Source organism: Streptomyces sp. NPDC048659 (assembly GCF_040650575.1).
Classification (GTDB): Bacteria; Actinomycetota; Actinomycetes; order Streptomycetales; family Streptomycetaceae; genus Streptomyces.
In genome coordinates this window covers 57,128-112,405 of record NZ_JBEZHM010000002.1, presented here as the reverse complement: position 1 = coordinate 112,405, position 55,278 = coordinate 57,128, and the positions used below count along the sequence as shown (strand labels likewise).

General features: G+C 73.7%; 54 protein-coding genes (1 of these 54 running past the window's edge). 28 read left to right on the top strand and 26 right to left on the bottom strand.

All coding sequences use genetic code 11. From position 1 onward, the window contains the following. Together AB0C99_RS02120 and AB0C99_RS02115 are read right to left on the bottom strand one after the other, a co-directional pair. A protein-coding gene (locus AB0C99_RS02120) for a hypothetical protein (protein WP_362468292.1) crosses the window boundary here: on the bottom strand, nt 1-240 show its 5' end (the start). The gene continues 306 nt to the left of window position 1, outside the view; the window shows 240 of its 546 coding nt (coding positions 1-240); it begins with the start codon at nt 238-240; its stop codon lies beyond the left edge, outside the window. Between the two features lie 110 nt (nt 241-350). Then, a complete protein-coding gene (locus tag AB0C99_RS02115) occupies nt 351-767 on the bottom strand; it encodes an ATP-binding protein (RefSeq protein ID WP_362468290.1) in 417 nt (138 codons plus the stop codon). A 91-nt stretch (nt 768-858) separates the two neighbouring features. Between AB0C99_RS02115 and AB0C99_RS02110 the strand changes: the two genes are divergently transcribed. Genes AB0C99_RS02110 through AB0C99_RS02100 form a run of 3 tightly spaced genes read left to right on the top strand, consistent with a single transcriptional unit; the run spans nt 859 to nt 2,593 of the window. Further along, on the top strand, nt 859-1,722 hold the full coding sequence (locus tag AB0C99_RS02110; protein ID WP_362468288.1) for a helix-turn-helix transcriptional regulator: 864 nt from the start codon (nt 859-861) through the stop codon (nt 1,720-1,722). Next, the gene (locus AB0C99_RS02105; protein ID WP_362468286.1) at nt 1,719-1,964 is read left to right on the top strand and encodes a DUF397 domain-containing protein; all 246 of its coding nucleotides are present in this window, start codon (nt 1,719-1,721) and stop codon (nt 1,962-1,964) included. Before AB0C99_RS02110 ends, AB0C99_RS02105 begins: the two co-directional genes overlap by 4 nt. Continuing rightward, a complete protein-coding gene (locus AB0C99_RS02100; RefSeq protein WP_362468284.1) occupies nt 1,961-2,593 on the top strand; it encodes an HAD-IA family hydrolase in 633 nt (210 codons plus the stop codon). Before AB0C99_RS02105 ends, AB0C99_RS02100 begins: the two co-directional genes overlap by 4 nt. Here AB0C99_RS02100 and AB0C99_RS02095 read toward each other — a convergent pair. Next, entirely contained in the window at nt 2,583-2,945 is a 363-nt protein-coding gene (locus AB0C99_RS02095) for a MerR family transcriptional regulator (RefSeq protein ID WP_362468282.1), read from the bottom strand. The genes AB0C99_RS02100 and AB0C99_RS02095 overlap by 11 nt on opposite strands. A gap of 66 nt (nt 2,946-3,011) precedes the next feature. Here AB0C99_RS02095 and AB0C99_RS02090 point away from each other — a divergent pair, with 66 nt between their 5' ends. Continuing rightward, nucleotides 3,012-4,175: an alkene reductase gene (locus AB0C99_RS02090; protein WP_362468280.1), complete on the top strand. Its 1,164-nt coding sequence runs from the start codon at nt 3,012-3,014 to the stop codon at nt 4,173-4,175. Between the two features lie 32 nt (nt 4,176-4,207). Here the strand turns inward: AB0C99_RS02090 and AB0C99_RS02085 are convergent, their stop codons facing one another. From AB0C99_RS02085 to AB0C99_RS02075, 3 genes are all read right to left on the bottom strand, one after another. Beyond that, nucleotides 4,208-5,203, bottom strand: coding sequence for a quinone oxidoreductase (locus AB0C99_RS02085; RefSeq protein ID WP_362468279.1), 996 nt, complete (start codon nt 5,201-5,203; stop codon nt 4,208-4,210). Between the two features lie 10 nt (nt 5,204-5,213). Beyond that, entirely contained in the window at nt 5,214-6,527 is a 1,314-nt protein-coding gene (locus AB0C99_RS02080) for a glycosyltransferase (RefSeq protein WP_362468277.1), read from the bottom strand. Between the two features lie 153 nt (nt 6,528-6,680). Further along, on the bottom strand, nt 6,681-7,433 hold the full coding sequence (locus AB0C99_RS02075; RefSeq protein ID WP_362468275.1) for a MerR family transcriptional regulator: 753 nt from the start codon (nt 7,431-7,433) through the stop codon (nt 6,681-6,683). Between the two features lie 192 nt (nt 7,434-7,625). Here AB0C99_RS02075 and AB0C99_RS02070 point away from each other — a divergent pair, with 192 nt between their 5' ends. From AB0C99_RS02070 to AB0C99_RS02060, 3 genes are read left to right on the top strand one after another with little or no spacing between them, the layout of a single operon-like run. After that, nucleotides 7,626-8,495: an AraC family transcriptional regulator gene (locus AB0C99_RS02070; RefSeq protein ID WP_362468273.1), complete on the top strand. Its 870-nt coding sequence runs from the start codon at nt 7,626-7,628 to the stop codon at nt 8,493-8,495. A gap of 30 nt (nt 8,496-8,525) precedes the next feature. After that, nucleotides 8,526-8,843 (top strand): hypothetical protein, encoded by a 318-nt coding sequence (locus tag AB0C99_RS02065; protein WP_362468272.1) that lies wholly within the window; start codon nt 8,526-8,528, stop codon nt 8,841-8,843. Then, a complete protein-coding gene (locus tag AB0C99_RS02060; RefSeq protein WP_362468270.1) occupies nt 8,819-9,235 on the top strand; it encodes a DNA-binding protein in 417 nt (138 codons plus the stop codon). Before AB0C99_RS02065 ends, AB0C99_RS02060 begins: the two co-directional genes overlap by 25 nt. Here the strand turns inward: AB0C99_RS02060 and AB0C99_RS02055 are convergent. Together AB0C99_RS02055 and AB0C99_RS02050 are read right to left on the bottom strand one after the other, a co-directional pair. Further along, on the bottom strand, nt 9,216-9,614 hold the full coding sequence (locus tag AB0C99_RS02055) for a Zn-ribbon domain-containing OB-fold protein (RefSeq protein ID WP_362468268.1): 399 nt from the start codon (nt 9,612-9,614) through the stop codon (nt 9,216-9,218). The two genes, AB0C99_RS02060 and AB0C99_RS02055, sit on opposite strands and share 20 nt — an antisense overlap. Beyond that, nucleotides 9,614-10,075: a DoxX family membrane protein gene (locus AB0C99_RS02050; protein WP_362468266.1), complete on the bottom strand. Its 462-nt coding sequence runs from the start codon at nt 10,073-10,075 to the stop codon at nt 9,614-9,616. The genes AB0C99_RS02055 and AB0C99_RS02050 overlap by 1 nt, the downstream gene beginning before the upstream one ends. Nucleotides 10,076-10,252: 177 nt before the next feature. Here AB0C99_RS02050 and AB0C99_RS02045 point away from each other — a divergent pair, with 177 nt between their 5' ends. From AB0C99_RS02045 to AB0C99_RS02030, 4 genes are all read left to right on the top strand, one after another. After that, nucleotides 10,253-11,434: an NAD(P)/FAD-dependent oxidoreductase gene (locus tag AB0C99_RS02045; protein ID WP_362468265.1), complete on the top strand. Its 1,182-nt coding sequence runs from the start codon at nt 10,253-10,255 to the stop codon at nt 11,432-11,434. A gap of 158 nt (nt 11,435-11,592) precedes the next feature. Beyond that, nucleotides 11,593-13,827, top strand: coding sequence for an acetate--CoA ligase family protein (locus tag AB0C99_RS02040; RefSeq protein WP_362468263.1), 2,235 nt, complete (start codon nt 11,593-11,595; stop codon nt 13,825-13,827). A 23-nt stretch (nt 13,828-13,850) separates the two neighbouring features. Further along, nucleotides 13,851-14,645, top strand: coding sequence for an enoyl-CoA hydratase-related protein (locus AB0C99_RS02035; protein WP_362468261.1), 795 nt, complete (start codon nt 13,851-13,853; stop codon nt 14,643-14,645). Nucleotides 14,646-14,751: 106 nt separating this feature from the next. Next, on the top strand, nt 14,752-15,372 hold the full coding sequence (locus tag AB0C99_RS02030) for a flavin reductase family protein (protein WP_362468259.1): 621 nt from the start codon (nt 14,752-14,754) through the stop codon (nt 15,370-15,372). Here the strand turns inward: AB0C99_RS02030 and AB0C99_RS02025 are convergent. Continuing rightward, nucleotides 15,369-16,682 (bottom strand): MFS transporter, encoded by a 1,314-nt coding sequence (locus tag AB0C99_RS02025; protein WP_362468257.1) that lies wholly within the window; start codon nt 16,680-16,682, stop codon nt 15,369-15,371. The genes AB0C99_RS02030 and AB0C99_RS02025 overlap by 4 nt on opposite strands. A 281-nt stretch (nt 16,683-16,963) precedes the next feature. Between AB0C99_RS02025 and AB0C99_RS02020 the strand changes: the two genes are divergently transcribed. Continuing rightward, nucleotides 16,964-18,382, top strand: a complete 1,419-nt coding sequence (locus AB0C99_RS02020; RefSeq protein WP_362468255.1) for a helix-turn-helix transcriptional regulator — start codon at nt 16,964-16,966, stop codon at nt 18,380-18,382. Here the strand turns inward: AB0C99_RS02020 and cutA are convergent. Further along, complete coding sequence (gene cutA, locus AB0C99_RS02015; protein ID WP_362468253.1) at nt 18,271-18,609, bottom strand: divalent-cation tolerance protein CutA; 339 nt, start codon at nt 18,607-18,609, stop codon at nt 18,271-18,273. The genes AB0C99_RS02020 and cutA overlap by 112 nt on opposite strands. Before the next feature lie 151 nt (nt 18,610-18,760). On the opposite strand from cutA, the gene AB0C99_RS02010 reads away from it, so the two are divergent. The 3 genes from AB0C99_RS02010 to hemC are packed head-to-tail and all read left to right on the top strand — an operon-like array spanning nt 18,761 to nt 21,250. Continuing rightward, entirely contained in the window at nt 18,761-19,735 is a 975-nt protein-coding gene (locus AB0C99_RS02010; protein WP_362468251.1) for a hypothetical protein, read from the top strand. Next, the gene (locus tag AB0C99_RS02005) at nt 19,728-20,300 is read left to right on the top strand and encodes a class I SAM-dependent methyltransferase (RefSeq protein WP_362468250.1); all 573 of its coding nucleotides are present in this window, start codon (nt 19,728-19,730) and stop codon (nt 20,298-20,300) included. The genes AB0C99_RS02010 and AB0C99_RS02005 overlap by 8 nt, the downstream gene beginning before the upstream one ends. A gap of 17 nt (nt 20,301-20,317) precedes the next feature. Then, nucleotides 20,318-21,250 (top strand): hydroxymethylbilane synthase, encoded by a 933-nt coding sequence (hemC, locus tag AB0C99_RS02000; protein ID WP_362468248.1) that lies wholly within the window; start codon nt 20,318-20,320, stop codon nt 21,248-21,250. A gap of 120 nt (nt 21,251-21,370) precedes the next feature. Here hemC and AB0C99_RS01995 read toward each other — a convergent pair whose 3' ends face one another. Next, nucleotides 21,371-22,615 (bottom strand): MFS transporter, encoded by a 1,245-nt coding sequence (locus tag AB0C99_RS01995; RefSeq protein ID WP_362468641.1) that lies wholly within the window; start codon nt 22,613-22,615, stop codon nt 21,371-21,373. Between the two features lie 101 nt (nt 22,616-22,716). On the opposite strand from AB0C99_RS01995, the gene AB0C99_RS01990 reads away from it, so the two are divergent. After that, the gene (locus AB0C99_RS01990) at nt 22,717-23,691 is read left to right on the top strand and encodes a helix-turn-helix domain-containing protein (protein WP_362468246.1); all 975 of its coding nucleotides are present in this window, start codon (nt 22,717-22,719) and stop codon (nt 23,689-23,691) included. 16 nt (nt 23,692-23,707) lie between these two features. On the opposite strand, the gene AB0C99_RS01985 is transcribed toward AB0C99_RS01990, so the two are convergent. Both AB0C99_RS01985 and AB0C99_RS01980 read right to left on the bottom strand, forming a co-directional pair. Continuing rightward, nucleotides 23,708-24,757, bottom strand: a complete 1,050-nt coding sequence (locus tag AB0C99_RS01985; protein ID WP_362468244.1) for a Zn-dependent alcohol dehydrogenase — start codon at nt 24,755-24,757, stop codon at nt 23,708-23,710. A 2-nt stretch (nt 24,758-24,759) separates the two neighbouring features. After that, nucleotides 24,760-25,686 (bottom strand): SDR family oxidoreductase, encoded by a 927-nt coding sequence (locus AB0C99_RS01980; RefSeq protein WP_362468242.1) that lies wholly within the window; start codon nt 25,684-25,686, stop codon nt 24,760-24,762. Between the two features lie 100 nt (nt 25,687-25,786). Here AB0C99_RS01980 and AB0C99_RS01975 point away from each other — a divergent pair, with 100 nt between their 5' ends. Next, the gene (locus AB0C99_RS01975; protein WP_362468240.1) at nt 25,787-26,725 is read left to right on the top strand and encodes a cyclase family protein; all 939 of its coding nucleotides are present in this window, start codon (nt 25,787-25,789) and stop codon (nt 26,723-26,725) included. A 209-nt stretch (nt 26,726-26,934) separates the two neighbouring features. On the opposite strand, the gene AB0C99_RS01970 is transcribed toward AB0C99_RS01975, so the two are convergent. The 4 genes from AB0C99_RS01970 to AB0C99_RS01955 all read right to left on the bottom strand — a co-directional run bounded on the left by AB0C99_RS01970 (nt 26,935) and on the right by AB0C99_RS01955 (nt 31,108). Further along, nucleotides 26,935-27,369 carry an ATP-binding protein gene (locus tag AB0C99_RS01970; RefSeq protein WP_362468238.1) on the bottom strand — a complete coding sequence of 145 codons (435 nt, stop codon included), beginning with the start codon at nt 27,367-27,369 and terminating at the stop codon, nt 26,935-26,937. 366 nt (nt 27,370-27,735) lie between these two features. Next, complete coding sequence (locus AB0C99_RS01965; protein ID WP_362468236.1) at nt 27,736-28,776, bottom strand: acyl-CoA dehydrogenase family protein; 1,041 nt, start codon at nt 28,774-28,776, stop codon at nt 27,736-27,738. Between the two features lie 8 nt (nt 28,777-28,784). After that, nucleotides 28,785-29,918 carry an acyl-CoA dehydrogenase gene (locus AB0C99_RS01960; RefSeq protein ID WP_362468234.1) on the bottom strand — a complete coding sequence of 378 codons (1,134 nt, stop codon included), beginning with the start codon at nt 29,916-29,918 and terminating at the stop codon, nt 28,785-28,787. After that, a complete protein-coding gene (locus AB0C99_RS01955) occupies nt 29,918-31,108 on the bottom strand; it encodes an amidohydrolase family protein (protein WP_362468233.1) in 1,191 nt (396 codons plus the stop codon). Before AB0C99_RS01955 ends, AB0C99_RS01960 begins: the two co-directional genes overlap by 1 nt. Before the next feature lie 222 nt (nt 31,109-31,330). Between AB0C99_RS01955 and AB0C99_RS01950 the strand changes: the two genes are divergently transcribed. From AB0C99_RS01950 to AB0C99_RS01940, 3 genes are all read left to right on the top strand, one after another. Continuing rightward, complete coding sequence (locus AB0C99_RS01950; protein ID WP_362468231.1) at nt 31,331-32,962, top strand: transposase; 1,632 nt, start codon at nt 31,331-31,333, stop codon at nt 32,960-32,962. A 430-nt stretch (nt 32,963-33,392) separates the two neighbouring features. Further along, the gene (locus AB0C99_RS01945) at nt 33,393-34,910 is read left to right on the top strand and encodes an AMP-binding protein (protein WP_362468229.1); all 1,518 of its coding nucleotides are present in this window, start codon (nt 33,393-33,395) and stop codon (nt 34,908-34,910) included. A gap of 284 nt (nt 34,911-35,194) precedes the next feature. Next, the gene (locus tag AB0C99_RS01940) at nt 35,195-36,850 is read left to right on the top strand and encodes an ABC-F family ATP-binding cassette domain-containing protein (RefSeq protein ID WP_362468227.1); all 1,656 of its coding nucleotides are present in this window, start codon (nt 35,195-35,197) and stop codon (nt 36,848-36,850) included. A 77-nt stretch (nt 36,851-36,927) separates the two neighbouring features. On the opposite strand, the gene AB0C99_RS01935 is transcribed toward AB0C99_RS01940, so the two are convergent. Continuing rightward, nucleotides 36,928-37,326 carry an STAS domain-containing protein gene (locus AB0C99_RS01935; RefSeq protein ID WP_362468225.1) on the bottom strand — a complete coding sequence of 133 codons (399 nt, stop codon included), beginning with the start codon at nt 37,324-37,326 and terminating at the stop codon, nt 36,928-36,930. 225 nt (nt 37,327-37,551) lie between these two features. Between AB0C99_RS01935 and AB0C99_RS01930 the strand changes: the two genes are divergently transcribed. Together AB0C99_RS01930 and AB0C99_RS01925 are read left to right on the top strand one after the other, a co-directional pair. Further along, the gene (locus AB0C99_RS01930) at nt 37,552-38,136 is read left to right on the top strand and encodes a sigma-70 family RNA polymerase sigma factor (protein ID WP_362468223.1); all 585 of its coding nucleotides are present in this window, start codon (nt 37,552-37,554) and stop codon (nt 38,134-38,136) included. Continuing rightward, nucleotides 38,133-39,371 carry a maleylpyruvate isomerase N-terminal domain-containing protein gene (locus AB0C99_RS01925; protein ID WP_362468221.1) on the top strand — a complete coding sequence of 413 codons (1,239 nt, stop codon included), beginning with the start codon at nt 38,133-38,135 and terminating at the stop codon, nt 39,369-39,371. Before AB0C99_RS01930 ends, AB0C99_RS01925 begins: the two co-directional genes overlap by 4 nt. A 14-nt stretch (nt 39,372-39,385) precedes the next feature. Here the strand turns inward: AB0C99_RS01925 and purU are convergent, their stop codons facing one another. Then, a complete protein-coding gene (purU, locus tag AB0C99_RS01920; RefSeq protein WP_362468219.1) occupies nt 39,386-40,237 on the bottom strand; it encodes a formyltetrahydrofolate deformylase in 852 nt (283 codons plus the stop codon). Between the two features lie 46 nt (nt 40,238-40,283). Next, on the bottom strand, nt 40,284-40,730 hold the full coding sequence (locus tag AB0C99_RS01915) for a hypothetical protein (protein WP_362468640.1): 447 nt from the start codon (nt 40,728-40,730) through the stop codon (nt 40,284-40,286). 192 nt (nt 40,731-40,922) lie between these two features. Here AB0C99_RS01915 and AB0C99_RS01910 point away from each other — a divergent pair, with 192 nt between their 5' ends. Beyond that, a complete protein-coding gene (locus tag AB0C99_RS01910; protein ID WP_362468217.1) occupies nt 40,923-42,191 on the top strand; it encodes an ABC transporter substrate-binding protein in 1,269 nt (422 codons plus the stop codon). Between the two features lie 6 nt (nt 42,192-42,197). Here the strand turns inward: AB0C99_RS01910 and AB0C99_RS01905 are convergent, their stop codons facing one another. Further along, nucleotides 42,198-43,574, bottom strand: coding sequence for a hypothetical protein (locus AB0C99_RS01905; RefSeq protein WP_362468215.1), 1,377 nt, complete (start codon nt 43,572-43,574; stop codon nt 42,198-42,200). Between the two features lie 170 nt (nt 43,575-43,744). Beyond that, nucleotides 43,745-45,127, bottom strand: a complete 1,383-nt coding sequence (locus AB0C99_RS01900) for a transcriptional regulator (RefSeq protein WP_362468213.1) — start codon at nt 45,125-45,127, stop codon at nt 43,745-43,747. Nucleotides 45,128-45,430: 303 nt separating this feature from the next. Here AB0C99_RS01900 and AB0C99_RS01895 point away from each other — a divergent pair, with 303 nt between their 5' ends. The 3 genes from AB0C99_RS01895 (at nt 45,431) to AB0C99_RS01885 (ending at nt 48,666) form a co-directional block, all read left to right on the top strand. Beyond that, entirely contained in the window at nt 45,431-46,096 is a 666-nt protein-coding gene (locus tag AB0C99_RS01895; protein ID WP_362468211.1) for a bifunctional DNA primase/polymerase, read from the top strand. Nucleotides 46,097-46,213: 117 nt separating this feature from the next. After that, nucleotides 46,214-47,056 (top strand): ABC transporter ATP-binding protein, encoded by an 843-nt coding sequence (locus AB0C99_RS01890; protein ID WP_362468209.1) that lies wholly within the window; start codon nt 46,214-46,216, stop codon nt 47,054-47,056. After that, a complete protein-coding gene (locus AB0C99_RS01885) occupies nt 47,053-48,666 on the top strand; it encodes a transporter (protein ID WP_362468207.1) in 1,614 nt (537 codons plus the stop codon). The genes AB0C99_RS01890 and AB0C99_RS01885 overlap by 4 nt, the downstream gene beginning before the upstream one ends. A gap of 80 nt (nt 48,667-48,746) precedes the next feature. On the opposite strand, the gene AB0C99_RS01880 is transcribed toward AB0C99_RS01885, so the two are convergent. Further along, a complete protein-coding gene (locus AB0C99_RS01880; protein ID WP_362468205.1) occupies nt 48,747-49,649 on the bottom strand; it encodes an RNA polymerase sigma-70 factor in 903 nt (300 codons plus the stop codon). Nucleotides 49,650-49,682: 33 nt separating this feature from the next. After that, nucleotides 49,683-50,915: an FAD-dependent oxidoreductase gene (locus tag AB0C99_RS01875; protein ID WP_362468203.1), complete on the bottom strand. Its 1,233-nt coding sequence runs from the start codon at nt 50,913-50,915 to the stop codon at nt 49,683-49,685. A gap of 412 nt (nt 50,916-51,327) precedes the next feature. On the opposite strand from AB0C99_RS01875, the gene AB0C99_RS01870 reads away from it, so the two are divergent. Further along, nucleotides 51,328-51,777, top strand: a complete 450-nt coding sequence (locus tag AB0C99_RS01870; RefSeq protein WP_362468201.1) for an SSI family serine proteinase inhibitor — start codon at nt 51,328-51,330, stop codon at nt 51,775-51,777. A gap of 128 nt (nt 51,778-51,905) precedes the next feature. On the opposite strand, the gene AB0C99_RS01865 is transcribed toward AB0C99_RS01870, so the two are convergent. Next, complete coding sequence (locus tag AB0C99_RS01865; protein WP_362468199.1) at nt 51,906-52,943, bottom strand: hypothetical protein; 1,038 nt, start codon at nt 52,941-52,943, stop codon at nt 51,906-51,908. Between the two features lie 277 nt (nt 52,944-53,220). On the opposite strand from AB0C99_RS01865, the gene AB0C99_RS01860 reads away from it, so the two are divergent. Continuing rightward, complete coding sequence (locus AB0C99_RS01860; RefSeq protein WP_362468198.1) at nt 53,221-54,384, top strand: hypothetical protein; 1,164 nt, start codon at nt 53,221-53,223, stop codon at nt 54,382-54,384. A gap of 79 nt (nt 54,385-54,463) precedes the next feature. Here the strand turns inward: AB0C99_RS01860 and AB0C99_RS01855 are convergent, their stop codons facing one another. Further along, nucleotides 54,464-55,273, bottom strand: coding sequence for a N,N-dimethylformamidase beta subunit family domain-containing protein (locus AB0C99_RS01855; RefSeq protein ID WP_362468196.1), 810 nt, complete (start codon nt 55,271-55,273; stop codon nt 54,464-54,466). Between the last annotated feature and the right edge of the window lie 5 nt (nt 55,274-55,278).

Here is a 55,278-nt window from a genome sequence, read left to right as displayed (position 1 = left end):
GTCCTCCGTCATGTCCGTCGCCGCCGGGGCCACCTGCCGCAGCCGCGCCTTGGCGAGCGCGCCCTGCGCCACCTCGTCCGGCCGGGTGGGCACGGACGCCGTCAGCTCCGTCGGCGCCGCGACCGACGGGGCCGCCGCCCTCGGCGCCGACCCCTCCGTGCACCCGGTCACCAGCAGCCCCAGGGCCACCAGAGCCGTCCCCGTCGCCAGCCTCGCGGCACGCCGATCAGCGATACCCATCGTTCCCCCCGAACCCTTGAGCGTTGCGCAGACCGTAGCCGCGCGCGCCGGGCCGATCGAGCGGAGCTCGCGTTCTCAGAGGAAGAATTGAGGTAGCCCGACCGCCGCCCTCACCTGGGGACGGTCGCCCACACCGTCTTGCCGACCTCCCGGCCGCACACCCCCCACCCCGACGCCAGCGCGGTCACCAGCAGCAGCCCGTAACCGTGCTCGTCGGGGCGGGGATTCGGCGCCGGCTCGCGCTCGCCCCGCGCGTCCGACACCTCCACCCGTACGTGATCGGCCGCCAGCGCCAGCCGTAACTCGAAGTCCCTCCCCTGCACCAGCCCGTGCGTCACCGCGTTGCTCACCAGCTCGGCCACCACCAGCTCCACCGCGTCGACCGCCACCACGCCCCAGTCGTGCAGCTGCCGCACCGCCAGCAGACGCGCCAGGCGTGCGCCCCGGCGCGTTGCGGAGAAGCGTTGCGTGAACTCGCCACCCGACTCACCGGTTGGGGTGGTCGCGGGGGTCATTTCCGTCTTCATGCCTCCGAGCCTGGCCCGCCAGCCCTACGCTGACCAGGAGCTTCACGACGACGCTGAGTAGCGGTACAGGCACGCCAAGAAGGCGGTACGAATGTCGGTGGACAGGGACGAGCGGCCGGAAAGGCCCTCCGAAGTAGACGGTACGGCGTACTTGTTCAAGGCGCTGGGGAAAATCATCAAGGTGCTTCGCAAGAACAAGGGCATGAGCCAGACGGAGCTCGCGTCGGCCACGCACTGTAGCGAGGACCTGATCTCTTCGGTCGAGCGCGGCGTACGGACCCCGCAGCCCGACTTCCTGACCCTGGCGGACCCGATCCTGGGCGCGGACGGCATCCTGATCGCCGCCGTGGACGACGTACGCGAGGCGCTGGCGCGGGCGCGGGTACGACACCCGGACTGGTTCCAGGACTTCGCGAAGGCGGAGGCGGCAGCGGTGGCACTGCACTATTACGCGGTGCAGGCGGTGCCGGGCATCCTGCAGACTCCGGCCTACGCGCAGGCCGTGTTCCGATCGCGTCGCCCGCTGTACGACGAGGGAACGATCGAGACTCGTCTCGCCGACCGACTCGCCCGCCAGGACATCTTCGAGAAGTGGCCGGCTCCGACGATGAGCTTCGTCATCGAGGAGTCCGTTCTGCACCGCCCGTTGGGTGGCCGTGAAGCCTTTCGGGAGCAGCTCCGCCGACTCGTGCAGGTCAGCCGCCTGCGCAACGTACACCTCCAGATCATGCCCACGGAGCGCGAAGAGCACCCGGCTCTCAGCGGGTCGTTCACGCTCCTCACCCCCAAGGGACGTCGAGAGGTCGCGTACACCGAAATCTACGGTCACGCGCGGCTGATCACTGACCCTGAAGAGGTGCGCATGTACACCGAGCGCTATGGGATCATCCGGGCACAGGCATTCACGCCCCTTGAGTCCCTGGACTTGATCGAAAAGATGCTGGGAGAGCTATGAGCACCGCGGATCTGGCCTGGTTCAAGAGCAGCTACAGCGACGGCGAGGGCGGCGAGTGCGTCGAGATCGCCTACGACTGGCACAAGTCCAGCTACAGCAGCGCCGAAGGCGGCAACTGCGTCGAGGTCGCCGCTCACCCCACCACGGTCCACGTCCGCGACTCCAAGAACCCCGACGGCCCCCAGCTCGCCGTCGCCCCCGCCTCGTGGGCCGCGTTCGTGGTCGTGGCGTCTGGCGCGTGACCGGCGAGGACTTCGTCCTCTTCGACGTGGACGGCACGCTCATGGACGCCGTCGCCAACCAGCGGCGCGTCTGGCACGAGTGGGCCGGGCGGTACGGGCTCGACGGGGACGAGGTGTACGCGGTGGCGCTGCGGACGCGGCCCGTCGAGACCTTCGCGGCCGTGGCGCCGGGGGCCGATCCGGCCGAGTGCCTGGCGCTGCTGCACGCGCTGGAGGACGAGGACGTGCGCTCGGGCACGTACGACGCCTTCGCGGGCGCGGCGGGGCTGCTCGCCGCGCTGCCCGAGGGGCGGTGGGGGCTCGTGACGTCGAACTACGCGCACCGGGTGCGCGGGCGGTTCGAGCGGACCGGGCTGCCGGTGCCGGAGCTGCTGGTGGACGCGGCGGCGGTGAGCGAGGGGAAGCCCTCGCCGGTGCCGTATCTGCGGGCGGCGGAGCTGCTGGGGGCGGACCCGGCGGAGTGTCTGGTGATCGAGGACGCGCCCTCGGGCGTGCGCGCCGGGCGGGCGGCCGGGATGACGGTGTGGACGGTCAACACGGCCGAGCCCGCCGAGGGTTCGCAGCGGCACTTCGCGACGCTCGCGGAGGCGGCGCCGGAGATCCTGGCGCGGGCGGGTGTCAGGCCCTGACGGTCGCCGCGTCGATGACCTCGTCCAGGACGTCACGGGAGCGGACGAGGTCGAGGATCATGCGGTCGATGCGGTCGCGCTCGACGATCAGCTCGTCGACGAGCCCGCCGGTGGTGAGCGGGGTCGGGCCGCCGTCGGCGTCGCGCATGCACGGGAGCAGCAGGGCGATCTTCTTGCTGCCGAGGCCGGCGGCGTACAGGGCCTGGATGCGGATGACACGGTCGACGGCCCAGTCGCCGTAGGCGCGGTGGCCGCCGGGGGTGCGCTCGGAGCGGAGCAGGCCCTGCTGCTCGTAGTAGCGCAGGGAGCGCTCGCTCACGCCGGTGCGGCGGGCCAGTTCGCCGATTCTCATGTGCCGTCCCCGTTCGGGCCGTTCGGGCTTGAACCTGACATCCGTGTCACCTTTTACGGTACCGGCATGACGAACCAAGCGAGCCTTTTCGAGCCCACCCGCCTCGGCCCCCTGGCCCTTCCCAACCGGCTGGTCATGGCGCCGCTGACGCGGAACAGGGCGGAGGGGGACGGGGTGCCGAGCGCGCTGATGGAGACGTACTACGCGCAGCGGGCGACGGCCGGGCTGATCATCGCGGAGGCGACGACGCCGAACGCGGTGGGGCAGACGTACGCGAACATCCCCGGGCTGTACGCCGACGCTCACGTGGCGGGGTGGCGGCGCGTCACCGACGCGGTGCGGGCTTCGGGAGGGAGGATGTTCGTGCAGTTGCAGCACGGCGGACGAGTCGGCCACCCCGACACCAGCGGGCTCGTCCCCGTCGCCCCTTCGCCGGTCGCGCTGCCCGAGGCCGTGCACACGGCGGACGGGCCGCGGCCGGCGGTGGTGCCCCGGGAGATGGACGCGGCGGAGATCGAGCGGACCGTGGCGGACTTCGCCGCGGCGGCGCGGCGGGCGGTCGAGGCGGGCTTCGAGGGCGTGGAGGTGCACGCGGCGAACGGCTATCTGCTGCACCAGTTCCTGGCGAAGAACACGAACCTGCGCACGGACGGGTACGGGGGGCCGGTGGCGCACCGGATCTGGTTCGTGGTGGAGGTGGTGCGGGCGGTCGCGGAGGCGGTCGGGCCGGAGCGGGTCGGGGTGCGGATCTCGCCCGGGGTGGGTGTGAACGGGGTCGAGGAGGGCGACACGGAGGCCCTGTACCCGGCGCTGGTGGCGGCGCTGGCGGAGCTGGGCCCGGCGTATCTGCACGTGGTGTTCGCGGACCCGGAGCAGCCGCTGTTCCGGGAGATCCGGCGGATCTGGCCGGGCGCGCTGATCGCCAACCCGGCGCTGGGCTGGGGCGGCCCGCTGCCGGCCGACGGCGGCCGGGCGGCGGGCGAGCGGCTGCTGGCGGCGGGCGCGGACCTGATCTCGCTGGGCCGCTCGTTCCTCGCCAACCCGGACCTGGTGGCGCGGCTGCGGGACCGGGCGCCGCTGAACCCGGTGCGGGAGCGGGGGCTGATGTACGCGGGCGGGGCGGAGGGGTACACCGACTATCCGGCGCTGGGCGGGGGCGGGGGCGAGGGTGCGGGCGCGGTCGTGGGCGCGGATGCCGACGCGGGCGCACAGGCGGCGCGGGCGGCCTAGGCGCGCGCCGCCCGCGATCCGCTCCGCGGCTCCTATCCGCGTACGGCGGCGGTCTCGTCGGGTATGAGGAGCAGCTTGCCGGTGGTGCGGCGGGACTCCAGGTCGCTGTGAGCCTGGGCGGCCTCGGACAGGGCGTAGCGGCCCGTCACGGTGACCTCAAGCGCCTTGGAGCGCACCCACTCGAACACCTCGGCGGCCCGGGCGAGCAGTTCGGAGCGGTCGGCGATGTAGTCCCCGAGGCTGGGCCGGATCAGGGTGAGGGAACCGCCGCCCGCGAGCCGCATCGGGTCGAACGGCGGCACGGCGCCGCTCGCCGCGCCGAAGAGCACGAGGTGGCCTCGGGGGCGCAGGCTCGCGAGGCTCGCGTCGAAGGTGTGCGCGCCGACGCCGTCGTACACGACCGGCAGTCCCCGGCCGCCGTTGAGCCGCAGCACCTCGGCCGCGAGATCGTCGACCGAGGAGGAGAGGATCACCTCGGCGGCCCCGGCGCCCTTCGCGCGGGCGGCCTTCTCCGGGGTCGACGCCGTGCCGATCACCCGGCCGCCGAGACGGGTGACGAGCTGGGTGAGCAGCAGCCCCATGCCACCGGCGGCGGCGTGGACGAGGACCGTGTCGCCCGCCTGGACCGGGTAGGCGTCCTTGACGAGGTAGTGCGCGGTCATGCCCTGGAGGAGCACGGAGGCGGCCGTCTCGAAGTCGACGTCGTCGGGCAGCGGCACCAGCCGGGAGGCGTCCACGACGGCCCGCTCGGCGTACGAGCCGGGGATCTCCACCCAGCCGACTCGGTCCCCGACGGCGACCTCCGTGACGCCGGGGCCGACTTCGACGACCGTGCCGGCGCCCTCGGAGCCGGGGGTGAAGGGCAGCGGGAGGCTGTAGCGGCCCTCGCGGTAGTAGACGTCGAGGAAGTTGATCCCGGACGCGGCGACCGCCACGACCGCCTCGCCCGGGCCCGGGCTCGGCTGGTCCACCTCGGCCTCCCGCATGACGTCGGGGCCGCCCACCTCGTACACCTGTATCGCTCGCATGACTCTCCGATCAACCGTCCGTTCCCCCGCCAACCCCGTCGGCCGCCGTCCGATTCCCGGCGCCGACGCGGTCGATGCGGGTGTCGATGTGGGTGAGGACCGTGCCCGCGCCGTCCTCCGCGGCGAGGGCCTGGGACAGGGTCCGCGCGCGGGTGCGGAGGGACGGGTCGGTGGTGGCCGTGGCGAGGGCGGCGGCGAGGGTGTCGGCGGTCAGGTCCGCGAAGGGCAACGGGCGGGTGGCTACGCCGAGTTCGTGGAGGCGGCCGGCCCAGAAGGGCTGGTCGGCCATGACGGGGACGGGGACGGCGGGCACCCCGGCCCGCAGGGCGGCGCCCGTGGTCCCGGCGCCCGCGTGGTGGACGACGGCGGCGGTGCGCGGGAAGAGCCAGTCGTGCGGGACGTCGCCGATGGGGAGGAGGTCGGGGCCGGCGGCGGTGAGCTCCGCCCAGCCCGCCTGGACCACGGCGCGGACACCCGCCTTCCGGACGGCCTCCGTGACGAGCGCGCCGAGGCGGTCGCCGGTGCCGGGGGCCATGCTGCCGAAGCCGAGGAAGACGGGGGGCGGGCCCGCCGCGAGGAAGTCCACGAGTTCGGGGGGCGGTTGCCAGCCGTCGGGGCGGGCGGGCCACCAGTAGCCGCAGACGCCGACGTGGTCGGGCCAGTCGTCGGGGCGGGGCAGGACGTGGGGGCTGTAGCCGTGGAAGACGGGGCCTTCCCCGGGGCGCGGGCCCTGGCCCGTTGGCGTGCCCGGCTGTGGGCCCGGCTCCGGCTCCGGCTCCGGCTCCGGCTCCGGCTCCGGCGGGAGGTCCAGCGTCGCGCGCAGCCTCGCCTCCGCGCCCGCGAACGCGCCCCCCGCGCGGCGCACCACGTCCTGACCGGCGGCGAGGTTGCCCGCCGAGGTGTCGCGGGCGGTGGGCAGCGCGAAGCTGGCGGTGGCGAAGGACGGGGTGAGGTACGTGCCGACGACCGGGACGCCGTACGCCTCGCCCGCCGCCCGCGCGAGGGGCGCCGGGCCGAAGGCGGTGAGCAGGAGGTCGGTGCCGGACGCGGCCGCCGCCGCCACGCCGTCGGCGACCCCGTCCGCGTACGCCCTGGTCAGGGCCTGGACCTCGGCGCGGGAGGCGGCGCGGGCCCAGTCCTCGATGAGCTGCCGGGGGTCGCCGGGGACGGGGCGGAAGCCGAGGCCGCAGCCCTCGACGAGGGGCCGGAAGCACGCGTGCGCGGCGAGGGCGACCTCGTGGCCGGCGTCCTGGAGGCGGCGGCCGAGGCCGGTGAAGGGGGCGACGTCGCCCCGTGAACCGGCGGTGATGATCAGGATGCGCATGGCGGCGATTCTCCCGGGCGGGCCGCCGCGCGCGACCCTGTCCGGGCGGTCCGTGCCCGGGTCGGTCCATGGCGGGCCGGGCGGGCCGGGTCAGTCCGAGGCGGTCCGGGCGGGCCGGGCAGTCCGGGTCAGTCCGGGCGGGCCGTGCCCGGGTCAGGACAGCCGGGTGTCCGCGTACACGTGCATCGCGTCCCGCTGGTACTCCGCGAGGCCGGCCGCGATCTTCTCGAAGTTCTCGCGGAAGCGCGGGTCCTCGACGTACATCGTGGCGAGGCCCTTGTACGCCTCGGCGTTCGGCGTCCAGAAGCGGCTGACGTTGCGGTGGTGGGCGCCGACCTCGGCCTGGACGGCCGGGTCGTCGACGGGGGTGCCGGCGGCCATGAACTCGGCGAAGCGGATCATCTGCGCCGTGACCTCGCGCTGCCAGTGCTCCATGTCGGCGGGGGTGACGCCCTCCGTCGCGCGCCGGGACTCCTCGTACGCGGCGGGCCAGCGGCGCTCGGCCTCGGCTTCGAGCTCGGGGTCGGGCTCGAAGCCCTCGAAGAGGTTCTCGGGGCGGTTGATCTTCGGCATGGGGTGTTCCTCCAGTTCGGTGATGGTGCGGGCGACGGTGCGGGCGAGGGTGCCGAGCCGGTCGTGCTCCGCGAGCAGCCGTTCGTGGTGCTCGCGGAGGACGGCGACCCGGTCGGCGTCGCTGTCCAGGACGGCGCGGATCTCCTTGAGGCCGAGACCGAGCTCGCGCATGAGCAGGATCTGCTGGAGGCGCAGCAGCTCGTCCTGCTCGTAGTGGCGGTGCCCGTTGGAGGCGGTCCAGGCCGGTGGCAGGAGTCCGATCTCGTCGTAGTGGCGCAGGGTCCGGGAGGTCACCCCGGACATGCGGGCCACGTCCGCGATCGACCAGGCCATGGCGTGTCCTTCCGTCGACGGGCCGGTCCGTCCGGCCCCCACACCACGACCGTAGGAGTTGACGCGGCGGCAAGCGCAAGCCCCGATCGCCCCCGATCGTTCCGGGCAGGGATCGTCGGGTCCTGGCAGGGTGGCCCTTCCTACGGTGGATCCATCAGGCCATCAGGCCATCGGAAGGAAGGAACCGCGCCCGTGCTCGACCGGCTGAACCAGGCCCTCGACCACATCGAGTCCCGTCTCGACGGCGAGCTCGACGTGGCGGAGCTCGCCCGGATCGCGATGACGTCGGAGTACCACTTCCGGCGCCTGTTCTCGGCGCTCGCCGGGATGCCGCTGTCCGTGTACGTGCGGCGGCGCCGGATGACGCTGGCCGGGGCCGAGGTGCTGGCCGGGGAGCACACGCTGCTCGACGTGGCGGTGCGCTACGGCTACGGCTCGGGCGAGGCGTTCGCGCGGGCGTTCCGGTCGGTGCACGGCATCGGGCCGGGCGAGGCGCGGCGCACGGGTGCGGCGCTGACGGCGCAGCCGCGGATGTCCTTCCGGGTCGTCATCGAAGGGAGCAGCACCATGCGCTATCGGATCGTCGAGAGGGAAGCCTTCCGGTTCATCGGCCGGAAGGCCCGGATCCCGCTCGTCCACGAGGGGGTCAACCCGGCCGGGGCGGCGCTCGTCGCGAGCCTGGAGCCGGGGGAGATCGCCCGGATGAAGGAGCTGGCGGACGGGGAGCCCGCGGGTGTCCTGTCGGCGGCGGTGCACCTGTCGGAGAGCCGGGAGGAGGGCACCGAGCTGGACTACTGGATCGGCGTGGTGACCCCGCCCGGCACGCCCGCCGGGGAGCTGGACGCCTTGGAGGTCCCGGCCGGGACCTGGGCGGTCTTCGACGACCGGGGCCCGTACCCGGCCGCCCTCCAGGAGCTGTGGCGGGACGTCTTCACCCAGTGGTTCCCGTCCGGCCCGTACACGAGCCGCCCGGGCCCGGAGCTGCTGCGGACGGTGCCGGTGGAGATCGGCGCGGAGACGGACTCGCAGCTGTGGATCCCGGTGGAGCGGAGCGGGGCGTGAATTGCCACTCGCTTTGCTAATCTCGGTTCCATGGAGTCTCAGGCGGAGTACGGGCCCGACGAGGGCCCCGCTCAGAAGGTCAGCGTTTCCATGCCGGCCGGCCGCATCGCGGCGGTCAAGGCGCGGGTGGGCGCGCGCGGGTTCTCGGCGTACGTGAGTGCGGCGGTGGAGCGGCAGATACAGCGGGATCTGCTGGAAGAATCGCTCCGCGCCAAGGAGGCCGAGATCGGCCCTCCCACCCAGGAAATCCAGGACTGGGCCGCTGCGATCTTCCGTGAGGCCGAGGAGCAGGCCGCCCGGACGGACGCCGAGGAGGTGGAGAAGTGGCACGAACGCGAAGCCAGTTAGCCCACGGCATCCTCCTGCTCGACTCCCAAGGGCTGAGCAAGTACATCGCGAACGACCCCAAGGTGGTCGGCCTTGTTCGGGCCGCCCAGTCCAGGGACACGCTGGTCGCCCTCAGCAATCTGACCCTGCTGGAGGCATGGAATCCCCGGGCGCGCCTGGACCGGTTCCGATGGGAAGTCTCCCGACTGGAGGTCGTTCCCGTCACGGACGAGATCTCATGGCGCGCCCTCGGCCTCCTGCGCGACGCGGGACTGCACGGGCACAAGTACGCGATCGACTCCGTGGTGGCGGCCACCGCCCTTGGCCACCCCAGCCCCAGAATCGTCGTGACGTCCGACGTCGACGACATGGTCAAGCTCTGCGGGAAGCAGGTCACGGCCGTCGCGGTCTGAACACCGGCACCCGTACCTCGCCCTCCGGGCGGAAGGCAACCTCCAGGGACATGCCGATGCGGAGGGCCTCCTCGGGGCAGTCGACGATCTCGGTCATCATGCGGGGGCCCTCCGCCAGGTCCACCACCGCCGCCGTGTACGGGACGCGCTCGCCGAAGGGCGGGAGGTCGTTGCGGTGGACGACGGACCAGGTGTAGAGCGTGGCGCGGCCGGAGGCGGGGCGCCATTCGACGGACTCGCTCCAGCAGTGCGGGCAGAACTCGCGCGGGTAGTGGTGCGGCCGGTCGCAGGCGGTGCAGTGGCGGAGCAGGAGGCGGCCTTCGGCGGCGGCGTCCCAGTAGGGGCGGGTGGCGGCGTCGATGTCGGGGGTGGCCGTCATCAGAAGAGTCCGATCGCGTGGTCGAGGGACCAGGTCTGCCAGGACATCGCGAAGAGGGCGACCAGCGAGATCAGCGCCATCATCGCGTTCTGCCCCTGCTCGGCCCAGTCGTGGATCATCAGGGTGAGGTAGAGGAGGTTGAGGAGCAGGCCCCCGACGAGGGCGACCGGGGTGAGGAAGCCGCTGATCAGGCCGAGGCCGAGGGCGAGTTCGGCGTAGACGACGACGTACGCCATGAGCTTCGGGCGCGGCGCGACGACCGCCTCGAAGCCCTTCTTCACCTGCGGCCACTTGTGCTTCCCGGCCACGTCCGCCGCCCACGCGATGCCGGTGCCGCGCTCGAACCAGCCCTTCTTGTCCTTGTGCCGCCAGCTCTCCAGCCACCACAGGCCGAGGCCGATACGGAGGACGGCGAGCCATTCGGCGCCGGTGAGCCAGATCGTCTGCGTCTGCGTCTGCATCTGTATGTGGTCCGTCCGTCCGTCCACCCCGGAATGAATCTGACGTGTCGTCAGTTCGCCCGTCAGTTCAGCGGATCGGGCGGAGGTCCGCAAGACCCCGCGCGCGTGACCGATTCGCAACCGAACCCCCTCTTGACCGAGACCCACGGCGTGTTCACGTCATTACGCTCGGCGTTCATGACCACCCCCCAGACCCACCCCGTCTACGTCATCGGCGGCGGCCCCGGCGGCCTCGCCGTCGCCGCGGCCCTGCGCGCGCGTGGTGTGCGGGCCGTCGTCCTGGAGAAGACGGACGCCGTGGGCGCCTCCTGGCGCCGCCACTACGCCCGGCTGCGGCTGCACACCACCCGCCGCCTCTCCGGGCTGCCCGGGCTGCGGATGCCCCGCTCCTTCGGGCGCTGGCCGGCCCGCGCGGACGTGGTGCGGTACCTGGAGAAGTACGCCGAGTTCCACGACCTGGAGATCGTCACCGGGGTCGAGGTGGACCGGATCGAGCCGGCCGGGGCGGACGCCTCGGCGGGCGAGGGCTGGGTCCTGCACGCCACCGGCGGGCGGCGGCTCACCGGCTCCGCCGTCGTCGTCGCCACCGGCTACAACCACACGCCCCGCATCCCCCGCTGGCCCGGCCTCGACACCTACCTGCGGGACCGGGACCTCGCGCACGCGAGCGCCTACCGCGAGCCCGGTCCGTACAAGGGCAGGGACGTGCTCGTCGTCGGCGTCGGCAACACCGGGGCCGAGATCGCGGCGGACCTCGCCGAGGGCGGCGCCGCCCGGGTGCGGCTCGCCGTGCGCACCGCCCCGTACATCCTCCGGCGCGCCACGGCGGGCTGGCCGAGCCAGCGCACCGGCATCCTGGTGCGGCGGCTGCCGGTGCGGCTGGTGGACCGGATCACCACGCTGCTCGGGCCGCTGCTGACCCCCGACCTCTCCGCGTACGGGATGCCCCGCCCCGCCGGCGGGCTCTACTCGCGGGTGCGGCAGGGCGCGATCCCGGTGCAGGACGTCGGCCTGGTCGCCGCGGTGAGGTCCGGGGCGGTGGAGCCGGTCGCCGCCGTGGAGTCCTTCGACGGGGACGCGGTGGTGCTCGCCGACGGCTCGCGGATCACCCCGGACGCCGTCATCGCCGCCACCGGCTACGAGCGGGCCCTGGAGCCGCTGCTCGGGCACCTGGACGTGCTCGACGGGCGCGGGCGGCCGGTGACGCGCGGGGCGCGCTGCCCGGCCGGGGCGCCGGGGCTGTACTTCCAGGGCTTCACCAATCCGATCAGCGGGATGTTCCGCGAGATGGCGCTGGACGCCGAGCGGATCGCCCGGCGGATCGCGCGGGCGGGCGGGAGCGCCGGGCTCGTCGAGTGAGCGGGCCGGGGCGGGCCCGCGCCGTGCTGTGACCGGAGCCCGTCCGGGCACAGTTCGCTGCACGGCCATTCCTGACTCACCGTCAGTTCTGTAATCTGACTATGCGTCAGGGATGGGATGACGGACGGATGTACGGACGGACGGGCGGAGCTACCACGATGCTTGGATCGACTCACGGCACCTTCACCACGGACCTCCGCGCTCGCGTCGTCGCCTGCGGCGAGGAACCCGCCCGGACCGCCGTCCACGGCGTCACCGCCGTCGAGGGCGACACGGACGTCAGCGGGCGCCCCCTGCACGCGCCGGTCCCCGAACTCGACCGGTTCTTCCGGCCCGAGGTGGTGGCCGTCGTCGGCGCCTCGGACACCGAGGGGCGGCCCAACACCGGGATCACCCGCCAGCTCATCGACTGGGCCGGGCGGGTCGGCGCCCGCGTGGTGCCCGTCCATCCGACCCGTACCAGCGTCTTCGGCATCGACTGCGTCGCCTCCGTCACCGAGCTCGGCGCGCTCGGCGTGGGGGTCGACCTCGCCGTGCTGCTGGTCGCCGACCCGCTGCCGGTCATCGAGCAACTGGCCGAGGCCAAGGTGCGGTTCGCCGTCGCCTTCGCGTCCGGCTTCGCGGAGACCGGGGAGGCGGGCGCCGCCGCGCAGGAGCGGCTCGCCGCCGCCGTGGGCCGCTCGGGGCTGCGGCTGCTCGGCCCCAACACCAACCTCAACGCCTTCGAGCGCTTCCGCGAGGACCTGGAAGGCCCCGCCATCGCGCTCATCACCCAGTCGGGGCACCAGGGCCGGCCCGTCTTCACCATGCAGGAGCTGGGCGTCCGGCTCTCGCACTGGGCGCCCACCGGCAACGAGGCCGACCTGGAGACCGCCGACTTCCTCTCGTACTTCGCGCACCGCCCCGAGGTCGGCGCGATCGCCTGCTACGTGGAGGGGCTCAAGGACGGACGCTCCTTCCTGCTCGCCGCCGACCAGGCCGCCCGGCGCGGGGTGCCGGTCGTCGCCGTCAAGGTCGGCCGCACCGAGGCGGGGGCCCGGATGGCCGCCTCGCACACCGGCAAGCTGACCGGGGCGGACCAGGTCGTGGACGCGGCCATGCGGCAGTTCGGGGTGATCCGGGTCGACGGGCTCGACCAGCTCCAGGACACCGCCGCGCTGCTCGCCCGCGCCCGCAGGCCGCTCGCGGACGGGGTCGTCGTCTACTCCATCTCCGGCGGCACCGGCGCCCACTTCTCCGACCTCGCCACGGCGGCGGGGCTCTCCCTGCCGACCCTCTCCGAGGAGAAGCAGGACGAGCTGCACCAGTGGATCCCGCCGTACCTGAGCGTGGCCAACCCCGTCGACAACGGCGGGCACCCGGTGGGCGACTGGCGCGGCCGGAAGATCATCGACGCGATCCTCGCCGACCCCGAGGTCGGCGTCCTGATCTGTCCGATCACCGGCCCCTTCCCGCCCATGAGCGACAAGCTGGCGCAGGACCTGGTGGACGCGGCCGAGGCGAGCGACAAGCTGGTCTGCGTGGTGTGGGGCTCGCCCGTCGGCACCGAGGACGCCTACCGGACCACGCTCCTCGGCTCCTCCCGGGTCGCCACCTTCCGCACCTTCGGCAACTGCATCGGCGCCGTCAAGGCGTACCTCGACCACCACCGCTTCACCACCGGCTACCGCTCCCCCTTCGACGAGGCCCCGCGCACCCCGTCGCCGTCCTTCCGCAAGGCCCAGGCCCTGATGCGGCCCGGCCACCGGCTGAGCGAGCACGCGGCGAAGCAGCTGCTGCGGGCGTACGGGATCCGGGTGCCGCGCGAGCAGCTGGTGACCAGCGCGGCGGCGGCCGTGCGGGCGGCGGGGCTGGTCGGCTACCCGGTCGTCATGAAGGCGTCGGGCGCGCAGCTCGCCCACAAGACGGAGCTGGGCCTGGTGAAGGTCGGGCTGACCTCCGCGAGCCAGATCCGCGACACGTACCGCGAACTCACCGACATCGCCCGCTTCGAGGGCATCGACCTGGACGGCATCCTGGTCTGCCAGATGGTGCCGCGCGGGGTCGAGATGGTGGTGGGCGTGACCCGGGACCCGCTCTTCGGGCCGACCGTCACCGTCGGGCTCGGCGGCGTCCTGGTGGAGGTCCTCAACGACGCGGCGGTGCGGGTGCCGCCCTTCGGCGAGCGCGAGGCCCGGGACATGCTGGACGAACTGCGCGGCCGGGCCCTCCTGGACGGCGTACGGGGAGCCCCGGCGGCCGACGTGGACGCGCTGGTGGAGGTGGTGCTGCGGGTGCAGCGGATGGCCCTCGAACTGGACGGCGAACTCGCCGAGCTGGACATCAACCCGCTGATGGTGCTGCCGAGGGGCCAGGGCGCGGTCGCCCTGGACGCGCTCGCGGTGTGCCGGTAGGCGGCAGGCCCGAAGGGGAACCCATGTCGCAGGACGTCCTGCACGCCGTGGCGAACGGCGTCGCGTGGATCACGCTCAACCGGCCCGAGGCGATGAACGCGGTCACCTGGGACCAGCGGGAGCGGATCATCGCGCTCCTCGCCGACGCCTCCGCCGACCCGGCGGTCCGGGCGGTGGTGATCACGGCCACCGGGCGCGGCTTCTGCGCGGGCGCGGACCTGCGCGGCGGCCCCGCCGCCCCGGCGGGCGAGCGGGTGCAGGGGGACGTGGCCCGGATGATCCGGCGGGGTGCCCAGCGGTTCATCACGGCGGTCATGGACTGCGAGAAGCCGGTGATCGCGGCGGTGAACGGCACGGCGGCGGGGATCGGCGCGCACCTGGCCTTCGCCTGCGACCTGGTGCTGGCGGCGGACTCCGCGAAGTTCGTGGAGGTGTTCGCCCGGCGCGGGATCGTGCCGGACGGCGGCGGGGCGTATCTGCTGACGCGGCTGATCGGCCCGCAGCGGGCGAAGGAGCTGATGTTCTTCGGCGACGCGGTCCCGGCGGAACAGGCCCGGGAGCTGGGCCTGGTGAACCGGGTGGTGCCGGCCGACGAGCTGGAGAAGACGGCCCTCGAGTGGGCCGAGCGGCTGGCCCAGGGCCCGACCCGGGCGCTGGCGCTGACCAAGCGGCTGGTGAACGCGTCCCTGGACGGCGACCGGGCCGCCGCCTTCGCGGCGGAGGCGGACGCCCAGGAGCTGTGCATGACGACGCGGGACGCGCAGGAGGGGGTGGCGGCGTTCGTGGAGCGGCGCACCCCGGCGTACGAGGGGCGCTGAGTCCGGCGTACGCAGGGCGCCGCGTCCGGGGCACGAGGGGCGCCGAGTCGGAGCCGGGCGGCCGTGGGGCTTCTCATCTGACGGCTCGTCAGCTTCACTGTTCTGCATGATGGGACACGCTGGGATGGCGGCCACCGCCGTCCGATACCTCAGGTCGGCCGGTGCGCCCACGGCCGTGGAACCCCTGCCCCGGCCCGCACTGCGCGCCGTGCGGGACGACGAGCGGCTGCCGGTGGATCCCGCCGAGTTCCGGCGCGTGCTCGGGCACTTCGCGAGCGGGGTCACGATCGTGACGGCCCTGGACACCGAGGGACCGGCGGGCTTCGCCTGCCAGTCCTTCGCCTCGCTGTCGCTGGACCCGCCGCTGATCGCCTTCATGGTCGCCCGCACCTCGACGACCTGGCCCCGGATCGCCCGCGCCGGGAGCTTCTGCGTCAACATCCTGGGGGCCGACCAGGGCGGGCTGTGCCGGGCCTTCGCGGTGAGCGGCGCGGACAAGTTCGCGGGCGTGGACTGGGTGCCCGCGCCGACCACCGGCTCCCCCCGGCTGCCGGCCGCCCCGGCGTGGCTGGACTGCGCGATCGCCGCCGTCCACACGGGCGGCGACCACCTCATCGTGGTGGGGCGCGTGGACGCCCTGGGCGCCACAGACGACACGGACGACACGGACGGTACGGCGGGCCCGCTGCTGTTCCACCGGGGGCGGTTCGGGCGGTTCGCCGACTAGGGGGCGACCGGGCCCGGCGCGGCGGGCGTCCGGCTGCCGCGGATCACCAGGGCCATCAGGGCCGCCGCCGCGCACAGGGCGCCGGAGGCGTACCAGACGGGGTCGTACGAGCCGAAGACATCGCGGGCCAGGCCGCCCGCGAAGGCGACGGCGGCGGCGCCGACCTGGTGGGAGGCGAGGACCCAGCCGAAGACGATGGCGCTGTCCTCGCCGTAGTGCTCCCGGCACAGCGCGATCGTCGGCGGGACCGTGGCGACCCAGTCCAGGCCGTAGAAGACGATGAAGAACAGCATCGGCGGGTGCACGGCGGGCGCCAGCAGCATCGGGAGGAAGAGCAGCGAGATCCCGCGCAGCGCGTAATAGACGGCCAGCAGCCGGCGGGCCTCGAAGCGGTCGGTGAACCAGCCGGAGGCGATCGTACCGACGACGTCGAACACGCCGATCACCGCGAGCAGTCCGGCCGCCGCCGTCACCGGCATCCCGTGGTCGTGCGCGGCGGGCACGAAGTGGGTCTTCACCAGGCCGTTCGTCGAGGCGCCGCAGATCGCGAAGGTGCCCGCGAGGAGCCAGAAGGGGCCGGTGCGGGCCGCCTTGAAGAGGACGGTGACCGCGCGCCGGGCCGCGCCGGTGACCGGGGCGGGCTTCGGCGCGTACTCCCCGCCGTACGGGGCCAGGCCCACGTCCGCCGGGTGGTCGCGGAGCAGCAGCCAGACGAACGGGACGACGGCGAGCGCGGCCAGCGCGACCGTGACGGCGGCGGGGCGCCAGCCGTGGTGCTCGACCAGCCAGGAGAGCAGCGGCAGGAAGATCAGCTGGCCGGAGGCGCCGGCGGCGGTCAGGATGCCCGTCACCAGGCCGCGCCTGGCCACGAACCAGCGGTTGGTGACGGTCGCCGCGAAGGCCAGGGCCATCGAGCCGCTGCCGAGGCCGACCAGGACGCCCCAGAACAGGATCAGCTGCCAGGCCGCCGTCATCCATACGGTGAGCAGCGAGCCGGCCGCGATGACCGTGAGGGCCAGCGCGACGACCCGGCGGATGCCGAAACGGTCCATCAGCGCCGCCGCGAACGGCGCCGTCAGGCCGTAGAGCGCGAGGTTCACCGAGACCGCGAAGCCGATCGTGCCGCGCGACCACGCGAACTCGCCGTGCAGCGGCTCGATCAGCAGGCCCGGCAGCGAGGCGAAGGCCGCCGCCCCGATGATCGTGACGAAGGTGACGGCCGCGACGAACCAGGCGCGGTGGACGCGGGGCGTGGAGGGACGGCGGGCGGGGGACTCTGCGGCCGCGGCCGACTCGGTTGTCTGGGTCACGTCAGACAGGATCCGGCCACCCGAGGGGCCTCCGCCATTGGCCCGCGAGCCGCCTTTCCAACGGATCGGGCCACCGACACGGCCGGACCGCCCCTCCCGCGCCCCGGCGCTGCTCCAGAGACCGCGCGACAAAGGCCGAAACAACTAGTGCTCACACAAAGACCGGTTGGACACTGCCAGGCACGGCGACTCCCCACCGATCGTCATGCTCCGGATGTGCACAGTGCACTGCCTCCGGGGCATCGCCCAGGACACAGGCTCAGGCAGGCAGGAAGAGACCGATGATCTACCAGCCACCGACGGCGCTTCCGCGAGACCTCCTCGGCGACGAGGACGTCCGGCGCGCGCTGCGCTCTCACGACTTCGGCGCGGTGTTCCGTGTCGCACGCGAGAAAGCCGGCATCAGCTACTCGAAGATCGCGACCGAGTGCGACATCAAGCCCGACCGGGTCGGGACCCTCGCGCGCGGGTCCGGTCGGATCACGTCCTTCGAGAAGATCGTGCGGATCACGGACGCCTTACGCGTCCCCGGCCACATGGTCGGTCTCGCTCCCCGCCCGTGGGAGGCAGACGTCGCTCCCTCAGCACCGTCGAGTTCGAACGGGCCGCCGCAGTTGCATCGTCGCACCGTCCTCCAGGTGGCCACGGCCACCGGCCTGGCCGCGGCCCTTCCCGCACTCCACCGGGAGCCTCCCCCGAACCGGATCACCGACGCCTACGTCGACCGGCTCCGGGAGCGCACGGCCCGCCTCCGCAAGCTGGACGACTTCCTCGGCGGCGGCGACACCTACCGCGTCTACCTCGGAGAGGTGCAGCGGACGAGAGCCCTCCTGAGCACCGGCTCCTTCTCCGACGGCTCCCGGCGCAAGCTGACCTCACTCCTCGCCGAACAGGCACAGCAGGCCGGATGGGCGGCCTTCGACGGCGGGCACGGCCGGGACGCCGCATCCCTGTACCAGGAGAGCCGGGCATTCGCCCGCGAGGCCGGGGACGGCGACCTGTACGGCAACTCCCTCGCGTTCCTGGCGTACGGGACCCTCGCCCGCGACCGGCGTACGGCGGTCTCCTTCGCGGAGGAGTCCTGCGCCACCATCACCGACAGCACCCCGGCGACCGTCCGCGCGCTGCTGTACGAGCGGCTGGCCTGGGCCTGCGCCGTCGACAAGCAGCCCGTCCATACGGACCGCGCGCTCCGAGCCGCACGGCAGGCCCTCGCGGAGGCGCCGGACGGCGAGCCTCAGCCGCACTGGTCGGCGTGGGTCGACGACACCGAGCTGGACATCATGACGGGCCGCTGCTGGACGGAGCTGGAACGCCCCCTCCGCTCCGTACCGATGCTCTCCTCCGCGCTCAGCCGGTTTCCGGACGAGCACGCACGGGACAAGGCCCTGTATCTGTCCTGGCTCGCGGAGGCTTACCTCACGGCCGGCGAGGTCGAGCAGGGCGCCTTGACCGCGAGCCGCGCGCTCGAACTCGCCACGGGCGTGGCCTCGATCCGGCCCCGGCAACGCATCGGAGTCGTGCTCGACCGGCTCCGCCCGTACGGCGAGGTCGCAGAGGTCCAAGAAGCCCTGGAGCTCGCGGGACCCTATGCCCGTGTCCCACGCGGCGAGGCGGACGAGTCGCGGATCCACGCCTTGCACCGCTCGGCCCCGAGCACGATCGGAACGGCGCACACCTCGGGGTTGTCCCACGGGTGATGCTCCAGGAGATACGCCTCCAGCTCGGGGTACCGCTCAGTCGTGGTCTTGAACAGCAGCTGCCACTCCTCGCCCGTGCCGTACTCCCCTAGGTGCCAGAACACCGAGGTGACCGGACCGATGACCTGGGCGCCGGCCGCGAGACGCTGCTCAACGGCCGGGCCCGCAAGGGCGATGGCCTGCTCTTTCGTCTCCGTGGCCGTCGAGACCTGTACGTATTCGCTCATGGCCGGAGCCTAGCCACGGACCCCGACGCTCCGCTGGCTCACTCCCCCGCGACTCCCCCGGGGCGCACGGCCTGAGGCGCGCACGCCCCCCCACGGCAGGGATCCCCAGGAGGGTCTGTTCGCCGACGCCTCGTCGGGCTCTACTGCGGCCATGACCGTCCTCTCGGAGAGCACTGCTCCCCCACCCGATGGCATCAATCCCTCCCGTGCCCGCGACGTCGTCCGGGCCCTCTACGGCCGGCCACCGCTCACTGCCGCTGCCCTCAGCGCACCCCTGCTGTGCCTGCCCGACGGTGATGAGGGCCAGGGGTCCCTGCCCGGATCCGTCCAGCTCTCCGACGTGCCCGCCACGGTGGCCCGTTGGGCGGAACTCGGCATCAACGGGACCAAGCTGTTCGCCTTCGGCCACGACCGCGACAACCGCGCCTCCGGGGCCGTCACCCTGGGCAACCGCATGATCCGCACCATCGAGGCCGTCAAGCAGACGGCCCCGAGAACGGCCGTGACGACCGAAGTATGCGGCTGCTCGTGGACGGACCACGGCCAGTGCGTGCTGCGCACGGACGCCGGAGAGATCGACCTGGAAGCGACCTACAACCTCATGGGCACCATGGCCGTGATGCACGCGGAGGCCGGCGCCGACGTCGTATCCCCCACCGCCATGCTCGACGGCTCGGTTGCGGCCGTCCGCCGGGCGCTCGACGACGAGGGGCACCGCGACGTCGGAGTGAACCCCAACCTCGCCATCCACACCACCCTGTACGGGCCGTTCAAGGCCCTCATGCGGACCGACCCCCGGGCCGGACATCGCCGCGGCCTCCAGCTCGAACCCGGCCGCGCGCAGCAGGACACGATCCTCCAGGCCCGCCGCTGGACCGCCGAGGGCGCGGACTCCCTCACCCTCCAGCCCGTCATGACGACCGGCGACGTCCTCGTACGCCTCCGCGACGACCAGCGCGTCCCGATCGTCGCCTACTCCACCTCCGGGGAGTGGGCGGCCCTCCAGGCGCTCGGCCCGGCCGGTATGACCGAGTACCTGGCCATGCTGGTGCGTTCCGGCGCCGACCAGGTCCTCACGTTCGCCGCCCAGACCGTGGCCGAGTACCTGGAGGCTTCCCGTGCGTGACGAGCCCTACCAGCGCCCGACGCAGCTGGACGCGATCCTCGCGGACGCGGCCCGAGCCGGGTTCGCCATGTCCTGCGAGGAGCGGACCGGGAGCCTCCTGGCCACCCTGGCCGCGTCCAAGCCGAACGGCCGCTTCCTGGAGCTCGGGACGGGCGTCGGGGCCGGCGCCGCGTGGCTGGCCGCCGGCATGACCGCCGGGGCCCGCCTCGTGACCGTGGAGGCGGACGCCGCCGTCCAGGACATCGCTCGCCGGCACCTGGCCGGCGACTCCCGGATCACGTTCATTCACGCGGACGCGGACGACTGGCTCACCCAGGAGTCCGGGTTGTTCGACTTCGCGTACGTCGATTGCAGGCCCGGGAAGTACCTCCGCCTGCCTGATCTCCTGGCCCTGCTCAAGCCCGGCGCCTTGTACGTCGTGGACGACATGCTGCCCCAGGCCACGTGGCCGCACGACCACCAGACCCGGGTCGACGAGTTCCTCGAACGGCTGTCCGACGTGGCCAACTTCCGTGCCACGCCCATGCGATGGGCCTCGGGGCTGGTGGTCTCCGCCCGGATCTGAGGGTCTATCGTGCCCGTATGTCCGCTGATCTGATTCGCATCGTCTCCCGCGATTCGCCCATGGCCCTTGCCCAGGTGGAGCGTGTCCGCGCCGAACTGGCCTCGCTCCACCCGGACGTGAAGACCACCGTTCTTCCGGTGAAGACCACGGGCGACAAGTGGATGGGCGACCTCTCCCAGGTCGAGGGGAAGGGCGCGTTCACGAAAGAGGTCGACGCCGCGCTGCTCGCGGGTGAGGCAGACCTCGCAGTGCACTGCGTGAAGGACGTCCCGGCCGACCGGCCGCTCCCGGCCGGGACCACCTTCGCCGCCTTCCTCGCACGCGACGACATCCGGGACGCCCTGATCCACCCCGGCGGCCTCACCCTGGACGAGCTGCCCGCCGGTACCCGTGTCGGGACGTCCTCGGTCCGCCGGATCGCCCAGCTCGCGGCCTCCCACCCTCACCTGGAGTGCGTCCCGATCCGCGGCAACGCGAACCGCCGCCTGGAGAAGCTGGAGGCGGGCGAGGCTGACGCGCTCCTCCTGGCCGTAGCCGGGCTGGAGCGCATCGGCCGGGCCGACGTCATCACCGAGCTCCTCTCGCCGGACGTGATGATGCCGCCGATCGGGGCCGGCGTCCTCGCGCTCCAGTGCCGCGAGGGCGACAAGGACCTCATCGACCTCGTCACCGACCTCGGCGACCGCGACACCTACCGGGCCACCCAGGCCGAGCGGATGCTCCTCCATGTCCTCCAAGGGCACTGCAACAGCCCGATCGCCGGGTACGCCCAGGTCGAGCGCGGCGGAGAGCTGTCGCTGCGGGCCACGGTGTTCTCGCCGGACGGCAAGGTCACGCTCAACGCGCACGAGTGGGCGGGCCGCCTCGACCCGGCCACGCTCGGCACCTCCGTGGCCGTCGCGCTTCTGCGGCAGGGCGCCCGGGACGTCATCGACGGCATCCCGCACTAGGACCTGTCGCACCTCCGCGGGGGGCAGCCACCCGGGGTCCCGGACAGCGCGACTGCCCCCTCGCCTCCAAGCGCGTCAAACCCTTCACCGAGGACGGGGCCCGGGATTACCACCCCCCGCCTACACCCTCGGCAGCGTCCTGATCGGCCGCACCACCAGCAGCGCCGTCACCACCAGCACCGCGATGCCCGCCCCGGCCAGCAGCACCTGTTCCGTGCCCACCACGGCCGCGACCGGGCCCGAGAGGGTGCGGCCGACGCCCATCATCAGCAGGGATCCGGCCACGTCGTACGCGTGCATCCGGTTCAGCGCGTCCTGCGGGACGTGTGTCTGGACCGCCGTGGACCACATCACCAGCCAGAAGGCGAAGGCCGCGCCGCCGATGAACTGCCCCGCGTACAGCAGCGGCACGGCCGCGTCCGTGCCGAGCAGCAGCAGGTTCACCGGCAGGCCCAGCAGCGCGACAGCGCCGGCCGCCAGCGGGCGGACCGGGCGCAGCCGCAGCGCGAGCAGCCCGCCGACCGCGCTGCCCGCCCCGTTGACCGCCATCAGCACGCCGTACGTCGCCGAGCCGTGCTGCCCGGTGACCAGGCTCGCGGTGAGCGGCACCATCGGACCCGCGACGGTCAGCCCGTACACGGTCCAGATGGCGATGACCCCCCACAGCCAGCTCCGCGAGCGGAACTCCCGCCAGCCGAGGCTGAGTTCGGAGAGGAGCGAGCCGCGCCGGACCCCGTCGGAGGGGACCGGCGCCAGCCGCATCAGGAGGAAGCAGACGGCGCTGACGGCGAAGACGGAGGCGTTCAGCGCGAAGGCCGCCCCCGCGTTCCAGAGCGCGACGAGCAGACCGGCGGCGGCCGGGCCCGCCATCGTCATCAGCGCCTCGACGACCCGCAGCACCGCGTTGGCCCGCTGCACGTCGGGCGCGATGCGCGGGATCGTGGAGGCGACACCCGGCTGGAACAGGGCGGCGCCGATGCCGCTGACGGCGGAGAGCGCGTAGACGGCCCACAGCGGCGGGCTGCCGAGCGCGAAGGTGACGGCGAGCAGGGCCGCGCCCGGCAGCCGGAGCAGGTCCGCGATGATCATCATGCGGCGCGCGGTGAAGCGGTCGGCGAGGACGCCGCCGAAGAGCACGAAGACGGCGAAGGAGGCGGTCCACAGGCCGAGCGCGTAGCCGACGGTGGAGCCTGGGTGGCCCGCGCCGATGAGCCCGGCGGCGAAGGCGACCGGGACCATGCCCTCGCCGAAGACGGCGACCGCGCGGGCGACGAAGAAGAGCCGGAAATTACGGTTCCAGAGGCCGGGAGGCTCGGTGGGGGCGGGCCCCCCGGCGGGTGCGGGCGGCTCGACGGGTGCGGGAATCCGCCCGGCGGCCTCAGACTTGTACGTGTTGTCCGTCACGAGTACACACACGTACCAGCGATTGGTCTGGACCACCACTGAATTTCGGAGGGCGAGCAGGGTTGAGCAGCACACGACCGCACCGGGTCGCCGTCCTGGCGCTGCCGGGACTGCTCCCGTTCGAGCTGGGCATCCCGCACCGCATCTTCGGCCGCGCCAAGGACCCCGCCGGGCGGCCCCTGTACACGATCGTCACCTGCGGCACGGCCGCCGGGCCGGTCCGCACGGACGCCGACTTCTCCATCCACGTGGAGCACGGCCCGGAGGCCCTGGGCACCGCCGACACGGTCGTCGTCCCCGCCTCGTACGAGCTCGGCCCGGTCTACGAGGAGGGCCGGCTGACCGAGGAGCTGGCGGCGGCCCTCGCGCACGTCCGGCCCGGCACCCGGCTCGTCTCCATCTGCACCGGCGGCTACGTGCTGGCCGCCGCGGGCTGGCTCGACGGGCGCCCGGCCACCACCCACTGGTCCTCCGCCGACCACTTCCAGCGGCTCTTCCCCCGGGTGCGGGTCGACGCGGACGTCCTCTTCGTCGACGACGGCGACGTGCTGACCTCCGCCGGGGTCGCCGCCGGGATCGACCTGTGCCTGCACATCGTGCGCCGCGACCACGGCACGGGCGTCGCCAACGACGTGGCCCGGCGCACGGTCGTGCCCCCGCACCGGGACGGCGGGCAGGCGCAGTACATCGCCCGCCCGCTGCCCGAGCCGGGGACCTCGACCACCACCGCGGCCCGCGCCTGGGCCCTGGCCCACCTCCACGAGCCGATCCAGCTCCGGGACCTGGCCGTGCGGGAGTCGACGAGCGTGCGGACCTTCACCCGCCGCTTCCGCGAGGAGGTCGGCGTCTCCCCCGGCCAGTGGCTCACCGGGCAGCGCGTGGAGCGCGCCCGCCACCTCCTGGAGTCCACCGACCTCCCGGTCGACCAGATAGCCCACGACGCGGGCTTCGGCACCCCGCAGTCGCTGCGGACGCACCTCCAGACCGCGATCGGCGTCACCCCGACCGCGTACCGCCGCACCTTCCGCACGGGTTAGCCCGTCGCCCCGCGGGTCAGAAGGTCAGCACCCCCCGCGCCACCTTCCCCCGCTCCGCGTCCTCCGCCGCCCGCGCGAACTCCTCCACCGGGTAGGTGGCGGTGACGAGCTCGTCGAGCAGCAGCCGGCCGGAGAGGTAGAGGTCGGCGTAGAGGGCGATGTCCTTCTGGGGGCGGGAGGAGCCGTAGCGGCAGCCCAGGATCGACTTGTCCAGGAACATCGCGGCGGGCAGGAAGGTCGCCTCGGACTTCGGGGCGGTCATGCCCAGCAGGATCGCCTGCCCGTGCCGGTCCAGCAGGTCGATCGCGGTGCGGACGAGCCCGGTGTGGCCCACGCACTCGAAGACGTGGTCGGCGCCGGTCGGCAGGATCTCCCGCACCGCGTCCGTCGAGGTGAGGAAGTGGGTGGCGCCGAAGTCCCGGGCCACCGGCTCCTTCGCCGGGTTGGTGTCCACGGCGACGATCGTCGTGGCGCCGGCGATCCGGGCGCCCTGGAGGACGTTGAGGCCGATGCCGCCGGTGCCGATGACCACGACGGTCTCGCCCCGGTCCACCCGGGCCCGGTTGAGCACGGCGCCGACGCCGGTCAGCACCCCGCAGCCCATGAGCGCGGCCGAGGTCAGCGGGATCTCCTTCGGGATCTTCACCGCCTGGACCGCCTTGACGACCGTCCGCTCCGCGAACGAGGAGTTCGAGGCGAACTGGAACAGCGGCTTCCCGTCCCGCGAGAACGGCTGCCCCGGCATCCCGATCGCCTTGCGGCACATCGTCGGGCGCCCCCGGTCGCAGTCGGCGCAGGCGCCGCAGTTGGCGAGGGTGGACAGGGCCACGTGGTCGCCCGGCACGACGTGCGTCACCCCGGGGCCGACCGCCGCCACCACCCCGGCGCCCTCGTGGCCGAGGACGACGGGCGCGGGGAAGGGGATCGTGCCGTCCACGACCGACAGGTCGCTGTGGCAGAGCCCGGCGGCGGCCACGGAGACCAGCACCTCGCCCGGCCCGGGATCGCGGACGGCCAGGTCGTCGACGACCTCGACCCGCTTCCCGTCGAACACCACGCCTCTCATGGTCAGCCCTCCTTGCGGGAGTTGGGCCGGTCTCCGGCCGCCGCCGCGCGCGCCATCTCCTCCAGCCGCTGGAGCATCGGCATCGGGTCGGTGCCCACCGTGCCGGGCAGGAAGTCCGCGATCCGCTCCGGGGTCCAGCCGCCGCCCTCCGCGTACCCGGCGCGCAGCTCGCGCGGCTGCGCCCAGACGGCGATCTTGGGGCCGGCGATCGTGTAGACCTGCCCGGTGATCCTCTCCGCCTTCGCCCGGTCGGAGAGCAGGTAGACGACGAGCGCGGCCACGTCCTCGGGCTCGCCGATCTCCTTGAGCTCCATCGGCACGTTGGCCGACATGCGGGTACGGGCGACGGGCGCGACCGCGTTGGCCGTGACGCCGTACTTGTGCAGCCCCAGCGCCGCCGAGCGGACCAGGGAGATGATGCCGCCCTTGGCCGCCGAGTAGTTGGCCTGCGCGACCGAGCCCTGGTGGTTGCCGCTGGTGAAGCCGACGAGGGTGCCCGAGCCCTGGCGGCGCATCACGGCGGAGGCGGCGCGGAAGACGGTGAAGGTGCCCTTGAGGTGGGTGGCGACGACGGGGTCCCACTCCTCCTCGGACATGTTGAACAGCATCCGCTCGCGCAGGATCCCGGCGACGCAGACCACCCCGTCGATCCGCCCGTACGTGGCGAGCGCCACGTCGACCACGCGCTGTCCGCCCGCCATGGTCGAGATGTCGTCGGCGACGGCCACCGCCGCGCCGCCCGCCGCCTCGATCTCCTTGACGACGGACTCGGCGATCTCGCTGGTCGGCTCGCCGCCCTCGATGGAGACCCCGTAGTCGTTGACGACCACCTGTGCGCCCTCCGCGGCGCAGGCGAGGGCGACCGCTCGGCCGATCCCCCGCCCCGCCCCCGTGACGGCGACGACCTTCCCTGCCAAGAAGTTCCCCACGTCCGGCCCCTTCCCGCGGTTTCTGACGGTCCGTTAGATTCGTTCGTCGTCAGGATTCTACGGCCCGTCAGATACCGGAAAACAAGACCCCGGAGGCCCGATGTCTTCGCCCAGCGCACTCCCGCCGGAGTTCCACGAGATCGCCAAGCGCGTCAACAACTGGGGACGCTGGGGGCGGGACGACGAGATCGGCACCCTCAACCTGATCACCGACGAGGTGGTCCGGGAGGCCGCCGCCACCGTCCGGGCCGGCCGCCGGATCCCGCTCGCCCTCCCGCTCCACCAGGACGGCGTGCAGACCGGCATGATCCCCGGCCGGGTCAACCCGCTGCACGTCATGGTCCAGATCAACCAGGAGCTCTTCGGCCCCGGCACCGTGGCCACCAGCGACGACGCCGTGACCCTCGGCCTCCAGGCCGGCACCCACTGGGACGCCCTCACCCACGTCTCCCACTCGGGCCGCATCTACAACGGGCGCCCCGCCGACACCATCACCCCCCACGGGCGCTCCCAGTACAGCGGCATCCACACCGCCCGGCACCTGGTGAGCCGCGGGGTGCTGCTCGACGTGGCCGCCGCCAAGGGGCTGGACCGGCTGCCCGGCGACCACGCCGTCACCCCCGAAGACCTGGACGAGGCGGCGGAGTTCGGCGGGGTGACCGTACGCGCGGGCGACATCGTGCTCGTACGCACCGGTCAGGTCCAGGCGTATCTCGCCGGGGACAAGCACGGCTACGCCTTCCCCTCGCCGGGCCTCTCCGTCCGGACGCCCGAGTGGTTCCACACCAGGGACGTGGCGGCGGTCGCCAACGACACGCTCACCTTCGAGATCTTCCCGCCGGAGATCGAGAACCTGTGGCTGCCCGTGCACGCGCTCGACCTGGTCGAGATGGGGATGCTCCAGGGCCAGAACTGGAATCTGGAGGAGTTGTCCACAGCCTGTGCACAAGAGCGGCGCTACGCGTTCCTGCTCTCCGCGATGCCCGAGCCCTTCGTGGGCGGCACCGGCACACCCGTGGCACCGGTGGCCGTGCTCTGAGCGGTGGCCGTGCGCTGCCTTGTGGCCGCGCCCTGAGCGGTGGCCGCGCCCTGAGCGGTGGCCGCGCTCTTAGCGGACCCCCGCGCGCGCGAGACGCCGCGGGGGACTCCGCCACCCGACACGACCCGCGCTCGTCGAGGGGCCACGCCCCTCGACTCCCCTCGCCGTACGGATCGCTCACCCAAGGGTGATCAATCCGGCACGAACCGTCAACAGTGCACCCGGGAGGGTGAAACGCCCGCGACGCGGCCGGCCGCCGGGGCCCGGTCCACCTCGCACCAGATGCTCTTGCCGGCGCCCTCGCGCTGCCAGCCCCACCGGTCGGCCAGGCCGTCCACCAGCTCCAGGCCGCGCCCGTTGGTGTCGTCGCCCTCCGCGTGCCGGGGCTTCGGCGGGCGGTCGCTCGCGTCGGCGACCTCGACCCGCACCCCCGCCCCGCCGAAGAGCATCCGCAGCACGGCCGGGCAGCCCGTGTGGACCACCGCGTTGGTCACGAGCTCGGAGATGAGCAGCAGCAGCGTGTCCGCCAGCGACTCGTCGTCCCCTATCCCCGACCCGGCCAGCCGCGAGCGCGCCCAGCGCCGGGCGCGCCCCACCTCGGCCGGATCCGGTCCGACCTCCAACTGAACCTGAAGCACCTGCACCGTTCACACCATCCGAACCGGCGTCCTCGACGACCTAACGGAACGTGATTCCCTTACGGAACAGCATGGTTGACGTACAGTCACCGCAACAAGCGCTTCGGGCATATTCCAGCGCGAAGGAGTACGCATGGTCCATACTGTGCGACGCACGTCGCGGGGAGTCGAACAGAGGCGCGTGCCACGGCGCCGCGGGGCGCGAGCGGCGGGCATTCCCGGCCCCGGGGCCGCCGCATCGGCGGCACCGGTGTGATCCGGGCTCACAAGCACTCGCATCCCACGGAGCGTACCGGAGCCGGAGGCCGACTCCGGCCCGTGACGGCCGCGCCGAAGGACACAACAAGGTATCGACGCTGGGTGACCCCCTCGCTACAGAACGCTCGCCACCAGCTCCTCCGCCGCCGCCCCCGACAGCCCCCGCCGGGACCGCACCCAGGCCCGCTTGAGGTGCAGGTGCACGTCCGCCTCCCAGGTGAAGCCCATGCCGCCGTGCACCTGGAGGCAGTCCCGGGCGCAGTCGGCCGCCGCCTCGTCGGCGAGCAGCCGGGCCCCGGCGATCTCGGCCGGGTCGGCGGTGACGGCCGCCGCGTAGACGGCGACGCGGGCGACCTCCGTTCGTACGAGCATCTGCGCGCACAGGTGCTTGACGGCCTGGAAGGCGCCGATCGGCTGCCCGAACTGCTCGCGGGTACGGGCGTACCCGACGGCGAGCTCGGTGGTCCGGGCGGCGGAGCCGAGCTGCTCGGCGGCGGTGAGCAGGGACGCCTCGTGGAGGCCGGCCGGGCCGGCGGGCGGCGGGGCGGCGGACAGGGCGGACGTGGGCGAGGCGGCGGGCACGCGGTGCAGCGGCGTCAGCGGATCCACGGAACGCAGGGGGACGGCGGCGAGGCCGCAGGGGCGGCCGGGGCTGTCCGGGCCGCCGGGGCCGCCAAGACCGCCAGGCCCGCCGAGGCCCCCGGGACCGCTGAGGCTGTCCGGGCTGCCGAGGCCGGCCTCCTCCCCCAGGGCCCCCAGGTCCCCCACGTCCGCCCCCTCCACCACGTCCGCCGCATCCAGCCACTCCACCAGCCCGCCCGCGCCGACGGTGGTCACGACCGTGTCGCCCTCCGCCGCCCCGGGCACCCGGCCCGCCGCCAGGTGGGTGGCGATCAGCGGGCCGGGCAGCAGGGCGCGCCCGGCCTCCTCGAACACCAGCACCGCCTCGGGCAGGCCGAGTCCGACGCCGCCCGCCGCCTCCGGCAGCCGCAGCGCGAAGAACCCGGCGGCGCCGAGCTCGCGCCACAGCTCCCGGTCGAGCACGCCCCCGGCGTCCACGGCCGCCCGCAGCGCGTCCCGGCCGAACCGCCCGTCGAGCAGCTCCCGTACGCCCCGCTTGAGCGCCCGCTGGTCCTCGGTGAGTCGGAAGTCCACGGTCGGCTTCACCGGCCCTTCGGGAGGCCGAGGATGCGCTCGGCGACGATGTTGCGCTGGATCTGCGAGGTGCCCGCGGCGATCGTGTACGAGAGCGAGGACAGCCGGTCCTGGTTCCACTCGCGGCCGAGGTCGAGCGCCTCGGGACCGAGGACCTCGGCGGCCGTGTCGTACAGCTCCTGGCGGGCGTGCGAGTAGCGCAGCTTGAAGACGGAGCCGCCGGTGCCGGGGACGCCGCCGCTCGCCTGGGCCTCGCTGACGTTCCACTGGGTGAGCCGCCACAGCGCCTGGAACTCGGCGCCGAGCCTGCCGAGCCTGCGGCGCAGCACCGGGTCGTCCCAGGTGCCGTTCTTCCGGGCGGTGCGGGCGAGCTCGCCGAGGACGCGGCGGCAGGCGACGACCTCGCCGACGAAGGCGGTGCCGCGCTCGAAGGAGAGGGTGACCATGGTGACGCGCCAGCCGTCGTTCTCGGCGCCGACCCGGTGGGAGACCGGGACCCGCACCTCGTCGAGGAAGACCTCGGCGAACTCGGTGGACCCGGCGAGCGTGCGCAGCGGCCGGACGGTGATGCCGGGCGCGTCCATGGGCATGGCGAGCCAGCTGATGCCCCGGTGCTTCGGCGCGTCGGGGTCGGTGCGGACGAGGAGTTCGCACCAGTCGGCGGCCTCGGCGTGCGAGGTCCAGATCTTCTGGCCGGTGACGACGTAGTGGTCGCCGTCGCGGACGGCGCGGGTGCGCAGGGCGGCGAGGTCGGAGCCGGCGCCCGGTTCGCTGAAGCCCTGGCACCAGACCTCGTCGCCGCGCAGCACGGGCTCCAGCCAGCGCTCGCGCTGCTCGGGGGTGCCCTCGGCGGCGATGGTGGGCCCGGCGTGCAGGAGCCCGACGAAGTTGGCGCCGACGTAGGGGGCGCCGGCCCGCTCGGTCTCCTCCAGGAAGATGAGCCGCTGGGTCGGCGAGGCGTCCCAGTGGACGTGCCCGTACCCGGCGTCGTAGAGGCGCCGCTGCCAGCCGCAGTCGTAGGCGCGCCGGGCGGGCCAGTCGAGCGGGTCGGGCTTCTCGGGGAGGCCGGGCAGCTCGGCGGCGAGCCAGGCCCGCAGCCGCGCCCGGAACTCCTCTTCCGCCTCCGTGTACGCCAGCTCCATCAGACGATTCCGAGGTCGAGCATCCGGATGGCGTTGCCGCGCATGAGCTTGTAGACGGTCTCGTCGTCGAGGCCCTTGACGTGGTCGAGGGCGACTTCCTTGGTGTGCGGGAAGGTGGAGTCGACGTGCGGGTAGTCGGTCTCGAAGGTGGCGTTGTCGCGGCCGACGACGTCGAGCGAGGCGATGCCGTGCTTGTCGCGGAAGAAGCAGCAGAAGATCTGCCGGTAGTAGTAGGTGGAGGGCGGCTCGGGGATCAGGTCGCGGACCCCGCCCCAGGCGCGGTGCTCCTCCCACACGTCGTCGGCGCGCTCCAGGGCGTACGGGATCCAGCCCATCTGGCCCTCGCTGTAGGCGAGCTTGAGGCGCGGGAACTTCACGAGGACGCCGGAGAAGAGGAAGTCCATCATCGAGGCCATCGCGTTGTTGAAGGAGAGCGACGCCTGGACGGCGGGCGGGGCGTCGGGCGAGGCGGCGGGCATCTGGGAGCTGGACCCGATGTGCATGTTGACCACCGTCCCGGTCTCCTGGCAGACGGCGAAGAAGGGGTCCCAGTAGCCGGAGTGGATGGACGGCAGTCCGAGGTGGGTGGGGATCTCCGAGAAGGTGACGGCCTTGACCCCGCGGGCGGCGTTGCGGCGGATCTCGGCGACGGCGAGGCCGATGTCCCAGAGCGGGATGATGCAGAGCGGGATCAGCCGGCCGCCGCTGTCGCCGCACCACTCCTCGACCATCCAGTCGTTGTAGGCGCGGACGCAGGCGAGGGCGACCTCCTTGTCCTTGGCCTCGGCGAAGGTCTGGCCGCAGAAGCGGGGGAAGGTGGGGAAGCAGAGGGACGCCTCGACGTGGTTGAGGTCCATGTCCGCGAGCCGCGCCTTGGGGTCCCAGCAGCCGCGCCGCATCTCCGCCCGGGTAATCCCCTCCAGCGTCATGTCGTCGCGGTCGAAGCCGACGGCGGCGATGTTGCGCTTGTACGGGAACCTGAGGTCCTCGTAGATCCACCAGTCGGTGGGCGGCCCGTCGGGGTCCATCGTGATCTGGTACTTGCCGCCGACATAGGCGAGCTCGCCGATCCCGGCGGTGAGGGCCCGCGGCCCCCGGTCCCGGTACTTGGCCGGCAGCCAGGTCTCGAAGAGGTGGGCCGGCTCGATCACGTGGTCGTCGACGCTGATGATGCGGGGCAGTTCCGTCATGGAGCCCTCTCCCATTTCTGATGACCCGTCAGATATCGCGCTCTCAAGCTAACGGGTTTCCCCAGGCATCGGAAGTGCTTCTCGGGCGTACACGACACCCGCGCCCACCCGGACCCCGGCCACGCCACCGTCGCACCGAAGCGCGAAGGACGAACGCGTGACCTTTCCTCGGCAATGGCGTTGACCGGATGACGGCTTCGCAGGTGGGGAAGGGGTGCGTCGATGCGTCACAGGCTGAGGCTCGGGGAGGGCGAGGCCGCCCGTACCGCGTGCGCGCCGGGCCTGATGCGTAAGGGCGTGGTGGAGCGGACCGGGGAGTCGCTGCCGTCCACAGCGCTGGCCGAGCGCGTCGGCTGGTGCCTCGACCTGGTGTCCGGCATGGCCGCCGAGCTGATGTCCCGCCACTGGAACGCCAAGGACGTGGACGCGCTCGCCTCGGGCGTGGACGACGCGGGCCGCAAGCTGCCGTCGCACGCGTGGATGGCGCTGCGGCGCCTGGGCTGGACCGTCGCCGCCCCGGCGGGTGTGCAGGTCCACGACCGCATCGCGCGCATGGCCCAGGAGCAGGCCGGCCGAGTGCTGAGGTCGGTGAAGTGGCGGGTGGACCTCACCGCCGGCATCCTCGCCACCTGGCCCGCGGCCCCCGCCGGACGCACGGGCGCGGAATGGGAGGCGGTTCGTGGAGCCGTGCCCGGCGGTACACACCTTCCCTCCAGCGTCATCACGTCCCGCAGCCGGCAGATCGCCGCGTTCACTGCAAGGAGCGGACACCTTCCCGCCGATGCGTTCGAGCTGGAGGCCACGCCCCGGACCGCACGCCTGCTGCCGCTCTCCGCGTGCGACGCGCAGCAGGCCACGTTCGAACGGCACGAGACCGATCCGCGCCGGGCCCTGCTCAGGCTCCGGCTGCCGACCCGGCCCGATCCTCGCTCCTACGGCGACTGGGCCTGGGTGTCCTGTCCCGTCACCTTGCCACCGACGATCCCGCCGAGCGCGGTACTGCACCTGCCCACACTGCGGGTCCGCTCGGGCCGGGTGCGGGTGGATCTCGCCTACACGTACGCCGTACCCAGGCCCGCCCGGTCCGGGCACACGGTCGCCCTGGGCGTGGACTGGGGCCTGAACTCCCTGCTGTCGGCGGGAGCCGTACGGCTGCGGGGCGACGGCACCCTCACCGCCCACGGTGCGGGCGGCATGTTCCGGGCAGCCGGAATCCTCGCCAAGCAGCACCGGCTCCGTCGGCTGTCCGAGCGCCTGCACGCCAAGGCCGCCCACTACCGGCGGATCATCGGCGGCGAAGCCGCGCACCCCCTGACGGCCAGGCACGGGATTCTGGCCGCCGAGATCCGGCACGTGTCCGAGCGCCGCTCGCACCTCAACGACGCGCTCGCCCGGACGGCCGCCCGCTGGGCCGTGGACCAGGCCATCGCCGCCGGCGCGAGCGTGGTCTACGTCGAAGACCTCCGCTCGATGGAGGCGCGGGGCATGGGCCGCACGATGAACAGCCGCCTGTCACAGACGGTGCGCGGGCGGATCACGGACCGGATGCGGCACCTCGCCGCCGAGGTCGGCATCGCCGTCGTGACCGTACCCGCGAAGAACACCTCCCGGCAGTGCCCCCGGTGCCTGGTGCCCTTGCGGCACCGCAAAGCCCCCGACCGCCCCACCGTCCCCGGCTGGAAGTGGGCCGCCTGCCCCGGATGCGGCTGGCAGGGCGACCGCGACCAAGGCGCGTGGCAGCGCATCGCCGCACGCGGCCTGGTCCATCAGGCGAGGACCGTCACCGACCGGGCCGGTGCGGCTCCATGGCCGTCCGGACGGTGGTCGACGGTCTCGACATCCGCGCCGTGGTGACCCCCGCGGTGAAGACCAGCCGGAAGGACCGGCACAAGACCGGCCCCACCCGGCGACGAGCAGGACACCCCGCGCCCAGGCGACGCGGGGCTCCCTCCCCCGCCGGGCCCCAGGCCCGGACGGGCAAGCGTCCGGAGGGACACGTGCCGCCGGGCCGAACCGGGCTGCCCCGCGCGGCCCATCGGCATCAGGACGTGACGACGACCGGCGAATCCGCCGGCCGCCACCGGCCACGCGGAGCGGCACGGGGTGCGGGCTTCCACCTGCACGTCCACGCCACCCCTCCGCGATGGCAGTGCGGCCAGGCGCACGACACCCCGCGAGGGGCCGCGCAGCCGATCAGAGACGCTAGCTCCGCACCCCTGGACCGCCGAGGACCGGCCCTCTACGCTCTGCACGACATCTGACGGTCAGTCAGCTAGGGGGCCCTGTGACCGACGCCGAGACCGAGACCGCACACGCCCTGGGCGAGTCCCGCACGCTCTGGGAGCTCGTCGAACGCCGGGCCGCCCTCACCCCCGACCGGCCCGTGCTGCTCCAGGGCGACCGGGTCCTCACCTTCGGCGAGCTGCGCGGGCGGGCCGAGCGGTGCGCCGCCGGGCTGTACGGGATGGGGGTGCGGCCCGGGAGTGTGGTCGCCTGGCAGTTGCCCACCCGGATCGAGACGGCGGTGCTGTCCTTCGCGCTGGCCCGGCTCGGGGCCGTACAGACCCCGGTGATCCCCTTCTACCGGGACAAGGAGGTCGGCTTCGCGCTGCGCGAGTCCGGCGCCGAGTTCTTCGCCGTCCCCGGGGTCTGGCGCGGCTTCGACCACACCGGGATGGCCCGGCGGCTCGGCGCGCGCGGGGTCTTCGAGGCGTACGAGCCGGACGCGCTGCCCGACGGGGACCCGGCCGTCCTGCCGCCGCCGCCCGCCTCCGGCACCGACGTGCGCTGGATCTACTGGACCTCCGGCACCACCTCCGACCCCAAGGGCGTCCTGCACACCGACCGCTCGCTGCTCGCCGGCGGCTCCTGCCTGGCGCACGCCCTGCACCTCAGCGACACCGACGTCGGCTCGATGGCCTTCCCGTACGCGCACATCGCCGGGCCCGACTACACGGTGATGCTGCTGCTGTACGGCTTCCCCGCGGTGATGTTCGAGCAGTTCGCGCTGCCGGACGCGCTGGAGGAGTACCGCAAGCACGGCGTCACCGTCGCGGGCGGCTCCACCGCCTTCTACTCGATGTTCCTCGCCGAGCAGCGCAAACAGCCCGGCGAGCCCGTCATCCCCACCCTGCGGCTCCTCGCGGGCGGCGGCGCGCCCAAGCCGCCGGAGGTCTACCACGCGGTCGTGCGCGAGCTGGGCTGCCAGCTCACCCACGGCTACGGCATGACCGAGGTCCCCATGATCACCATGGGCGACCCGGGCGACACCCCCGAGAACCTCGCCACCACCGAGGGCCGCCCGCCCGCCGGCATGGAGATCCGGATCACCGCCGCCGGCGAGGTCCGGCTGCGCGGCGAGGCCGTCTGCCGCGGCTACCTCGACCCGGCGCAGACCGCCGCCGCCTTCGACGAGGACGGCTTCCTCATCACCGGCGACGTGGGACACCTCACCCCGGGCGGCCACCTCGTCCTCACCGGCCGGATCAAGGACATCATCATCCGCAAGGGCGAGAACATCTCCGCCAAGGAGATAGAGGACCTCCTCCACGAACACCCCGGCGTCGGCGACGCCGCCGTGATCGGGCTGCCCGACCCCGAGCGCGGCGAACGCGTCTGCGCCGTGATCGAACAGCCCCCCGGCGCCGAGCCGCTCACCCTGGAGGCCGTCACCGCCTTCCTCCGCGCCGCCGGCCTGTCCGTGGTCAAGCTGCCGGAGCAGCTGGAGCTGGTCGACGCCCTGCCGCGCAACGAGACCCTGCGGAAGGTCCTCAAGTACAAGCTGCGGGAGCGGTACGCCTGAGCCGCCGCCCCGGACCCGCCCCGCGGGCCGCCCGGCGGGCCGCCCGGCCGTAATTCCACGCCGGAGGCGGAGGGTCCTGTTAGCCTCGAAAGGACGTGACCGTACGACGAGGAGCGTGGCGACATGGCGGGTGACGACGACATCTCCGGGTGAGTCCCGGTTCCGGCAGGCCGCGGAGGCGCGTGTGAGCGCCGTGCCGCCGGCCCCGTAGTCGTCCCCTCCTTCCGCCCCGGCACGGGCAGTGTTCCGTCCTGCCCGGCCTCCTCCCGTACGAGGTCACCCGTATGTCTTCCGTCTCTTCCGGCTCTTCCGTTCCTTCCCGCGCCTCCGTCGTCTGCTCCCGGCTCTCCTTCTCCTGGCCCGACGACACCACCGTCTTCACCGACCTGTCCTTCGCCGTCGGCCCCGGCCGCACCGGCCTGGTCGCCCCCAACGGCTCCGGCAAGAGCACCCTGCTCAAGCTGATCGCCGGCGTCCTGCGCCCCCGCGCGGGCACCGTCACCGTCGACGGCACCCTCGGCTACCTGCCGCAGAGCCTCCCGCTCACCGCCGGGCTCACCGTCGCCGAGGTGCTCGGCGTCGACACCGTCATCCGGGCCATCGACGCCGTCGAGTCCGGCGACGTCGCCGAGGAGCACTTCACCGCCATCGGCGACGACTGGGACATCGAGGAGCGCACCCGCGCCCAGCTCGACCGCCTCGGGGTCGGCGGCCTCGCCCTCGACCGGCGCCTCGGCACCCTCAGCGGCGGCCAGGCCGTCTCCCTCGGGCTCGCCGGACAGCTCCTGAAGCGCCCCGACGTGCTCCTCCTCGACGAGCCCACCAACAACCTCGACCTGGCGGCCCGGCACCGCCTCTACGACGTCCTCACCGACTTCCGCGGCAGCCTGCTGCTCGTCAGCCACGACCGCGCCCTGCTCGACCGGATGGAACGCATCGCCGAACTCGACCGGGGCGAACTGCGCCAGTACGGCGGCGACTTCACCGCCTACGAGGAGGCCGTGCGGGCCGAGCGGGAGACCGCCGAGAAGAACGTGCGCAGCGCCGAGCAGGAGCTCAAGCGGGAGAAGCGGGAGATGCAGCAGGCCCGCGAGCGCGCCGAGCGGCGGCAGAGCAACGCCGCCCGCAACCTCAAGAACGCCGGGCTGCCCCGCATCTTCGCCGGGAACATGAAGCGCGGCGCCCAGGAGTCCGCGGGCCGCGCCGGGCAGACCCACGCCGGGCGGGTCGGCGACGCCCAGGCGCGCCTGGACGAGGCCGGGCGGGCGGTCCGCGACGAGCAGCGGCTCGTCCTCGACCTGCCCGGCACCGACGTGCCCGCGGGCCGCACCCTCTTCACCGGCGAGGGGCTCCAGGTCCGGCTCGGCGACCGGCCGGTGTTCGCCGAGCCCGGCCTCGGCCTCACCGTGCGCGGCCCCGAGCGGATCGCGCTGACCGGGCCGAACGGGGCGGGCAAGAGCACCCTGCTGCGCCTGATCGGCGGCGGGCTCGACCCGGACTCCGGCACGCTGCGGCGGGCCGACGGGCGGGTCGCCGTCCTCTCCCAGCGCCTGGACCTGCTGGACCAGGAGCGCACCGTCGCCGAGAACTTCGCCGCCTTCGCGCCGCAGCTCCCGGAGGCCGAGCGGATGAACCTGCTCGCCCGCTTCCTCTTCCGCGGCGCCGGGGCCCACCTCCCGGTGGGCGCCCTGTCCGGCGGCGAGCGGCTGCGCGCCACCCTGGCCTGCGTGCTGTACGCCGAGCCGGCCCCGCACCTGCTGCTCCTGGACGAGCCGACCAACAACCTGGACCTCGTCTCCACCGGCCAGTTGGAGAGCGCCCTGAACGCCTACCGGGGCGCCTTCGTCGTGGTCAGCCACGACGAGCGCTTCCTGCGAGAGATCGGCGTGACCCGCCGACTGCTCCTCGCGGACGGGGTCCTGACGGACACGGGGGTCTAGGGCCTGTCGTCACACTCCCGTCTGCCTCGCGACGCCATGCCGCCCTCCGGGCGACGACGGGATTTTGACGACAGGCCCTAGGAGGCGCGGGCCGCCGGGGACGGCGGGCGCAGCGGCTCGGCCCGCTCGTCGAGGGCCGCGGGGAGGTCCGCGTACACGTCGAAGAGGCGGCGGACGCCGAGGGCGGCGAGGACGCGGTTGACGTGGGCGGCGTCCTCGGCGCCCCGGGCGGGCAGGACCATCCGCAGCCGCCCGCCGCAGGAGCGCATCAGGCGGCGGGCGGCGATCAGCACGCCGACGCCGCTGGAGTCGCAGAAGAGGACCCCGGACAGGTCGAGGACCACGTCGCGCCGGCCGCCCGCGACGGCGGCGTGTACACGTCTGCGGATCTGCGGGGAGGTGACCAGGTCCATCTCGCCGCTGACGCGCAGCACGGTCCATGGGTTCTGCTCGGCCTCGTCGACCCGGATCGTCACAAGCGGAGCCTTTCAAACGGAGGCAGTGCTTCCTGCTGGTCTCCCGCTGCCCCGTCGCGGCGCCGCGAAACCCCCGGAGCCGAGCTTGCCCCGTTCCTTACCATCCGCCGATCCGTCAAGGGCGCACTTGTGGCAAAGAGGAGTGCGCCGGGTTCCGGCCCATTACTTTGGTGAGGGAACCGGGTCAGGAGGGCCGGGCGTACGGAGGGGCCGGGAGGGTTTCGGATGGCGAAGGACACACCACCGCGCTGGGACCGCAGGATGCAGCAGCGCCTGGCCCGCGGCGAGGCGGCGGCCCTCGGCGAGCTGTACGACCGCTTCGCCTCCCTCGTGCACAGCCTCGCCCACCGCGTGCTCGACGACGAGGACGCGGCCGACCAGATCACCCGCGAGGTCTTCGGCTACATCTGGGAGAACCCCGACGCCTACGACCCCAAGCAGGGCAACATGCGCGCCTGGGTCGCCCGGCTGACCCAGCGGCAGGCCGTGCACCGGCTGCGGCAGAACGAGGCCGTGGCGTACGCGGAGCGCGGCGAGGGCTCGGCGGAGGAGCTGGAGCAGAAGGTGCGGCGCGCCTCGGTCGCGGCCCGCGCGGACTACATCGTCACCTCCATGCCCACCCCGCTGCGCCAGGCCCTGGAGCTGGCCTACTTCCAGCGCCGGGACTACCGGCAGACCGCCGCCGACCTCGGCGTCACCGAGGACGAGGCGCGCCGCCGGCTGCGGCTCGGGCTCCAGCTGCTTTCCACCGCCCACACCCGCGCGATCGAGGGCTCCCCGCCGCCCGGCTCCTACGGACGCCCGCTGTGACCGGGGCGAACGGCGACCCCGAGGAGACCGCCCGCGCCCCGCGGATACCGGGCCCGCGGTGGGCCGCCGACGACCACGCGGAGCTGTCGCCCCCGGACCCCGCCCCGGCCCCGGAGCCCGCGGCGCCGCCCGAACCGCTGCCGCACCGGGTGCTCAAGTCGCTGCTCGGCGCCTGGGCGCTGTCCGCGTGCTCGGCGGAGGAGACGCAGGCGGTCGAGGACCATCTGACCGAGTGCGCGCCCTGCGCCGAGGAGGCGCTGCGGCTGCGGGACGCGGTCGGGCTGCTGCACGCCGAGCGCGAGCTGGACCTGGATCCGCTGCTGCGCTCGCGGGTGCTGGAGAACTGTCTGGGCCGGCGCCCGGCCCGTATCCCGGTGCCCGCCTGGGCCACCCCGTACGACGCCGAGACCGCGCGGCTGGACGCGCTGCTGCGGGACATCGGCGAGCCGGAGTGGCACGCCCCGGTGCGGCTGAAGTGGTACGAGGACGAGCGCCGGGTGAACCGGAAGACGACCGTGGCCGGGGTGATCGGCCATCTCCTCGCGGTGGACGGCCTGGTGGCGGCGTCGCTCGGCCTCGACGACCCGCTGGGCGCGGGCATCGGCGAGCTGTCGCCGACCGAGCGGACGGAGGCGTACTGGTCGGGCTCGTCCCGGCCGCCGACGCGCGCGATCCGCGAGCCGTGGCGGGAGCAGAGCCACACCCTGATCCGCACGGCCGCCTTCGCGGGCCGCGGGGTCGGGGAGCTGACGGTGACGTACGGGGAGTTCGCGCTGCCGCTGCGGGACTCGCTCCTGGAGCGGGCCTTCGAGTGCTGGGTGCACGCGGGGGACATCGCGCAGGCGGTGGCCTATCCGTACGAGCCGCCCAGCGGGGCGCACCTGCACGGGATGATCGACCTGGCGGCGCGGCAGCTCCCGGGCGCCCTCGCCGTGCGGCGGCGCTCGGGTCTCGCGGCCCCGGCCCGCGAGCTGGTCGCGGCCGGTTCGCCGGGCCGCTCGCTGCACCTGGAGATCGAGGGCGCGGGCGGCGGGCACTGGTACATCGCGCTGGACTCGCCCGCCGCGCTCGGCTCCCGCGAGCGCACGGTGGCGCAGGTCGCGATGGACGGCGCCGAGTTCGGGCAGCTGATCGCGGGCCACATCTCGCCGGAGGAGGCCGCCGCGGGGCAGGACGGGGACCGCGAGGCGATCCACGACGTGCTGTGCGCGGCGGCGTCGCTGAGCCGGATGTAGCCGCCGGGCCGGGCCTACGCGAAGACGACCGTGCGGCGCCCGTTGAGCAGGATGCGGCGCTCCGCGTGCCACTTGACCGCGCGCGCCAGCGCCTGGCACTCGACGTCCCGGCCCACGGCGACGAGCTGGTCGGGGGTCACCTCGTGGCCGACCCGCTCGACCTCCTGCTCGATGATCGGGCCCTCGTCGAGGTCGGCCGTCACGTAGTGGGCGGTGGCGCCGATGAGCTTCACGCCGCGCGCGTGCGCCTGGTGGTAGGGCTTGGCGCCCTTGAAGCTCGGCAGGAAGGAGTGGTGGATGTTGATGATCCGCCCGGAGAGCCGCTTGCACAGGTCGTCGGAGAGCACCTGCATGTAGCGGGCGAGGACGACCAGCTCGACGTTCTCCTCGTCGACCAGCGCGAGGAGCTCGGCCTCGGCCGCAGCCTTGGTGTCCTTGGTGACCGGGATGTGCCGGAACGGGATGCCGTAGGAGCCGACGAGCTCCGCGAAGTCGGTGTGGTTGGAGACGACCGCCACGATCTCGACGGGCAGCGCCCCGATCCGCGAGCGGAACAGCAGGTCGTTGAGGCAGTGGCCGAACTTCGACACCATCAGCACGACGCGCATCCGCTCGTCGGCCCGGTTGATCTGCCAGTCCATCGTGAACGAGTCGCCCACCGCGGCGAAGCTGGCCCGCAGCTTCTCCACCGTGACCGGCGCCTCCGCCGAGAAGTGGACCCGCATGAAGAAGAGACCGCTGTCCCGGTCCCCGTACTGCTGGCTGTCCTCGATGTTGCATCCCGTGATGAAGAGATAGCTCGACACGGCGTGCACGATGCCCTGCTTGTCGGGGCAGGAGAGGGTGAGGACGTACTGGTCGGTCATTGGCCCAGCCTGCCACACCGGACCGGCCCGCCCGTGCCGCCGTCCGTCAGGCGGAACGGGTCATGATGCGCAGGATCTCCAGGGAACGCGGGGGTGTCTCGGGGTCCTCGCCGTCCGCCGTCGCCATCCTTACGTGTGCCTCGCGGGCGGCCCGGACCGCCTCCGGCCAGCCGTGGTGCTCCAGATACGCGGAGACCCGGGCGTCCGGCCCGACCTGGTGCATGATCCGCAGGACCCGCAGCACGGCGACGTCCACGAGCGCGGCCTCGGCGGAGTCGCGGAAGATCGTCCCCACGTACTTCTCGGCCGTCCAGTTGTCCAGCCAGGTGTCCTCGACCAGGCGGTAGACGGCGTCGGTGACGTCCCCGTATCCCTCCTGGCCGGCCAGCCAGGTCGTCTCGTGGAACCCCGGGTCCGAGAGCATGTGCAGCGCCGAGCGCACGTTCGCGCGCCAGCGCCACCACGGCATGTCGTTGAGAGGCATGTCGCCCATGGTGGAGGAGCGACGGCCGCGACGGGAAGAGTTCACCGAAGGGGAGGTGGTACCGGACATCTTTCGATCGTACGTTCCCGCACCGACAGGCCCCCTCCAGGGTTCGGCGGCCCCCGTAATTCACCTTCTCGTCACCCACCGTTGAAACGCGCTCACTCCCGCGTTACCCAGGGGGCGGAAGTGTGCGTGAGCATGACCGGCAGGCGACTCACCTCACTCCTCGCGTACGTCACGACAGCGGCGGCGGGTGCGTCGCTGCTCACCGGCTGCGGCGTACTCCCTGGGGCCACGGGGGGCTCCAGGGAGCCCGTCACCGTCATGACCTGGGCGCCCGACCAGACCCGCGCCACCAACATGCCCGGCATGCCCGCCATGGCCCAGACCTACGCCCGCTGGGCCAACAGCCAGGGCGGCCTCGACGGGCACGAGCTGCGCGTCCTGACCTGCAACGAGCAGAACACCCCGGCCGGCGCCGCCGCCTGCGCCCGGCGGGCCGTCCGCGAGGGCGCCGTCGCCGTCGTCGGCTCGTACAGCCAGAACGGGCGCGCCTTCATGGCCCCGCTGGAGGCCGCAGGCATCCCGTACATCGGCGGCTACGGCATCGCGGAGGACGAGTTCACCTCCCCGCTCTCGTACCCCGTCAACGGCGGCCAGGCGTCGCTCATCGCCGGGCACGGGATGCAGCTCGCGGCCGGCTGCCGCAAGGTCTCGCTGGTCCGCCCCGACACCATCGCGGGCGACAAGCTGCCCGACCTGCTCAACTCCGGCCTGCGCAAGGCCAGCGGCCACCAGGCCGTCGACATCCCGGCGGTCGAGGACGCCGCCGAGTACACCGCGCAGGCCGACCGGGCCCGCACCCGCGCCGGGGGCGAGGGCGGCTGCGTCACCGCCGTCCTCGGCGAGCGCACCCAGACCTTCTTCGACTCGTTCCGGCGCCTCCCGCAGGAGGAGGGGGACGACAAGAGCGGCGGGGACGTGCGGATCTCGTCCGTGCTCGGCAGCGTCGGCCAGCCCCTCATCGACCGCACCGGCGGCGCCCGCAGCCCCTTCGAGGGCGCCTACGTCACCGGCTGGTACCCGGAGGCCGCCGACAAGAGCTGGGCGCCGATGCGCAAGGTGATCCAGGAGCACGCCTTCGTCGACAACCGGGTCGACCCCACCGACGCGGGCGTGCAGACCACCTGGATCGCGTACACCGTGCTCAGGCAGCTCGTCGAGTCCCTCGACAGCGACCGGATCAGCGCCGTCCAGCTCTCGCACGCCCTCGACAACGGCGTGCGGGTCGACACCGGCGGGCTGACCCCGCCGCTGCGCTGGCGGTACGACGACCTGCTCGGCGCCCCCGGCTTCCCCCGGATCGTCAACCACGACGTGACGTTCCAGGTGGTCCGCCAGGGGCGGCTGGTGGCGCAGAAGCCCGGCTTCGTCGACGTCGGCGCGACCGTGCTGGCCGCGCCGTAGCGCCTCCTACAGCTGGGTCTGGGCCCGCTTGCTCAGGCCGTACTTCTCGGCGGTCGGGTTCCACAGCCCGGCCGCCTCGCGCTTGGCCGCGCTGGCCTCGCCGCTCGCCTTGTTGGCCTCGGCCAGCTCGGGGGTCGAGCGGGCCCGGTCGCCCTTGCAGACCTTCTTGCTCTTCGCCTGGTCCGCCCAGGCCGCGTAGTGGTCGTCGGCCGAGGCCGAGGCCCGCCACGCCTTGGTGAGGGCGGCGGTCAGCGCCCCACTGTCCGGGATCTTGTCCACGGACAGCTTCTCCAGCCGGGTGACCAGCCCGCGCCGCTGCTCGGCGGCGCCGCGCAGGTCGGAGGCGGCCTGGTCCAGGTTGGAGCAGGTCTTGATGGCCTCGACCGAGCGGATCACCGCGTCGCGGCTGCTGTTGCTGTCGGCGAGCAGCTTGTCCAGCTCCTTCGCCTGCGCCTCGGCCGGGTCGGCGGCCTGCTCCTTCGCGTCCCCGCCGGAGGCCGGGGCGGAGGACCCGGCGGCCACGTTCTGGCTGCCCTTGGCGTCGTCCTTGGTCTTCTCGTCGCCGCCGCTGAACAGCATCCCGGCGCCGAGCCCGACGACCGCGCAGCCCGCGACGACGGCGGCGATCAGCGCGAGGGGCGACTTGCGGCGCGGCTCGGGCTCGTCGCGCCCGTCGCCCCCGTCGTAGTACGCCTCCTGGAAGCCGCCGTACTGCTGCGGGGGCTGCGGCGGCTGGTGCTGGTGCTGCTGCGCGTGCAGCTGCACCGAGGGCTGCTGGTGCTGCACCACCGGCTGCGCGGGCGGCGGCGTCCGCTGCGGGTCCTCGCTGCGGAACAGGTTCTCGAAGTCGGCCAGCGGCGGGCGCTCGGCGGCGGCCTGCGGCATCGGCGGGACCGGCGCGGCCGGCGGCGCCTGCTGGGACGGTACGGGCGCGATGTACTGGGTCGCCGCGAGGTCCGGGCCCGGGGCGACGGGGCCCGGGGCGACCGGCGGGATCAGCTGCGTCGCCTGCGCGTCCGAGGCCGCCGGCGGCACCGGCGGCAGGAACTGCGTGGCCTGCGCGTCGGCGGCCGGGGGCTGCTGCGGGTAGCCGTACCCCGGCTGCGGCGGCGGGGCCTGCTGGTACGGCGGCGGATAGCCGTACCCCGGCTGGGGCTCGGCGTACTGCTGCGGCGGCGGGTAGCCGTAGCCCGGCTGCGGCGGCGGGGGCGCCGCCGGATAGCCGTAACCGGGCTGGGGCTGCGGGGCCCCCGGCGGCTGCGCCGGGACCGGCGGCAGGTACTGCGTCGCCTGGGCGTCGGGGAACCCGCCGGGGGGCACCTCGGGGGGGAGGGGCTGAGCGGCCGGATACTGCTGCTCCGGCCCCTGTCCGCTGTGCGTCACCGGGACTCCTACTGCTGCCTGCTGATGGACCTGCGTACCTACGGAAGCGTCGGCCCACGCTACCGGGTGCGCCCCCGGCCCCGCACACACGTGTGACAGAGGTGTGACGCAGGACGCGCCGCGCCGACCGGGGCCGTCCGGGGCCCGCCCCGGGCCGCCCCGGGCCCCGGCTACGCCGCCTGCAGCTCCAGCCTCGCCCCGAACTCCCGCACCACCGCCTCCCCCGCGTACGGCTCCAGACGGTCCCGCAGGTCCTCCAGGTACTCCATGCCGCGCGTGGAGCGCAGCGTGGTGAGCAGCTCCAGCGCCCGGGTGCCCGTCTGGCACGCCTGCTCCACCTCGCGCTGCTGCACCTGCGCCGAGGCGAGCAGCGCCAGGCCGATCGCGCGCCGCCTGGCCCGGGTCTCCGGGTGCCCGGCCAGCGAATCCCGGGCCGCCCGCGCCGCCGCCCGCGCCTGGCCCAGGTCCCGGTGCCCGTGCGCCAGCTCGTCCGCCAGATAGGCGCCGTCGAAGTGGGCGATCCAGTCCGGGTCGTCGCCCTTCTCCGGGTCGGCCTGCGCCAGCGCCTCCATCGCGCGCCCGGCCACCGGCTCGAAGGACGACACGTCGCCGAGCAGCGCGTGGCCCCGGGCCTCCGCCGCCAGGAACATCGCCTGCGCGCGCGGCGTGACCCGGCCCCGCGCGCCCTCCTGCGCCGCCCGCGCCAGCTGCGCGATCTCGCGCGGGTTGCCGAGCTGGGCCGCCAGGTGGCTCATCGACGCGGCCAGCACATAGCCGCCGTACGCCCGGTCCCCGGCCGCCTGCGCGAGGCGCAGCGCCTGGATGTAGTAGCGCTGGGCGAGCCCCGGCTGGCCGGTGTCCACCGCCATGTACCCGGCGAGCTCGGTCAGTCGGGCGACCGCCGCGAACAGCTCCCGGCCGACCGCCTCCCGGTACGAGCCGGAGAGCATCCCCGACACCACGCTGTTGAGGTAGTGGACGACCACCGGGCGCACGTGCCCGCTGCCGAAGCGCCGGTCGAGGTCGACGAGCGCCGCCGTCATGGCCCGTACCGCCGCCACGTCCGAGGGCCCCACGCGCGCCCCGGCGGCCCGGGCCACCTGCGGGTCGGCGCCGGTGATCAGCCAGTCGCGGCTGGGCTCGACGAGCGCGGAGGCGGCGACGGCGGAGCCGGACAGGAAGTCCCGGCGGCCCACGTCGCTGCGCCACAGCTCGCAGACCTGCTCGATGGCGCCGAGCACGGTCGGCGCGAACTGGAGGCCCACACCGGAGGCGAGGTTGCGGCCGTTGGCCATGCCCACCTCGTCGATCGTGACCGTGCGGCCGAGTTTGCGGCCGAGCGCCTCCGCGATCACTCCGGGCGCCCGGCCGCGCGGCTGCTGCCCGCGCAGCCACCGCGCCACCGAGGTCTTGTCGTACCGCAGGTCGAGTCCGCGCTCCGCGCCGACCATGTTGACCCTGCGGGCGAGGCCGGCGTTGGAGCACGCGGCCTCCTGGATGAGCGCCTGCAGCCGTTCGTTGGGCTGGCGGGCGACGAGTGGCCTGGCTGCCATGATGACTAACCCCCTGAGGCCGTGCGGTGATCAACGACAGGACTGATCAATGCCCGGCAGATATCCGGTCAATGCCGATGTGAACACGCGAAACCGGACACGTCGGTCGCGAGCGCCTCCGGGGCGCGCGCCGCACCGGCGCCCTCCCGTTCCGTCCCTACCCGCCCACCGCTCCCCCGCCCCGCGCGCGCCCCCGCCCGTGCAACCGTGCGCCCCACATGCAGGATCGATGCTCCAGACCGCTCCGGCCCCCGCCCGTAACCCCAGGTGGCGGCGGGAGTTGAGTTCGACGTGGAAGAGACCATGGGAGTCACGGACGCCGCACAGATCCCCAAGCAGCGGGGCGAGCTGCTGCTGGACAACGCCGTGCGGTACGCGGAAGAGCGCCACTGGGACGTGTTCCCCGGGACCTGGCTGGAGGCGGTCGAGGGCAGGGAGCGCTGCTCGTGCGGCGCGGACGCGTGCGCCTCGCCCGGCGCGCACCCCGCGCGGCCCGACTGGTCGACCCAGGCCACGGGCAGCGCCGTCGGCGCCCGCCGGATGTGGTCGAAGCAGCCCAAGGCGTCGATCCTGCTGCCCACCGGGCGCACCTTCGACGCCCTGGAGGTCTCCGACTCGGCCGGCTTCCTCGCGCTGGCCCGCATGGAGCGCATGGAGCTGACGCTCGGCCCGGTGACCTGCACCCCCGACCGCCGGATGTTCTTCTTCGTGCTGCCCGGCGCCGCCGCCAAGGTGCCCGACCTGGTGCGCAAGATGGGCTGGGTCCCCTCCGCCATCGACCTCGCGACGCGCGGCGAGGGCCACTTCGTCGCCGCGCCGCCCACCCGGGTCGGCGGCTTCGGCGCCGTCCAGTGGGCCCGCAAGCCCACCGCCGCGAACCGCTGGCTGCCCGACGCGGAGGAGCTGATCAGCGCCCTCGCCTACGCCTGCGGCCGGGAGGCGGCGGACGCCCGGGGGCGCGCCGGCTGACCTCCGGCCCGGCCCCTCAGGCCCTTCGACCTTCGGGCCTTAGGACCATATGGCCGGATCAAGTGCGGCCGTAAGGTGGTTCCCGTCAGACGGGGACCACCGAAGGGTTGACGCAGCATGATGCCTGACCAGGCATTTGACGGAGTGTTCGAAGCGGCGGGCGAGGCACAGGGGACGGGTGCGGCGCCCGCCGTCCGGGTCGAGGGGCTGTGGAAGCGTTTCGGCCAGCAGATCGCGGTGAACGGGATCGATCTCGTCCTGCCCGCGGGCAAGTTCATCGGCCTCGTCGGCCCCAACGGCGCCGGCAAGACCACCACGCTCTCGATGATCACCGGCCTGCTCCGCCCCGACCACGGACGCATCCAGGTCGCCGGCCACGACGTCTGGGCCGACCCCGAGTCGGTCGCCCAGGTCAAGGCCCGGATCGGCATCCTGCCCGAGGGCCTGCGGCTCTTCGAGCGCCTCTCCGGGCGCGAACTCCTCGCGTACAGCGGGCGGCTGCGGGGGCTGCCCGGCGCCGAGGTCGACAAGCGCGCCACCCAGCTCCTGGAGGTCCTCGACCTCGCCGGGTCCCAGCACAAGCTGGTCGTCGACTACTCGACCGGCATGCGGAAGAAGATCGGCCTGGCCGCCGCGCTGCTGCACAACCCGGAAGTCCTCTTCCTGGACGAGCCGTTCGAGGGCGTGGACCCGGTGTCGGCGCAGACCATCCGCGGCGTCCTGGAGCGCTACACCTCCTCCGGCGCCACCGTCGTCTTCTCCAGCCACGTCATGGAGCTCGTGGAGTCGCTGTGCGACTGGGTCGCCGTGATGGCCGCGGGCCAGATCCGCGCGCAGGGCCCGCTGGCGCAGGTCCGCGGCGACGCGCCCTCGCTCCAGGCCGCGTTCCTGGAGCTGGTCGGCGCCAACGGGCGGGAGTCCGGCGAGTCCCTCGACTGGCTGGGCGGTTCGGGCCGATGACCACCGCCACCGCGCCCGTCCCCTCGCTGACCTCCGTCTTCGTACGGCTCAAGCTGTCCCTGCTCAAGAACGGGCTCAAGCAGTCCGGCGGCCGGACCGCCGCCTACGTCCTGTCCGTCGTCTTCGCCGCCGTCTTCGCCATCGGGCTGCTGATCGGCTTCCTGGTGCTGCGCGGCCACGACGACGCGGCGACCGTCACCGTGCTGCTCGCCGGGATCCTGACGCTCGCCTGGACGGTCATGCCGCTGTTCATCGCGAGCGGCGACGAGACCCTGGACCCCTCGCGGCTCGTCATGCTGCCGCTGCGGCCCCGCCCGCTGGTCCGCGCCCTGCTGGTGGCCTCGCTGGTCGGCATCGGACCCGTCTTCACCCTGGTCGTCGGTGTCGGCGCGGCCCTCGCGGTCGCGCGCGGCGCCGCCGGGACCGTCGCCGCCGTCCTCGCCGTACCGCTGGTGGTGCTGGTGTGCGTGGCGCTCTCCCGGTCGGTGGCGGCGGCCAACGTACGCCTCCTCACCTCCCGCAAGGGCCGCGACCTCGCCGTGCTCTCCGGCCTCGTCATCGCGGTCGGGATGCAGCTCGTCAACTTCGGCGCGCAGCGGCTCAGCGAGGCCGGCGGGCTCAGCGCCGTCGAGCCCGCCGCCCGGGTCGTGGGCTGGCTGCCGCCCGCCGCCGCCGTCTCCGCCGTCGACGACGCCGGGCGCGGCGCCTACCTGCCGGCCGCGGCCAAGCTGCTGCTGACCGCCGCCGCGCTGGCCGGGCTGCTCTACTGGTGGCAGCGGAGCCTGGTGCGCCTGATGGTCGAGCCGGACGGCTCCACCGTCGGCGCCGCCGCGCCCGCCGCCAAGGACAAGGCGTCCTCCGGGCTGCTCGGCCGGATCCTGCCGGGCGGGCGCACCGGCACCGTCATGGAGCGCAGCCTGCGCTACATCTGGCGGGACCCGAAGACGAAGGCCGCGTGGGTGACCTCGCTGGCCATCGGCGCGATCATCCCGGTCTTCAACGCCCTCCAGGGCACCGGCACGATCTACTTCGCGTGCTTCGCCTCGGGGATGCTCGGCATCCAGATGTACAACCAGTTCGGGCAGGACACCTCGGCCTTCTGGATGGTCGCGCAGACCATCGCGACGAAGGCCGACGCCTACGCCGAGCTGCGGGCCCGCGCGCTGGCGCTGCTGGTGATCACCGTGCCGTACACGGCGCTGGTGACGGCCGTGACGGCCGGGATGCTGGACGCCTGGCACCAGCTGCCGCAGGCGCTGGGCCTGGCCTTCGCGCTGCTCGGCGCGATGATGGCGACGGGTTCGGTGGCCTCGGCGACCTTCCCGTACTCGATCCCGCAGGACAGCGCGTACAAGAACGTGGCGCCGGGGCAGGGCGGGCTCGCCTGGATGTCCATCTTCGGCGGCATGATCTCGGCGGCGGTGCTGTGCGCGCCGGTGATCGTCCTGATGCTCTTCCTCCACTTCGAGACCGACGGCGGTCTCATGTGGCTGCTGCTGCCCGTCGGCGTGCTGTACGGCGGGCTGATCACCTGGGCGGGGCTGAAGCTGGCGGCCCCCCGGGTGTCGGGGCGGCTGCCGGAGATCCTGGCGGCGGTCAGCAAGGGCTAGGCCGCTTCCGCCGCTTGTACGGGAAGGGCCGGGCTCCTCGTGGAGGGGTCCGGCCCTTTCGTGTGCCCCGGGGCGGGGCTTCAGCGGGTCAGCGGGGTGGCCTCGGACACGCGGGTCAGCTTGTGCGGGTTGCGGACGTAGTACAGGCCGCCGACGCGGTCGTCCTCGACGCGGACCGCCATGACGCCGTCGATCTCGCCGTCGGTGCGGACGAGGAGCGCCGGGTTGCCGTTGAGCAGGGTGGGCTCGCAGGTGACCGTGACCCCCGCCTTGGCGGAGCCGCCGAGGTAGAGGCGGGTGAACTTGTCGGCGCCGACGATCGGGCGCACCGCGGCCTGGCGGATGCCGCCGCCGTCGCTGAGGACCACGACGTCGGGGGCGAGCACGTCGAGCAGCCGCTGGGGGTCCCGGCTCTCCAGCGCCTGGCGGAAGGACTCCAGGACCGCGCGGGCCTGGCGGGCGCTCACCGTGGTGCGGGGGCGGCGGGCGTCCACGTGTGCGCGGGCGCGGTGGGCGATCTGGCGGACGGCGGCCGGGGTCTTGTCGACGGCGGCGGCGATCTCGTCGTACCCGACCTCGAAGACCTCGCGGAGCACGAACACGGCCCGCTCGGTGGGCGAGAGCGTCTCCAGGACCAGCAGCAGCGCCATCGACACGCTCTCCGCGAGCTCGACGTCCTCGGCCACGTCCGGGGTGGTGAGCAGCGGTTCGGGCAGCCACTGCCCGACGTACGCCTCGCGGCGGCGCTTCACGGTCCGCAGCCGGTTGAGGGCCTGCCGGGTGGTGATCCGGACCAGGTAGGCGCGCCGGTCCTCGACCCCGTCCAGGTCCACCCTGCTCCAGCGGAGCCAGGTCTCCTGGAGGACGTCCTCGGCGTCGGCGGCCGAGCCGAGCATCTCGTACGCGACGGTGAAGAGGAGGTTGCGGTGCGCGACGAAGGTGTCGGTCGCCGGGTCGGCCGGTGTGTCCCCTTGGGCGTTCATGAACGCATCGTGGTCGGCGGGTCCCATGGCGCGCTAGCCCTTGCGGGCGGGGGCCGGGGCCGTCGTGGCGGCGGCCCGGAGGGACTTCGCGCGGGCGGGGCCGCCCGAGCCGGTGTGCAGACGGTACGAGCCGGGCTTGCGGCCCTCCTTGGCCAGGTGCTCGGGGACGAACGCGCACACCGTCTCCTTGAGCTTCGCGCCCAGGGCGCCGCCGATGTGGAACCACACCGCCTCGTCGGACCGGTTGGCGAACTGGAAGACGCCCGCGCCCCGGCCGAGGCTGAGGCACTGGGCGGCGAAGTGCTGGTGGAGCGGGGCGGGCCGCTCCCCGGCGAGCCGGCTGAGGACCGTGTCGGCGGCCCGCGCGCCCATCGGCATCGCGGACTGGCAGCCCATCCGCAGCGGCACCCCCGAGGGCGCCGCCGAGTCTCCCGCCGCGATGACCCGGTCGTCGTCGACGCTGGTCAGCGTCTCGTCGGTGAGCAGGCGGCCCAGCGCGTCGGTGGCGAGGCCGCTGCGCGCGGCCAGGTCCGGCACGCCGAAGCCGACGGTCCAGACGGTCAGCGCGCCCGGCAGCGCGCGCCCGTCGGCGAGCGTGACGCCGTCCGCGCGCACCTCGGCGACCTTGGCGCCGGGGCCGTCGGCCACGGTGACGCCGAGGGCGGCCAGCCGCCCGGCGACCGAGCGCCGGCCGCGCCGGTGCAGGTACGGGCCGAGGGCGCCGCCGCAGACCAGGGTCACCGGGCGGCCCGCCTCGGCCAGTTCGGCGGCCGTCTCGATGCCGGTCGGCCCGGCGCCGACGACGAGGACCGGGGCGGTGGCGGGGACCGCGTCGAGGGCCGGGCGCAGCCGCTCGGCGTCCTCCAGCGTGCCGATCGGGTACGCGTGGGCGGCGGCCCCGGGGACCTCCGGGTCGGCGGTGCCGCTGCCCGCCGCGTAGACCAGGTAGTCGTAGGAGAGGGTGCCGCCGCCCGCCAGCTCGACCCCCCGGCCGGGCGCGTCGATCCGGGTCGCGGAGTCGACCACCAGCCGGACCCGCTCGGCCAGGACGTCCGCGTAGGCGATGACGGCCGGGTCGGTGCCGCCGACGAGCTGGTGCAGGCGGACCCGGTGGACGAAGGAGGGGCGCGGGTTGACCAGCGTGACGGTGAGGTCCTCGCGGGTGGTGAGGCGGTTGGCGGCCATGACGCCGGCGTAGCCGCCGCCGATGACGACGACGTGGGGGGTGGCGGTCGTGGGGGCGGGGGTGGCGGGGTGCTCGTTCATGGTGGCTCCTCCGTGGTGGGCGGTTCGGACACAGGACACCGGGCGGGCCCGTCCTGTGACACCGTGTGGCCCGGCTCACATCCCCGGCCGCGTCCGGGCCCGCGCCCCGGCCCGTGTCCCCGCTCTGAACGGAACGTTCCGGTCGATCGGCCGCGCGGGAGAATGCTCCAACTCGGAACATTTCCCGCGTTCCCGCAGGCCAGGGCGTCCTTCACGGTTGAACGGCCGGGCGCCACGCCCGGACCGCCGCTCCTCCCCGCCGCCGCGCACCCGCCCCGAGCTGCCCGAACTACCGGTCGGTAGGCCGCCGTTCGCACGTACGGCCGGAAAGCGGTGAGCGAGCGTGCGATCACCCTCCGCGTCGACGAGACTCCCGTCCGTATCCGCACCTCACACGCGAAGGGACACCCCCGTGCGTTACTTCCGTACCCTGGGCGCCACCGCGCTCGCCACCACCACCGGCCTCGCCCTCATCGCCACCGCGATCACCAGCGACGCCGAAGCCGAGGCCGCGCCCGCCGGGCTCTACCCGCCCTCGGCCCTCGTGCTCACCGTCGGCAAGGGCGAGCGCGCCGCGACGGCCACCGTGGACCGCGCGGTCACCCTGGTCTGCTCCCCCACGCCCGGCGGCACCCACCCGGCCCCGAAGGAGGCGTGCGCGGAGCTGGTGACGGTCGGCGGCGACCTGTCGCGGCTCGCGGGCGGCTTACCCGGGGAGCGGCCCTGTACCCGCGAGTGGGACCCGATCGTGGTCACCGGCGCCGGGGTCTGGCGGGGCAAGCGGGTGAACTGGACGGCCCGTTACGGCAACGCGTGCGAGCTGCGGGAGAAGACGGGCGAGCGGTCGGTCTTCGCTTTCTGAGACCACCGGTGATCGCGTACGCGAAGGAGGCCGGGCCCCGGGCGGGGTCCGGCCTCTGCGGCGCGTGGGGCGGGGCTCTCGGGCGCCTTCAGGCGTCCTCAGGCGCCCTCAGGCATCCTCAGGCGTCCTCAGTACGAGGAGTACGTGTTGAAGGCGTCACCCACCCAGGTGGCGAAGTACGGCGAGCGCATCTGGGTCGGGGCGGTGGCGCTGTCCACGTTGCTGTTCACGCCGTTGACCCAGCCGCTGTAGTAGACGTTGTCGTCCTTGCCGAAGATCCAGGGGCCGCCGCTGGATCCGCCGGTCATGTTGCACGGGATCTTGATCTGGTCGGCGACGGACGCGCTGCGCTGGGAGCTCGTGGCGCCGCAGAAGTACTGCCACTGGCCGTCGAAGGGCGGGGCCTGCGGGTAGCCCATGGAGGTCACGTACCGGTCCTTGGACTGGTTCCACTGGAGGCCGAGTCCGCCGACCGCGTTGACCAGTTCGCCGCTGGAGTTGGGCGCGGTGATGACGATGCCGAGGTCGTAGCCGAAGTTGCCGCTCTGGGTCCAGCCGTTGAAGGCGACCAGGGTCTCGGCCGACCAGGTGCCGTAGGGGCGGTTGCCGTGGTCGTAGTACGGCACGAACTGCCAGTTGGAGTTCCAGGACTGGCCGGGGCCGCCGTGGACGCAGTGTCCGGCGGTGAACACCATGTTCTTGTTGGTGCTGTTGACCGCCGACCCGGAGCAGACGTAGTCCTTGCCGTCCGAGCCGGTGAAGAAGACCTTGCCGACGACCTGGGTCGCGCTGACCTTGATCCCGATCCCGCCGGGCGCGGGCGCGCCGCCCGCCACCGGGTCGGAGCCGGTCGCGGCGGGCCCGGTGGGCTTGCGCGGGGGCGCCGGGACGGCGGGGGCGCCCTGCGGGGCCCGGCCCACGCGCTCGGCGGGGACGGCGCGGGCCATCCGCTCGGGGGTCCAGTACTCCGTGAGCCGCGCGGAATCGGCGCGCGGTACGGCGTGTTCGACCGCGGCGGCGGGGCCGGAGGCGGCCGCCGCGGCGGCAGTGGGGGTGGCGGCGGTCGCGGCGGTCGCGATCGCGGTGGTGGGGACCAGGAAGAGGGCGACGGCGGCGGCGAGGCCGGCCGCGAGGGAATGCCTGCGTCTGTGGCGTATGCCCGACACGTGTACACCTCGATCTCCGTTGCTGGCATGAACACGTAATGCTGGGCGGGCGCGGGAAGGGCGTCAACGGAGTCCGCGCGGGTATGGCCGGTTCCCGGGACACGGCGGCCGGTTATGGGGCCCTGACCTGGGGGGTTGGCCTAGACCTGGGGCGGGGCCGGGCCGGGTGGCGCCGGGGTGGTCCGCGGCGGCGCGAGACGGTGATCACGTACGCCCCACTCGAACGCCCTTCCGGCCCTAGGCTCGGCCTCTCCTGCCGCATTTGAGGAGACGCCACGTGATCAAGCTCGCTTCCGCCGTCACGCCCCCGCTGCTGGTCGGCGCCACGCTGGCCTCGTCGGTCAGCGTCGCGCAGTCGGTGTTCTGGGAGACCGTCGACCAGCTCTGGTACGTCTGCCAGCCGGACGGCACGCCGGAGGACATGGACCGGGTCACGGTCTCCCGGCTGACCGTCGACGGCGTCCTCGTCGACAGGATGCACATAGGCCGGTCCGGGCACGGCACCGGGCTCTGTGTCGAGCGGACCGCCGCCGGGACGTATCTGTGGGCCGGTTCGATGCCGAACGGCGGCTGGGCCACGGCGCTCGCCCGCATCCCGTACGCGGAGAACGGCACCGCCGACGCCTCCGACCCGTCCGTCGTGCGCACCCCGCGCACGGGCGTGTACCGGGTCTCGGCCGCCATCGACCCGACCCGCAACCACCTGGTCTTCCGCTGGCAGTCGAACAACGTGCCCTCGCCGTCGGCGGTCGGCGGCATCGACGCGTACGACCTCGGGCTCGCCGCCACCGGCATGTTCTCGCGGGTGCGGTCGACGAACTTCGAGGCGAGCGGGAAGACGCTCCAGGGCTTCACGAGCCTGGGCGACCGGCTCTACTTCCTGTACGGGGACCAGAACATCGACAACTTCCTCGTGACCAGCGTCGACTGGGCCTCCGGGGCCGTGCTCCAGTCCCAGCCCGTCACCGCCTTCCCGGGCATCGCCTACCGCGAGCCCGAGGGCATCTGCGTGTACGAGGACACCCTGGCCTTCGGGATCGCCGGACGGCCGGACGGCGTGCGCCAGTTGAACGTGGCCCGCTTCCCGCACCCCGGGACGAACCCGTGGGTGGAGATCTCGTACGACAACGTCGCCTACCCCCCGAACAGCAACAACTACAAGCCCCAGTACCGGATCGACGGCGACCGGGTGCACCTGCACTTCTCGGTGGACAAGAGGGACGGGACCGCCTGGGCGCAGGGCGAGGTGCTGTTCACGCTGCCGCCTCGGGTGCGGCCGAACCGCACCCAGCGGCTGGTCGGCGTGGTCGGCGGCGGCGCCGTCAACGGCGACACCATGGCCGTGCGCTTCGAGGTCGCCGCGGACGGCAGGGTGACCATCTGGGACGAGCGCAGCCTGATCGGCTGGGTGGGCGCGGACGTCAGCTTCTGGGTCTGCTGACGCCCTCGGCACGGGCCGGGCGCGCGGGCCGGGCGCGCGGGCCGGGCGCGCGGGCCGGGCGCGCGGGCCGGGCGCGGGCTTAGCGGAGGAGGCCGTCGAGGAGGGCGGCGGCCTCGGTCCGCGTGCGCTCGTCCGTGTGGCCCGGCTCGGCGAGGGCCAGCGGGCGGGGCAGCGCGGTCGCCGAGGGGTGCACGACCGCCCCGTAGCGGGCCGGGCGGACCCGGCGGGCGCGGACGTCCTCCTCGGTCGCGTACGTGACGTCGTACCCCGCCTCCTCCAGCCAGCGGGCGGTGCTTGTGTCCGTGCCCAGCGTCCCGGGCATCCCGAGGCCCGGGTAGGGGCGCCGGCCCGCGTAGCTCAGCGGGACGACGGCCAGCACGTCGGAGCGGCGGGCGGGCTCGCGGACCACGAACGGCGTGTAGGCGCGGCGCCCTTCGGAGGTGGTGAGGACGGCCAGGAAGAGGCCGGATATCCAGTCGGCGGGGATCCGGGTCCGCCACTCGCGCCCGTCGGCGGGGACCTCGGCCACCGTGCGCAGGTGGCGGGCGCGGTCGCCGCCGTAGTGGCCCAGCCGGTAGAACGCCACCTCGCAGGTGCCGCCCGCGCGCGCGGAGACGCGCAGCGCGAGCTCCTGGCCGGGCTCGACCGAGGCGGCGCGCGCGTACCCCTGGATCTCGGGGCGGCTCGGGTCCACGCCGCAGGTCTCGCCGCTGCCGACGGTCCAGGTGTCGGAGCCCGCCGCCCCGTTCTCCCGGACGACGGGGTTGTCGCCCGTGTGCGGGCCGGCCGGGGGCAGCGGCCCGGCGGCGGCCGTGCCGGGGGCGGCGACGGCGAGCGCCGCGGAGGCGGCACCGGCCGCGAGCAGGACCGTACGGCGAGCGAGCTGCATGGGGA

Excerpts from the sequence above, each read along its gene's own strand:
- AB0C99_RS02115 (WP_362468290.1), bottom strand. The coding sequence starts at position 767 with ATGAAGACGGAAATGACCCCCGCGACCACCCCAACCGGTGAGTCGGGT.
- AB0C99_RS02110 (WP_362468288.1), top strand. The coding sequence starts at position 859 with ATGTCGGTGGACAGGGACGAGCGGCCGGAAAGGCCCTCCGAAGTAGAC.
- AB0C99_RS02105 (WP_362468286.1), top strand. The coding sequence starts at position 1,719 with ATGAGCACCGCGGATCTGGCCTGGTTCAAGAGCAGCTACAGCGACGGC.
- AB0C99_RS02095 (WP_362468282.1), bottom strand. The coding sequence starts at position 2,945 with ATGAGAATCGGCGAACTGGCCCGCCGCACCGGCGTGAGCGAGCGCTCC.
- AB0C99_RS02090 (WP_362468280.1), top strand. The coding sequence starts at position 3,012 with ATGACGAACCAAGCGAGCCTTTTCGAGCCCACCCGCCTCGGCCCCCTG.
- AB0C99_RS02085 (WP_362468279.1), bottom strand. The coding sequence starts at position 5,203 with ATGCGAGCGATACAGGTGTACGAGGTGGGCGGCCCCGACGTCATGCGG.
- AB0C99_RS02080 (WP_362468277.1), bottom strand. The coding sequence starts at position 6,527 with ATGCGCATCCTGATCATCACCGCCGGTTCACGGGGCGACGTCGCCCCC.
- AB0C99_RS02075 (WP_362468275.1), bottom strand. The coding sequence starts at position 7,433 with ATGGCCTGGTCGATCGCGGACGTGGCCCGCATGTCCGGGGTGACCTCC.
- AB0C99_RS02065 (WP_362468272.1), top strand. The coding sequence starts at position 8,526 with ATGGAGTCTCAGGCGGAGTACGGGCCCGACGAGGGCCCCGCTCAGAAG.
- AB0C99_RS02055 (WP_362468268.1), bottom strand. The coding sequence starts at position 9,614 with ATGACGGCCACCCCCGACATCGACGCCGCCACCCGCCCCTACTGGGAC.
- AB0C99_RS02050 (WP_362468266.1), bottom strand. The coding sequence starts at position 10,075 with ATGCAGACGCAGACGCAGACGATCTGGCTCACCGGCGCCGAATGGCTC.
- AB0C99_RS02045 (WP_362468265.1), top strand. The coding sequence starts at position 10,253 with ATGACCACCCCCCAGACCCACCCCGTCTACGTCATCGGCGGCGGCCCC.
- AB0C99_RS02040 (WP_362468263.1), top strand. The coding sequence starts at position 11,593 with ATGCTTGGATCGACTCACGGCACCTTCACCACGGACCTCCGCGCTCGC.
- AB0C99_RS02035 (WP_362468261.1), top strand. The coding sequence starts at position 13,851 with ATGTCGCAGGACGTCCTGCACGCCGTGGCGAACGGCGTCGCGTGGATC.
- AB0C99_RS02030 (WP_362468259.1), top strand. The coding sequence starts at position 14,752 with ATGATGGGACACGCTGGGATGGCGGCCACCGCCGTCCGATACCTCAGG.
- AB0C99_RS02020 (WP_362468255.1), top strand. The coding sequence starts at position 16,964 with ATGATCTACCAGCCACCGACGGCGCTTCCGCGAGACCTCCTCGGCGAC.
- cutA (WP_362468253.1), bottom strand. The coding sequence starts at position 18,609 with ATGAGCGAATACGTACAGGTCTCGACGGCCACGGAGACGAAAGAGCAG.
- AB0C99_RS02010 (WP_362468251.1), top strand. The coding sequence starts at position 18,761 with ATGACCGTCCTCTCGGAGAGCACTGCTCCCCCACCCGATGGCATCAAT.
- hemC (WP_362468248.1), top strand. The coding sequence starts at position 20,318 with ATGTCCGCTGATCTGATTCGCATCGTCTCCCGCGATTCGCCCATGGCC.
- AB0C99_RS01985 (WP_362468244.1), bottom strand. The coding sequence starts at position 24,757 with ATGAGAGGCGTGGTGTTCGACGGGAAGCGGGTCGAGGTCGTCGACGAC.
- AB0C99_RS01975 (WP_362468240.1), top strand. The coding sequence starts at position 25,787 with ATGTCTTCGCCCAGCGCACTCCCGCCGGAGTTCCACGAGATCGCCAAG.
- AB0C99_RS01960 (WP_362468234.1), bottom strand. The coding sequence starts at position 29,918 with ATGGAGCTGGCGTACACGGAGGCGGAAGAGGAGTTCCGGGCGCGGCTG.
- AB0C99_RS01955 (WP_362468233.1), bottom strand. The coding sequence starts at position 31,108 with ATGACGGAACTGCCCCGCATCATCAGCGTCGACGACCACGTGATCGAG.
- AB0C99_RS01950 (WP_362468231.1), top strand. The coding sequence starts at position 31,331 with ATGCGTCACAGGCTGAGGCTCGGGGAGGGCGAGGCCGCCCGTACCGCG.
- AB0C99_RS01940 (WP_362468227.1), top strand. The coding sequence starts at position 35,195 with ATGTCTTCCGTCTCTTCCGGCTCTTCCGTTCCTTCCCGCGCCTCCGTC.
- AB0C99_RS01930 (WP_362468223.1), top strand. The coding sequence starts at position 37,552 with ATGGCGAAGGACACACCACCGCGCTGGGACCGCAGGATGCAGCAGCGC.
- purU (WP_362468219.1), bottom strand. The coding sequence starts at position 40,237 with ATGACCGACCAGTACGTCCTCACCCTCTCCTGCCCCGACAAGCAGGGC.
- AB0C99_RS01915 (WP_362468640.1), bottom strand. The coding sequence starts at position 40,730 with ATGGGCGACATGCCTCTCAACGACATGCCGTGGTGGCGCTGGCGCGCG.
- AB0C99_RS01910 (WP_362468217.1), top strand. The coding sequence starts at position 40,923 with ATGACCGGCAGGCGACTCACCTCACTCCTCGCGTACGTCACGACAGCG.
- AB0C99_RS01900 (WP_362468213.1), bottom strand. The coding sequence starts at position 45,127 with ATGGCAGCCAGGCCACTCGTCGCCCGCCAGCCCAACGAACGGCTGCAG.
- AB0C99_RS01895 (WP_362468211.1), top strand. The coding sequence starts at position 45,431 with ATGGGAGTCACGGACGCCGCACAGATCCCCAAGCAGCGGGGCGAGCTG.
- AB0C99_RS01890 (WP_362468209.1), top strand. The coding sequence starts at position 46,214 with ATGATGCCTGACCAGGCATTTGACGGAGTGTTCGAAGCGGCGGGCGAG.
- AB0C99_RS01885 (WP_362468207.1), top strand. The coding sequence starts at position 47,053 with ATGACCACCGCCACCGCGCCCGTCCCCTCGCTGACCTCCGTCTTCGTA.
- AB0C99_RS01880 (WP_362468205.1), bottom strand. The coding sequence starts at position 49,649 with ATGAACGCCCAAGGGGACACACCGGCCGACCCGGCGACCGACACCTTC.
- AB0C99_RS01875 (WP_362468203.1), bottom strand. The coding sequence starts at position 50,915 with ATGAACGAGCACCCCGCCACCCCCGCCCCCACGACCGCCACCCCCCAC.
- AB0C99_RS01855 (WP_362468196.1), bottom strand. The coding sequence starts at position 55,273 with ATGCAGCTCGCTCGCCGTACGGTCCTGCTCGCGGCCGGTGCCGCCTCC.